The 56,985-nt window shown below is 40.1% G+C and carries 63 protein-coding genes, 9 pseudogenes and 1 riboswitch (2 of these 73 only partly in view); of the genes and pseudogenes, 46 read left to right on the top strand and 26 right to left on the bottom strand.

The features are described from left to right. On the top strand, positions 1–717 hold the final stretch of the coding sequence (locus QNH10_RS17345; protein ID WP_283732553.1) for a prolyl oligopeptidase family serine peptidase. The gene continues 990 nt to the left of window position 1, outside the view; only the last 717 of its 1,707 coding nucleotides appear in the window; its start codon lies beyond the left edge, outside the window; its stop codon occupies positions 715–717. Between the two features lie 53 nt (positions 718–770). On the opposite strand, the gene QNH10_RS17340 is transcribed toward QNH10_RS17345, so the two are convergent. Next, positions 771–1,754: a M23 family metallopeptidase gene (locus QNH10_RS17340; protein WP_283732552.1), complete on the bottom strand. Its 984-nt coding sequence runs from the start codon at positions 1,752–1,754 to the stop codon at positions 771–773. 140 nt (positions 1,755–1,894) lie between these two features. On the opposite strand from QNH10_RS17340, the gene QNH10_RS17335 reads away from it, so the two are divergent. After that, positions 1,895–2,209: a thioredoxin family protein gene (locus tag QNH10_RS17335; protein ID WP_283732551.1), complete on the top strand. Its 315-nt coding sequence runs from the start codon at positions 1,895–1,897 to the stop codon at positions 2,207–2,209. Positions 2,210–2,483: 274 nt separating this feature from the next. Here the strand turns inward: QNH10_RS17335 and QNH10_RS17330 are convergent, their stop codons facing one another. Continuing rightward, the gene (locus tag QNH10_RS17330) at positions 2,484–3,122 is read right to left on the bottom strand and encodes a glycerophosphodiester phosphodiesterase family protein (RefSeq protein ID WP_347178071.1); all 639 of its coding nucleotides are present in this window, start codon (positions 3,120–3,122) and stop codon (positions 2,484–2,486) included. 187 nt (positions 3,123–3,309) lie between these two features. After that, positions 3,310–3,555, bottom strand: coding sequence for an AbrB/MazE/SpoVT family DNA-binding domain-containing protein (locus tag QNH10_RS17325; protein WP_283732550.1), 246 nt, complete (start codon positions 3,553–3,555; stop codon positions 3,310–3,312). Between the two features lie 196 nt (positions 3,556–3,751). On the opposite strand from QNH10_RS17325, the gene QNH10_RS17320 reads away from it, so the two are divergent. From QNH10_RS17320 to QNH10_RS17310, 3 genes are all read left to right on the top strand, one after another. Then, complete coding sequence (locus QNH10_RS17320; protein ID WP_283732549.1) at positions 3,752–4,609, top strand: YitT family protein; 858 nt, start codon at positions 3,752–3,754, stop codon at positions 4,607–4,609. Between the two features lie 48 nt (positions 4,610–4,657). After that, positions 4,658–4,764, top strand: a riboswitch (SAM riboswitch). Positions 4,765–4,838: 74 nt separating this feature from the next. Next, the gene (gene metA, locus QNH10_RS17315) at positions 4,839–5,747 is read left to right on the top strand and encodes a homoserine O-acetyltransferase MetA (RefSeq protein WP_283732548.1); all 909 of its coding nucleotides are present in this window, start codon (positions 4,839–4,841) and stop codon (positions 5,745–5,747) included. 101 nt (positions 5,748–5,848) lie between these two features. Then, a complete protein-coding gene (locus QNH10_RS17310; RefSeq protein WP_283734680.1) occupies positions 5,849–6,550 on the top strand; it encodes a YetF domain-containing protein in 702 nt (233 codons plus the stop codon). Positions 6,551–6,634: 84 nt separating this feature from the next. On the opposite strand, the gene QNH10_RS20805 is transcribed toward QNH10_RS17310, so the two are convergent. Continuing rightward, complete coding sequence (locus QNH10_RS20805) at positions 6,635–7,042, bottom strand: HAD family hydrolase (RefSeq protein WP_347177911.1); 408 nt, start codon at positions 7,040–7,042, stop codon at positions 6,635–6,637. A gap of 2 nt (positions 7,043–7,044) precedes the next feature. Beyond that, positions 7,045–7,296 carry an HAD family hydrolase gene (locus QNH10_RS20800; protein WP_347177910.1) on the bottom strand — a complete coding sequence of 84 codons (252 nt, stop codon included), beginning with the start codon at positions 7,294–7,296 and terminating at the stop codon, positions 7,045–7,047. A 105-nt stretch (positions 7,297–7,401) separates the two neighbouring features. Here QNH10_RS20800 and QNH10_RS20795 point away from each other — a divergent pair, with 105 nt between their 5' ends. From QNH10_RS20795 to QNH10_RS20785, 3 genes are all read left to right on the top strand, one after another. Beyond that, on the top strand, positions 7,402–7,632 hold the full coding sequence (locus QNH10_RS20795) for an RNA-binding S4 domain-containing protein (RefSeq protein ID WP_347177909.1): 231 nt from the start codon (positions 7,402–7,404) through the stop codon (positions 7,630–7,632). Positions 7,633–7,711: 79 nt separating this feature from the next. Next, positions 7,712–7,969: a pseudouridine synthase gene (locus QNH10_RS20790; RefSeq protein ID WP_347177908.1), complete on the top strand. Its 258-nt coding sequence runs from the start codon at positions 7,712–7,714 to the stop codon at positions 7,967–7,969. Beyond that, positions 7,966–8,295, top strand: coding sequence for a pseudouridine synthase (locus tag QNH10_RS20785; protein ID WP_347177907.1), 330 nt, complete (start codon positions 7,966–7,968; stop codon positions 8,293–8,295). The genes QNH10_RS20790 and QNH10_RS20785 overlap by 4 nt, the downstream gene beginning before the upstream one ends. Before the next feature lie 82 nt (positions 8,296–8,377). Here QNH10_RS20785 and QNH10_RS17295 read toward each other — a convergent pair. Next, positions 8,378–8,994: pseudogene (locus tag QNH10_RS17295) on the bottom strand (spore coat protein). A gap of 183 nt (positions 8,995–9,177) precedes the next feature. Here QNH10_RS17295 and QNH10_RS17290 point away from each other — a divergent pair. Further along, positions 9,178–10,458 (top strand): glycoside hydrolase family 18 protein, encoded by a 1,281-nt coding sequence (locus QNH10_RS17290; protein WP_283734679.1) that lies wholly within the window; start codon positions 9,178–9,180, stop codon positions 10,456–10,458. Between the two features lie 62 nt (positions 10,459–10,520). Here QNH10_RS17290 and QNH10_RS17285 read toward each other — a convergent pair whose 3' ends face one another. Further along, complete coding sequence (locus tag QNH10_RS17285; RefSeq protein WP_283732547.1) at positions 10,521–10,661, bottom strand: hypothetical protein; 141 nt, start codon at positions 10,659–10,661, stop codon at positions 10,521–10,523. 275 nt (positions 10,662–10,936) lie between these two features. Between QNH10_RS17285 and gdhA the strand changes: the two are divergent. The 4 genes and pseudogenes from gdhA (at position 10,937) to QNH10_RS17265 (ending at position 15,237) form a co-directional block, all read left to right on the top strand. Beyond that, positions 10,937–12,319, top strand: a pseudogene (gene gdhA, locus QNH10_RS17280) (NADP-specific glutamate dehydrogenase). A 177-nt stretch (positions 12,320–12,496) separates the two neighbouring features. Continuing rightward, positions 12,497–13,705, top strand: a complete 1,209-nt coding sequence (locus tag QNH10_RS17275) for an argininosuccinate synthase (protein WP_381426456.1) — start codon at positions 12,497–12,499, stop codon at positions 13,703–13,705. 127 nt (positions 13,706–13,832) lie between these two features. Further along, positions 13,833–14,639 (top strand): DODA-type extradiol aromatic ring-opening family dioxygenase, encoded by an 807-nt coding sequence (locus QNH10_RS17270; protein WP_283732546.1) that lies wholly within the window; start codon positions 13,833–13,835, stop codon positions 14,637–14,639. After that, the gene (locus QNH10_RS17265) at positions 14,632–15,237 is read left to right on the top strand and encodes a YdcF family protein (protein WP_283732545.1); all 606 of its coding nucleotides are present in this window, start codon (positions 14,632–14,634) and stop codon (positions 15,235–15,237) included. Before QNH10_RS17270 ends, QNH10_RS17265 begins: the two co-directional genes overlap by 8 nt. Positions 15,238–15,283: 46 nt before the next feature. Here the strand turns inward: QNH10_RS17265 and QNH10_RS17260 are convergent, their stop codons facing one another. Next, a complete protein-coding gene (locus QNH10_RS17260) occupies positions 15,284–16,081 on the bottom strand; it encodes a histidinol-phosphatase HisJ family protein (RefSeq protein WP_283732544.1) in 798 nt (265 codons plus the stop codon). A gap of 147 nt (positions 16,082–16,228) precedes the next feature. Here QNH10_RS17260 and QNH10_RS17255 point away from each other — a divergent pair, with 147 nt between their 5' ends. Together QNH10_RS17255 and rlmN are read left to right on the top strand one after the other, a co-directional pair. Beyond that, on the top strand, positions 16,229–16,411 hold the full coding sequence (locus tag QNH10_RS17255; RefSeq protein ID WP_283732543.1) for an NINE protein: 183 nt from the start codon (positions 16,229–16,231) through the stop codon (positions 16,409–16,411). Positions 16,412–16,511: 100 nt separating this feature from the next. Beyond that, on the top strand, positions 16,512–17,582 hold the full coding sequence (rlmN, locus tag QNH10_RS17250; protein ID WP_283732542.1) for a dual-specificity RNA methyltransferase RlmN: 1,071 nt from the start codon (positions 16,512–16,514) through the stop codon (positions 17,580–17,582). A gap of 97 nt (positions 17,583–17,679) precedes the next feature. Here rlmN and QNH10_RS17245 read toward each other — a convergent pair whose 3' ends face one another. From QNH10_RS17245 to QNH10_RS17220, 6 genes and pseudogenes are all read right to left on the bottom strand, one after another. Further along, on the bottom strand, positions 17,680–18,054 hold the full coding sequence (locus tag QNH10_RS17245) for a hypothetical protein (RefSeq protein WP_283732541.1): 375 nt from the start codon (positions 18,052–18,054) through the stop codon (positions 17,680–17,682). 116 nt (positions 18,055–18,170) lie between these two features. Beyond that, a pseudogene (locus QNH10_RS17240) lies at positions 18,171–18,490 on the bottom strand (YflT domain-containing protein). 79 nt (positions 18,491–18,569) lie between these two features. After that, complete coding sequence (locus tag QNH10_RS17235; protein ID WP_283732540.1) at positions 18,570–18,881, bottom strand: hypothetical protein; 312 nt, start codon at positions 18,879–18,881, stop codon at positions 18,570–18,572. Between the two features lie 71 nt (positions 18,882–18,952). Then, the gene (locus QNH10_RS17230) at positions 18,953–19,519 is read right to left on the bottom strand and encodes an SCO family protein (protein ID WP_283732539.1); all 567 of its coding nucleotides are present in this window, start codon (positions 19,517–19,519) and stop codon (positions 18,953–18,955) included. Then, positions 19,506–20,918, bottom strand: a complete 1,413-nt coding sequence (locus QNH10_RS17225; RefSeq protein ID WP_283732538.1) for a sensor histidine kinase — start codon at positions 20,916–20,918, stop codon at positions 19,506–19,508. The genes QNH10_RS17230 and QNH10_RS17225 overlap by 14 nt, the downstream gene beginning before the upstream one ends. Further along, entirely contained in the window at positions 20,915–21,592 is a 678-nt protein-coding gene (locus QNH10_RS17220) for a response regulator transcription factor (protein WP_283732537.1), read from the bottom strand. The genes QNH10_RS17225 and QNH10_RS17220 overlap by 4 nt, the downstream gene beginning before the upstream one ends. A 153-nt stretch (positions 21,593–21,745) precedes the next feature. On the opposite strand from QNH10_RS17220, the gene QNH10_RS17215 reads away from it, so the two are divergent. The 4 genes from QNH10_RS17215 (at position 21,746) to QNH10_RS17200 (ending at position 24,381) form a co-directional block, all read left to right on the top strand. Further along, positions 21,746–22,498 (top strand): FixH family protein, encoded by a 753-nt coding sequence (locus QNH10_RS17215; protein WP_283732536.1) that lies wholly within the window; start codon positions 21,746–21,748, stop codon positions 22,496–22,498. 114 nt (positions 22,499–22,612) lie between these two features. Further along, positions 22,613–22,945, top strand: a complete 333-nt coding sequence (locus QNH10_RS17210) for an ASCH domain-containing protein (RefSeq protein ID WP_283732535.1) — start codon at positions 22,613–22,615, stop codon at positions 22,943–22,945. Between the two features lie 13 nt (positions 22,946–22,958). Next, entirely contained in the window at positions 22,959–23,303 is a 345-nt protein-coding gene (locus tag QNH10_RS17205; protein WP_283732534.1) for a DUF2269 family protein, read from the top strand. A gap of 229 nt (positions 23,304–23,532) precedes the next feature. Then, on the top strand, positions 23,533–24,381 hold the full coding sequence (locus QNH10_RS17200) for a GNAT family N-acetyltransferase (protein WP_283732533.1): 849 nt from the start codon (positions 23,533–23,535) through the stop codon (positions 24,379–24,381). Between the two features lie 239 nt (positions 24,382–24,620). On the opposite strand, the pseudogene QNH10_RS17195 reads toward QNH10_RS17200, so the two are convergent. The 3 genes and pseudogenes from QNH10_RS17195 to pepF form a co-directional block, all read right to left on the bottom strand. Beyond that, a pseudogene (locus tag QNH10_RS17195) lies at positions 24,621–25,774 on the bottom strand (aminotransferase class I/II-fold pyridoxal phosphate-dependent enzyme). Positions 25,775–25,937: 163 nt separating this feature from the next. After that, on the bottom strand, positions 25,938–26,684 hold the full coding sequence (locus tag QNH10_RS17190; RefSeq protein WP_283732532.1) for a hypothetical protein: 747 nt from the start codon (positions 26,682–26,684) through the stop codon (positions 25,938–25,940). Between the two features lie 119 nt (positions 26,685–26,803). Continuing rightward, positions 26,804–28,624 (bottom strand): oligoendopeptidase F, encoded by a 1,821-nt coding sequence (gene pepF, locus QNH10_RS17185; RefSeq protein WP_283732531.1) that lies wholly within the window; start codon positions 28,622–28,624, stop codon positions 26,804–26,806. A gap of 217 nt (positions 28,625–28,841) precedes the next feature. Here pepF and QNH10_RS17180 point away from each other — a divergent pair, with 217 nt between their 5' ends. Continuing rightward, entirely contained in the window at positions 28,842–29,270 is a 429-nt protein-coding gene (locus tag QNH10_RS17180; protein ID WP_283732530.1) for a HEAT repeat domain-containing protein, read from the top strand. A 100-nt stretch (positions 29,271–29,370) separates the two neighbouring features. Here QNH10_RS17180 and QNH10_RS17175 read toward each other — a convergent pair whose 3' ends face one another. Next, the gene (locus QNH10_RS17175; protein ID WP_283732529.1) at positions 29,371–29,679 is read right to left on the bottom strand and encodes a protein YxiS; all 309 of its coding nucleotides are present in this window, start codon (positions 29,677–29,679) and stop codon (positions 29,371–29,373) included. 59 nt (positions 29,680–29,738) lie between these two features. On the opposite strand from QNH10_RS17175, the pseudogene QNH10_RS17170 reads away from it, so the two are divergent. The 4 genes and pseudogenes from QNH10_RS17170 to QNH10_RS17155 all read left to right on the top strand — a co-directional run bounded on the left by QNH10_RS17170 (position 29,739) and on the right by QNH10_RS17155 (position 31,869). Next, a pseudogene (locus tag QNH10_RS17170) lies at positions 29,739–30,153 on the top strand (NUDIX hydrolase). Next, positions 30,150–30,593 carry an NUDIX hydrolase gene (locus QNH10_RS17165; protein WP_283732528.1) on the top strand — a complete coding sequence of 148 codons (444 nt, stop codon included), beginning with the start codon at positions 30,150–30,152 and terminating at the stop codon, positions 30,591–30,593. Before QNH10_RS17170 ends, QNH10_RS17165 begins: the two are co-directional and overlap by 4 nt. After that, entirely contained in the window at positions 30,590–31,393 is an 804-nt protein-coding gene (locus tag QNH10_RS17160; RefSeq protein ID WP_283732527.1) for a class I SAM-dependent methyltransferase, read from the top strand. The genes QNH10_RS17165 and QNH10_RS17160 overlap by 4 nt, the downstream gene beginning before the upstream one ends. A gap of 29 nt (positions 31,394–31,422) precedes the next feature. After that, positions 31,423–31,869: an NUDIX hydrolase gene (locus tag QNH10_RS17155; RefSeq protein WP_283732526.1), complete on the top strand. Its 447-nt coding sequence runs from the start codon at positions 31,423–31,425 to the stop codon at positions 31,867–31,869. Positions 31,870–31,972: 103 nt separating this feature from the next. Here the strand turns inward: QNH10_RS17155 and QNH10_RS17150 are convergent, their stop codons facing one another. Further along, positions 31,973–32,413 (bottom strand): hypothetical protein, encoded by a 441-nt coding sequence (locus QNH10_RS17150; RefSeq protein WP_283732525.1) that lies wholly within the window; start codon positions 32,411–32,413, stop codon positions 31,973–31,975. A gap of 157 nt (positions 32,414–32,570) precedes the next feature. Here QNH10_RS17150 and QNH10_RS17145 point away from each other — a divergent pair, with 157 nt between their 5' ends. The 7 genes from QNH10_RS17145 to QNH10_RS17115 all read left to right on the top strand — a co-directional run bounded on the left by QNH10_RS17145 (position 32,571) and on the right by QNH10_RS17115 (position 37,010). Continuing rightward, positions 32,571–33,053, top strand: a complete 483-nt coding sequence (locus QNH10_RS17145) for a PaaI family thioesterase (protein ID WP_283732524.1) — start codon at positions 32,571–32,573, stop codon at positions 33,051–33,053. Positions 33,054–33,141: 88 nt separating this feature from the next. Further along, positions 33,142–33,372: a hypothetical protein gene (locus QNH10_RS17140; protein WP_283732523.1), complete on the top strand. Its 231-nt coding sequence runs from the start codon at positions 33,142–33,144 to the stop codon at positions 33,370–33,372. 46 nt (positions 33,373–33,418) lie between these two features. Beyond that, positions 33,419–33,658 (top strand): hypothetical protein, encoded by a 240-nt coding sequence (locus QNH10_RS17135; RefSeq protein WP_283732522.1) that lies wholly within the window; start codon positions 33,419–33,421, stop codon positions 33,656–33,658. Positions 33,659–33,676: 18 nt separating this feature from the next. Beyond that, a complete protein-coding gene (locus tag QNH10_RS17130; RefSeq protein WP_283732521.1) occupies positions 33,677–34,066 on the top strand; it encodes a DnaJ family domain-containing protein in 390 nt (129 codons plus the stop codon). Between the two features lie 16 nt (positions 34,067–34,082). Next, positions 34,083–35,309: a beta-N-acetylhexosaminidase gene (gene nagZ / locus QNH10_RS17125; protein WP_283732520.1), complete on the top strand. Its 1,227-nt coding sequence runs from the start codon at positions 34,083–34,085 to the stop codon at positions 35,307–35,309. 66 nt (positions 35,310–35,375) lie between these two features. Next, a complete protein-coding gene (locus QNH10_RS17120) occupies positions 35,376–35,681 on the top strand; it encodes a DUF4870 domain-containing protein (protein WP_283732519.1) in 306 nt (101 codons plus the stop codon). A 126-nt stretch (positions 35,682–35,807) separates the two neighbouring features. After that, positions 35,808–37,010: a dicarboxylate/amino acid:cation symporter gene (locus QNH10_RS17115; protein WP_283734677.1), complete on the top strand. Its 1,203-nt coding sequence runs from the start codon at positions 35,808–35,810 to the stop codon at positions 37,008–37,010. Between the two features lie 49 nt (positions 37,011–37,059). On the opposite strand, the gene QNH10_RS17110 is transcribed toward QNH10_RS17115, so the two are convergent. Beyond that, the gene (locus QNH10_RS17110; RefSeq protein ID WP_283732518.1) at positions 37,060–37,434 is read right to left on the bottom strand and encodes a hypothetical protein; all 375 of its coding nucleotides are present in this window, start codon (positions 37,432–37,434) and stop codon (positions 37,060–37,062) included. A gap of 165 nt (positions 37,435–37,599) precedes the next feature. On the opposite strand from QNH10_RS17110, the pseudogene QNH10_RS17105 reads away from it, so the two are divergent. The 3 genes and pseudogenes from QNH10_RS17105 to QNH10_RS17095 all read left to right on the top strand — a co-directional run bounded on the left by QNH10_RS17105 (position 37,600) and on the right by QNH10_RS17095 (position 40,521). Beyond that, positions 37,600–38,816, top strand: a pseudogene (locus QNH10_RS17105) (MFS transporter). Positions 38,817–38,945: 129 nt separating this feature from the next. Then, on the top strand, positions 38,946–39,341 hold the full coding sequence (locus tag QNH10_RS17100; protein WP_283732517.1) for a MarR family winged helix-turn-helix transcriptional regulator: 396 nt from the start codon (positions 38,946–38,948) through the stop codon (positions 39,339–39,341). 16 nt (positions 39,342–39,357) lie between these two features. Continuing rightward, on the top strand, positions 39,358–40,521 hold the full coding sequence (locus QNH10_RS17095) for an MFS transporter (RefSeq protein ID WP_283732516.1): 1,164 nt from the start codon (positions 39,358–39,360) through the stop codon (positions 40,519–40,521). 47 nt (positions 40,522–40,568) lie between these two features. Here the strand turns inward: QNH10_RS17095 and QNH10_RS17090 are convergent, their stop codons facing one another. Beyond that, complete coding sequence (locus tag QNH10_RS17090; RefSeq protein ID WP_283732515.1) at positions 40,569–40,991, bottom strand: protein-tyrosine phosphatase family protein; 423 nt, start codon at positions 40,989–40,991, stop codon at positions 40,569–40,571. Continuing rightward, positions 40,972–41,738 (bottom strand): annotated as a pseudogene (locus tag QNH10_RS17085) (metallophosphoesterase family protein). Before QNH10_RS17085 ends, QNH10_RS17090 begins: the two are co-directional and overlap by 20 nt. Before the next feature lie 91 nt (positions 41,739–41,829). On the opposite strand from QNH10_RS17085, the gene QNH10_RS17080 reads away from it, so the two are divergent. The 3 genes from QNH10_RS17080 (at position 41,830) to QNH10_RS17070 (ending at position 43,900) form a co-directional block, all read left to right on the top strand. Next, entirely contained in the window at positions 41,830–42,504 is a 675-nt protein-coding gene (locus QNH10_RS17080) for an SOS response-associated peptidase (protein WP_283732514.1), read from the top strand. 58 nt (positions 42,505–42,562) lie between these two features. Further along, a complete protein-coding gene (locus tag QNH10_RS17075) occupies positions 42,563–43,132 on the top strand; it encodes a hypothetical protein (RefSeq protein ID WP_283732513.1) in 570 nt (189 codons plus the stop codon). A 192-nt stretch (positions 43,133–43,324) separates the two neighbouring features. Beyond that, entirely contained in the window at positions 43,325–43,900 is a 576-nt protein-coding gene (locus tag QNH10_RS17070) for a hypothetical protein (RefSeq protein ID WP_283732512.1), read from the top strand. 25 nt (positions 43,901–43,925) lie between these two features. Here the strand turns inward: QNH10_RS17070 and QNH10_RS17065 are convergent, their stop codons facing one another. After that, positions 43,926–44,543 (bottom strand): DUF3298 and DUF4163 domain-containing protein, encoded by a 618-nt coding sequence (locus tag QNH10_RS17065; RefSeq protein WP_283732511.1) that lies wholly within the window; start codon positions 44,541–44,543, stop codon positions 43,926–43,928. Between the two features lie 141 nt (positions 44,544–44,684). Between QNH10_RS17065 and QNH10_RS17060 the strand changes: the two genes are divergently transcribed. From QNH10_RS17060 to brnQ, 4 genes and pseudogenes are all read left to right on the top strand, one after another. Then, the gene (locus QNH10_RS17060) at positions 44,685–45,062 is read left to right on the top strand and encodes a nucleotide excision repair endonuclease (RefSeq protein WP_283732510.1); all 378 of its coding nucleotides are present in this window, start codon (positions 44,685–44,687) and stop codon (positions 45,060–45,062) included. Positions 45,063–45,247: 185 nt separating this feature from the next. Then, positions 45,248–46,393 (top strand): exonuclease SbcCD subunit D, encoded by a 1,146-nt coding sequence (locus tag QNH10_RS17055; RefSeq protein ID WP_283732509.1) that lies wholly within the window; start codon positions 45,248–45,250, stop codon positions 46,391–46,393. Further along, a complete protein-coding gene (locus QNH10_RS17050; protein ID WP_283732508.1) occupies positions 46,390–49,467 on the top strand; it encodes an AAA family ATPase in 3,078 nt (1,025 codons plus the stop codon). Before QNH10_RS17055 ends, QNH10_RS17050 begins: the two co-directional genes overlap by 4 nt. Positions 49,468–49,645: 178 nt before the next feature. Further along, positions 49,646–51,009, top strand: a pseudogene (gene brnQ / locus QNH10_RS17045) (branched-chain amino acid transport system II carrier protein). A 63-nt stretch (positions 51,010–51,072) separates the two neighbouring features. Here brnQ and QNH10_RS17040 read toward each other — a convergent pair. Further along, positions 51,073–51,567, bottom strand: a complete 495-nt coding sequence (locus QNH10_RS17040; protein WP_283732507.1) for a GNAT family N-acetyltransferase — start codon at positions 51,565–51,567, stop codon at positions 51,073–51,075. Positions 51,568–51,692: 125 nt separating this feature from the next. On the opposite strand from QNH10_RS17040, the gene QNH10_RS17035 reads away from it, so the two are divergent. The 3 genes from QNH10_RS17035 to QNH10_RS17025 all read left to right on the top strand — a co-directional run bounded on the left by QNH10_RS17035 (position 51,693) and on the right by QNH10_RS17025 (position 53,243). After that, positions 51,693–52,259 (top strand): 3D domain-containing protein, encoded by a 567-nt coding sequence (locus QNH10_RS17035; RefSeq protein ID WP_283732506.1) that lies wholly within the window; start codon positions 51,693–51,695, stop codon positions 52,257–52,259. A gap of 136 nt (positions 52,260–52,395) precedes the next feature. Beyond that, positions 52,396–52,521, top strand: coding sequence for a hypothetical protein (locus QNH10_RS17030; RefSeq protein WP_283732505.1), 126 nt, complete (start codon positions 52,396–52,398; stop codon positions 52,519–52,521). Further along, complete coding sequence (locus QNH10_RS17025; protein ID WP_283732504.1) at positions 52,518–53,243, top strand: SDR family NAD(P)-dependent oxidoreductase; 726 nt, start codon at positions 52,518–52,520, stop codon at positions 53,241–53,243. Before QNH10_RS17030 ends, QNH10_RS17025 begins: the two co-directional genes overlap by 4 nt. Before the next feature lie 237 nt (positions 53,244–53,480). On the opposite strand, the gene mnmM is transcribed toward QNH10_RS17025, so the two are convergent. After that, entirely contained in the window at positions 53,481–54,026 is a 546-nt protein-coding gene (gene mnmM / locus QNH10_RS17020) for a tRNA 5-(aminomethyl)-2-thiouridylate-methyltransferase MnmM (protein WP_347177906.1), read from the bottom strand. Continuing rightward, positions 54,023–54,982 carry a tRNA modification radical SAM protein MnmL/YtqA gene (gene mnmL, locus QNH10_RS17015; RefSeq protein WP_283732503.1) on the bottom strand — a complete coding sequence of 320 codons (960 nt, stop codon included), beginning with the start codon at positions 54,980–54,982 and terminating at the stop codon, positions 54,023–54,025. Before mnmL ends, mnmM begins: the two co-directional genes overlap by 4 nt. A gap of 198 nt (positions 54,983–55,180) precedes the next feature. Here mnmL and QNH10_RS17010 point away from each other — a divergent pair, with 198 nt between their 5' ends. Both QNH10_RS17010 and QNH10_RS17005 read left to right on the top strand, forming a co-directional pair. Then, positions 55,181–56,365: an MDR family MFS transporter gene (locus QNH10_RS17010; protein WP_283732502.1), complete on the top strand. Its 1,185-nt coding sequence runs from the start codon at positions 55,181–55,183 to the stop codon at positions 56,363–56,365. Between the two features lie 104 nt (positions 56,366–56,469). Continuing rightward, positions 56,470–56,985, top strand: a pseudogene (locus tag QNH10_RS17005) (CoA transferase subunit A); it runs 170 nt beyond the window's last position.

The raw sequence follows: 56,985 nt of genomic DNA, 5'->3' as shown, positions 1-56,985 counted from the left end.
AGTGAAAATCCAGTTTTACTATATGGATATGGCGGTTTCAATGTAAGTCTAACTCCTGCCTTTTCTCCGGCTGTTCGGATGTGTATTGAAGAGGGTGGAGTTTATGCAGTTGCCAACCTAAGGGGTGGAGGCGAATTCGGAGAAGAATGGTATAAGGCAGGAACGTTGGAGCGGAAACAAAATGTATTCGATGATTTCGCTGCAGCGGCAGAATGGCTTATTGAACAGAAATACACAAAAACGAGCAAACTTGCAATAATGGGGGGAAGTAACGGTGGGCTGCTTGTCGCGACATCCATCACACAACGTCCAGACCTATTCGGAGCGGCAATATGCCAAGTTCCAGTAACAGATATGCTTCGCTATCATAAATTTACGGTTGGTCGCTATTGGGTGACGGATTATGGCAATGCGGAAAAGAATGCTGAGGACTTTGAATTTATGATAAAGTATTCACCGCTGCATAATGTCAAGGAAGGCGTCGAATATCCACCGACTCTAATCACAACTGCGGATACAGATGACCGTGTTGTACCGGCTCATGCAAAGAAATTTGCTGCTACATTACAGGCGGGACATGAAGGGGAAAACCCGATCTTGCTTCGAGTGGAAAAAAATGCGGGCCACGGACTCGGAAAGCCAACCGCCAAAATAATTGAAGAACTAACAGATATCTATTCATTCCTATTTAAAACATTAGGAGTGGAAATTAATTAAAATGGGACAGGTGACGATAAACATGTTGTTTGTCGTCACCTGTTTTAAGTGTTTTACCTCTTTTGCCGCTCCCAATTCATTAGAGCAGGATACGGATCGAATGCCCATTCAGTTTTACCATTATATTTATACACACCATAATGAAGATGTGGTGGGAATTTTCCGGATGTCCCTTCTTTTCCATAGCCTGAGCTTCCAACTGTTCCAAGAAGTGTTCCTGGCTTAACAACATCGCCTTCCTTGATACCTTTATCAAAGTAAGCCAAATGTGCGAAATAATGATACGTATTATGATTATCACGAATTCCAACACGCCAGCCGCCATATTCATTCCATCCCATCACTTCAATGACGCCATATGAAGTAGCCACAACTGGCACACCATAACCCGCAAAAATATCAGTTCCTTCGTGAATCCTACGTCCGCCCCATCCCCTACTCGAACCCCATGTGCCCCGATACGAATAGTCGTATCCTTTCGGAATAGGGAAAACATGTTCATCCAATTCAATCGTCTCAAAGTGCTTATAAAGTTTGGCGATGGTTGCAATCTGATTGACTGTCTGTTCCCGTTTGTAATAATGCCATAACGCTGCCTTAAAATCTTCTTCGGCTGGCCCGTATAAGGATAAATGTGCACTCATTGTCATTAAAATATCCCCAACATCATTCAAGTCAGCAATCCCGTCGCCATTTCCGTCCAACCCACTTCCTCCGAAAAATGCAATTGAATTAGGTTCAGTGTCAGTTGGATCTGGATTCAATAAACCTGACCAATCGTGTGACGGAAAAATAATGGAAATAGGACCATCCGGTTTAGGTAAATCAGTACGTACTTGTCGGATATTCCGCTCGTACTGATCGATAGCAGCCAAATGATACCAAGGTACAAGCTCGTTTGAATACCGTAAATAATGACCCATCCTCTCGGCTTCAATATTTACTTCCGGTTGACTTTCAGAGGCTAACGATAAATGGAAAGGCAAAATAAAGCACATCAATAAACAAAATGAAACAATTTTAAAATGGATACGCAAGGGGAAACCTCCTTTGTATGATTATAGAATTCCCGATCTTTATTTTTCATGAATATATTGTCGAAATGTCAGTCTTTTTCGTAGGATGGATTTGTTTTTTAGTGCTATACTCAAGTTGATTAAAAAAGGGGGTATTTCAAATGGAAAAACTTCAGTCAGTTGAACAATTTGAGGAATTAAAAGTTAGGGAACGTACGATGTTTATGTTTTCAGCGGATTGGTGTCCGGATTGTAGGGTGATTGAGCCGATTTTGCCTGGTCTTGAGGCGGATTATCCGGAATATGAGTTTGTTTATGTGGATCGTGATGAGTTTATTGATGTTTGTCAGCAGTTGGATGTTTTTGGGATACCAAGTTTTATTGCGTTTCACGAAGGGAAAGAAGTGGGGCGTTTTGTAAGTAAGGACCGGAAGACTCGCGAGGAAATTGAAGAGTTTATTAATGGATTGGCTTAAGAAATAAGTAATTGGCACGGATTTCCGCTACAGGCGGACGCTTTCCGTGGGGCGCGGGTGAGCCAATCGAACCACGAAGAGTTCGATTTGCCGTATTTCTGTGCCTTTTGCAGAAATTAAGGCATCCGTTTCGGCATTCCTGCTCGTAACGCTTCGCTTTTACTCGCAAAAGCCGTTCTTCGTTACGGCTTTTCCTGCGGGGTCTCACCATTCGCGCTTAACCCCACAGGAGTCGCCGCCTTCCGCTTCAATCCAATAAATTTCTTCTATTTTGTTATTGATTATTAAGGAGAGAAGCCATTTTTTCTGGGAAGTCGGTGAAGATTGCTTGGACGCCGGCTTGTTTTAATGTTTTGGCTTGCTCGGGTTCATTAACTGTAAATGCTCGTACAGGCACTTCTGCTTCATAAATTTCTTTTAATGACGGTCGAACTGCAGTGGGGAAGAATACATGAAGTGCATTCGTAGGTAAACTTCGAATGTAATCCAATGGATGGACAAGCACTTCCATGAACAAGGCAGCGGTCTCGATTTGTGGAGCTAATTTCTTCACTAATTGGATGGCGCTGTGATCGAAAGAGGAAAGAATAACACATTCTTCCATTTGCTTTTTCGATATCATGGCAAGTACCTTTTCGACCATCCCGTTGTAGGGAAACACATCAGATTTTAACTCGATATTTAGTATGAGTTCAGTTGGTTGGAATATATCAAGGACTTCAGAAAGGGTTGGAATCGTCTCTCCTCTAAATTCAGGTGAAAACCATCCGCCGTAATCGAATTGCTTCAAATCCTCCAGAGTCATATCTTTTATAAAACCCATTCCATTGGATGTTCTATCGATGGTTTCATCATGGATAACGACAAGTTCTCCATCCGATGACATATGGACATCGAATTCTACACCGAAAATGGGAAGGCGAGCCGCTTCCTTGAATGAGCTTACTGTGTTTTGGGGAATGATCCTGACGCGCCCCTGTGTGCAAAAATATCCAAATTACTCACCTTTCTTTTGTTTAATCCTAAAAGAAAGGGCTACGGAGAAAAAATCCGTTGCCCATGTTGTTATTCCCAAGTTTTATAATCTTCAATTTCCTTTTTTAGAAGTTCTGCTCCTCCTCAGGGCTGATATACATTCCATTAGAAAGCTTTTTATTTTGAAGTGATATTTCTCCAGTTATGACGCATGCTTCGTCAACAACATATTTTCGCAAGATGATTTTGTCATTGTCAACAAAGATCTCCAAAGGTACCCCTTGATCTAATCCCAAACTTCTCCTTAGTTCCTTCGGGATAACAATCCGACCAAGGTGATCGACTTTCCGTACAATTCCCAGACTTTGCATTTTTCTCCTCCCTAACATTGGAATATTTAGTATATTGGTACTTATATCATATCAGATAATAATAGAAAATACAAAAATATGAATATATTATCCAATAGATATAACTATGCCCTTTTTACAAGCTTTAAAACTATTCTAAACAAGTTTATCTGTTAAAATAGTTAAGGCTTTTATAAGAGGGGGGAATTGAATACACATGTCTTTTATCCATAAAAAGTCGGTTGTTTTTGACTATGTCCAAATCATATTCGGCTCCGCATTGGTTGCCCTTGCTTTTAATATATTTTTATTGCCTTCCAGAATTGCAGCGGGAGGAATTTCTGGTGTAAGTACGATTCTTTACGAGTTATTTGGGTATAATCCCGCGATTGTTCAATGGTTAATTAATATTCCGTTGATTGTATTAGGACTAATTATTGCTGGAAAAGAGTTTAGTGCAAAAACGATTGTTGGTACATTTTGTGTTCCTCTTGTCATTTATTTGACGGCGGGTCTCGAGGTTCCTATTGATAATCCGTTGTTGAGCTCTATTTATGGTGGAATTGTTCTTGGGATTGGCCTTGGAATTGTTTATCGTGGAAACGGATCGACTGGTGGTACAGCGTTAATCGCTCAATTATTAAAGAAATATACGGGTATATCGAGTGGCTTCTCGCAATTGATTGTGGATGGTGTGGTTGTGGTTACGTCCGCATTTGTCTTCAATTTTGAACTTGCGTTATATGCGCTAATGTCGATTTATGTAACGAGTAAAGTAATAGACTTTGTTCAATTGCAAACATCGCCAACGAAGTTAGTGCTTATTATTACGGAGAATGAGGAGAAAATCCAATCGATTATTAAGAATGAGATTGACCGTGGTTTAACTAAGGTGAAGTCGACTGGTGGTTTTTCGAATGATGAAAAGACGATGATTTTTTGTGTTGTGGAGCAATCAGAGGCAGTTTATTTGAAAAAGGTATTACAAGCAGCAGAGCCTTCATCTTTTGTCATTTTCCTTAACGCTTCGGAAATATTAGGACTGGGATTCTCAAAGTCGAAGATTCATCAATAAAGGTATACAATTTTAAAAAGAATGATATAATAGTTCACAATTGAATAATTCTTATCAAGAGAAGCTGAGGGATTTGGCCCGATGACGCTTCAGCAACCTCTGCAATTGCAGGAAGGTGCTACCTCCAACAAGATGTAAATCTTGAAAGATAAGAACGAAGAAAATTTCGATGTATCCTCGTTCCTATCCTTGGGAACGGGGATTTTTTAAATTTTAAGGGGGAATCCTAATGCCAATTAATATACCAGAACATTTACCTGCGCGGGAAGTTTTGAAAGAGGAAAAGATTTTTGTAATGGATGAGGGTCGGGCATCAAGTCAAGATATTAGGCCGTTGAATATTCTTATTTTAAATTTAATGCCTGAGAAGGAAAAAACGGAGCTTCAATTACTTCGTTTGCTTGGCAATACACCGTTACAAGTGAATATAACCTTTTTGAACACAGCTTCGTATGAATCTAAAAACGTTAGTAAAAATCACTTGGATTCATTTTACACGACATTTGAATATGTGAAAAATCGTCGTTTTGATGGGCTGATTATTACAGGTGCGCCGATTGAACATCTTGAGTTTGAAGATGTCCTCTATTGGGATGAGTTAAAAGAGATTATGGATTGGTCTAAGACGAACGTTACTTCCGTTTTACATATTTGTTGGGGTGCTCAGGCTGCATTATATCACCATTTTGGGCTAAATAAATTTAAGTTGTCGAAGAAGCTATCCGGTGTGTTCCAACATACATTAACAGATCCAACAATTCGATTGGTTAGAGGCTTCAATGATGTTTTCGAAGCACCTCATTCCCGTTACACTTCCGTTTCAATTGACGAGATTGAGCAAAATGACGATTTGAAGTTATTGGCGGTATCCGATGATGCAGGTGCGTTTATTATCCTATCCAAGGATGAAAAACATATTATGATTACTGGGCATTTGGAATATGATGCTTGTACACTTGGGGAAGAATATGAACGTGATTTAAAAAAGGGGATCGATATTGAAATGCCACAAAATTATTTTCCAAATAACGACACAACCAAGCAACCACTAAATACATGGCGGTCCCATACACATTTGTTATTCTCGAATTGGCTAAACTACTACGTTTACCAAGAAACCCCTTACGAGTGGGAGTAAAATCCAATACTGTAATAGTTGGCTAATTTTTGTTTTCTCCGTATATTGTCCGTGTTCAGTTACACACTACCTTCTAATGGAGGTGTGTGGAATTGCATGACATGATTGAAAAAATCGATTTCTGGGAAATGATACTTAGAACTACACTGTCATTCATAATTCTTATGATAGTTGCAAGGGCGATGGGAAAAAAACAGATTTCACAACTTACATTTTTCCATTATGTCACGGGAATTACAATAGGTTCAATTGCAGCGGAAATTGCAGGGCAAACAGAAACCCCATTTGTAAGTGGTGCGATTGCATTAGTTTGGTGGGGTGTACTAGTAATTTTAGTGAATTTCTTAACTGTGAAATCGAAGAAAGCAAGGGTTCTTTTCGATGACTCACCGACGATTATTATCCATAGAGGTAAAATTAGTGAAAAAGGCATGAAAAAGTCGCGACTCACTTTGAATGATTTAAATATGATGCTACGTGAGCAAAGTATATTTGCAGTTGCGGATGTGAATTATGCAATCCTTGAGACGAATGGTCAATTAAGTGTCATGAAGAAGGCGAACAAGGAGTCTGCAACACGCCAAGATGTAAAAGCTCCAGGTAAAGATCCTAAATTTATTCCTACAGAAATTATATCTGATGGGAAATTGATAAAGGAAAATCTGACGGAACTTAACTTGACCGAGGAATGGGTATACGAACAGCTGAAGAAGAATGGAATTAATAAAGTGGAGCATGTCTATTATGCTGAGATCCTTGAAAACGGGACCCTCCATATCGATCAGCGTACGGAGGATAAATGATTTATTAATATAAGCCTGTTTTCAATATAAAAAGGCCCGGAATGATTATTTTTCTCATTTCGGGCCTTTTCATTTGTATATTAGTTAAAGGATTGCCCAGTCCCTTTCAATTGCAACCCGTTCAAGCCTTTCTTCAGGCTTTACTGCCACTGGTTTACCGACAAGTTCAAGGACAGGTAAATCGGACAAACTATCACCGTAAGCGAAGCTATTTGCCCAGTCAATCTCATTCCCGGCAAGCGATTCCATGATCTTTTCGTTTTTTCGTTTACCTTGTATATGATAAATGGAAATATCTTTATTAAAAGTTCCATCTTTGGTGAAAGGGATATCCGTTCCTATAATTGTATCAAAGCCCAACCCTTTTGTAACCGCATGCAGTAAGGAAGTATAGGCTCCTGAAACAAGCATGACATGGACGCCTTCATCTTTATGTTGCTTCAGACGGTTAATGACGTCTACGTTAAAACCTTCACGCATGCTATCTTTCATTTCTAAAAAATAGTCGTCCAACTCTTTTTTGATAAAGTATGTAAAGCACCGGCATATATTTGCATGGAACGTTCCTTCATCGTTGGTTCTGGAACAATTTTTAATTTATACCCTATGTATAAAGGTAGGATCTTGCGGAAAAAAGGCTTATATTTTGGACCATGTACCGGGTGGTCCTTCAAATGGTCCATTAATAATTGGAATGTTTCTTTTGAATACAAAGTACCATCGAAATCGAATATTGCTATACGCATGAAATTCCCCCTTTAGTTTAGAGCTTGTATAAGATAATACAGTGTTTGTTTTCAGAGTACAAATTATGGATAATGAAGAAGTAGAGAGAGGAGAATGGCAGGAATATGAATCACAAGAAAACGCGGGAAGGGTCCTACCTTTTTCAGGTGGCTGAAGAAGCGGAACTTTTACCTTTTTTACTCGAAAATATGAAAAAGAATAGCCGTAACTCCATTAAGTCCATGTTGACAAGGGGACAAGTATCGGTAAATGGCCAAACTGTAACGAAACATAATTATAAATTAGTTGCGGGACAGAAGGTCGAAATTCTTAATAATAAATCGGCCCCGGAATGAAAGCTCACTGACGGGACTTTCAATCATCTATGAGGACGAATCGATTATTGTTATTGACAAGGAAGCCGGCCTCTTATCGATGGCTGCGAAAGATAAAAATGAAAAAACAGCATTCAGTGAAGTTTCATCTTATGTAAAGAAGCAAAATCCCGGGCAACGAATTTTCATTGTCCATCGATTGGATAGGGATACATCCGGTGTACTTCTATTCGCGAAAAGTGAAATGGTGAAAATGCAATTGCAAGACAACTGGGATGAATTTGTGAAGGAGAGAATTTATACTACGTTAGTCCAAGGAAATGTTAAGAAGAAAAAGATACGATCAAGTCTTGGTTGAAGGAGACAAGGACGTATAAGGTCTATTCTAATCCGACAGATAATGGGGGTCAGCTTGCCATTACCCATTACCGTAAAATCCGATCGAATCGCCAATATTCATTGTTGGAAGTTTGTTTGGAAACCGGTCGGAAAAATCAAATACGTGTTCATATGGAGGAAATTGGCCATCCGGTTGTGGGCGATAAAAAATATGGTTCAACCGTTAATCCTATAAAGCGCCTTGGACTTCATGCCACTGCGTTAACGATTGTACATCCGATATCGAAAGAGATCATGAAATTCGAATCGGAAATTCCTTCTTCGATCCTTAATAAATCATTGTAATGAAAGCCGCCACGACAACTATATCGTGGCGGCTTTTACTTTCATCCACTGTCGAGGCAAAACCGTTGCACTACGCTTTAGTTTACTGTAGTTGTTGGTTCGGCGGCAAAGCTGGTTGCCCTTGAGCGGATGCGTATGAATTTACGAGTTGCTGCATGTCTTGTTGAGCAAGTTGTGGTACTTGGTAATAATGATGCTTGTTCTGATAGAGGGCAAGCTCGTAAGCCATTTCAATGCAATTCGGTATAGAATCTTGTAGAACGCGTCTTACGACAGGGTTGCAAGTCTCAAGTGCTGCCGCAGTTTTCCCAGTTGCATTTGCTTTTGCACTACCAAGAAGAAAGCCTGAAATCATTTCATCCGTTATTTCATTCGAATTTTGCATTGGCTTTTTCGGTTGTGATTGTTTCATCCCATAAATGAAATCGTTGCTTTGTTTCATTTTATAGCTTCCTGTCGGATGGGAAGGGTCCTGTCCTGTTTTAAAGCACTCAACGGTAATATTATATTCATCCATTGCAAACCGATATTGCCTATCCAGAATGTCCAATAACTCGGGGTCTTTTACATGAGGTCGTAAAATCATCGCCTGATTCAACCCTGCGATTGCGCTTGAAAGGACTTCATGGACGTCGAATAATTCATGGCCACCATGATTCATAGTCGGGGAACGGATCCAGTGTGCATATTTTGGTGCATTTCGCCGCCAAGTTGATTTTGTGTCAATTAATTTCCTCCTTTTGTTGGTGATATCAATCGAAGGTAGTATGGCTTTGACAGAGTTGTGTATGCGTGAAAAAAATTAAAATCACGCATAAACATAAGCCTTAAAAAATAACATGGGAGAAAGGACATTTTGTCAACGAAAGGCAGAGGATGAATTTGCAAATCCATGTTGTGCAACAAGGACAAAGTTTATATGGAATCGGTCAGGTATATGGAATACCCTATGAGGAAATTGCAAAGGCGAACGAACTAACTGACCCTTCTCGGCTTGCGGTTGGTCAAGCATTGGTCATTCCGATTACGGGAAGTTATCATTGGGTTCAATCGGGTCAAACGCTTTATACCATTTCACATTTGTATGGAACGACTGTAGAAGAACTTGCAAGAATTAACGGAATTTCGCCGAATAGCGTTTTATATGTAGGACAAAGACTGTATATTCCGCAGAGAAGAAAGACGATAGCTGAGGTCTTCCTCTATGTCGAGCCAAGGGAAGCGACACTTACGTCGACTGTCGCCGAAGTAAGAAGAAGGGTTAGGGATCTAACCTATTTAGCGATGTTCAGTTACGAAGCACAACGGGATGGATCATTAAAAGCTCCACCTATTGACAATATGCCAGAAATCGCCGCACAAGCAGGCGTACTGAATGCAATGGTTGTCACTAACTTGGAAGAATTTAAATTCAGTCCGGAGTTGGCGCATGTCCTATTAACAGACCAACAAGTTCAAAATCGTCTATTTGAAAATATCGTCCAAACTGCAAAAAGATTGGGTTTTAGCGACATCCACTTCGACTTTGAATTTATAAGACCATCAGACAGGGAATTATATAATCAATTCATGCGCAATGCCCGTGCCCGCTTTCATGCTGTCGGTCTAACGTTATCTGTAGCATTGCCACCAAAAATGACGGATGCCAGAAGTGGCATGTATGGGGGAATCGATTTTAAATCTCTCGGTGAAATAGTCGATTTCGTCACGCTAATGACGTATGAATGGGGATATTCGTATAGTGACCCACAAGCTGTCAGTCCGATCAATCAGGTTCGACGGGTTGTGGAATTTGCTGTTAGTCAAATACCAAGCGGAAAAATCTTCCTTGGGCAGAATTTGTATGGGTACGATTGGACCTATCCATATCCACCAAAAACCGGGGTAGCTGCAAAAGCGCTTAGTCCTCAACAGGCGGTAAATTTAGCGATTAGCAGAAATGCTGAGATCCAATACGATACGACTGCGCAGGCACCATTCTTCCTATATTGGGTTGACGGTGTGCGTCACGATGTTTGGTTTGAAGATGCACGAAGCATTCAAGCAAAGTTCAACTTGATAAAGGAATTTAATTTAAGGGGAATCATGTACTGGAAGTTAGGGTTAGCGTTCCCTCAAAATTGGTTGTTACTCACGGATAACTTTATTATTAGAAAGCGATGATAAAACGAACCATATGTGCATCGTTGCACATATGGTTCATTTTATCCTCGCTTACATTTAATTTAGTCGCCTGAGATATAGTTTACTATGTTTTGGAAAATATCCACGTTCGGATTGATCAACAGAGCAGGTAGGAATGCGAAAGCCATAATGATAATTACATTGGCTCCGATGACTGCACGCAAAAATTTGGTGAATTTCATAAAGCATCTCCTCTTTCTCCTTGAATTTGTTTTCCAATCCTATGAAGGCCTAATAATAATCTATGTTTTAAAACGGATAAATGATTTTATTTTCAACAAATACCTTTCGACATTATTTTTATAATCCGACACAATTATGTTAAGAAATTATCTATTTTTGAAGAAATTGTTGAATGGGTTCATATTTTCAGTAATAATATGAAGAATGGAAATAATTTTTGGAATATTGATTATTTGTATTGCGATATTGATGCAGCTGCTCTTCGAAAGGGATGATGGAATTGAAAAATGTAGAAATTAGCCATAATAACAGAAGTCGTGCAAATGATTATGTGCATGAAGTATACGAGTTAGTTAAAAAACGAAACCCGGATGAAAAGGAATTTTTACAAGCCATTAGGGAGATTTTCGTCTCGCTACGGCCGGTCTTTGCCAAACATCCCGAATACATTCGAGACGGAATTTTAGAACGTATTACCGAGCCAGAGAGAATCATCTCATTTCGGGTAGCTTGGGAGGACGATCAGGGAAGGGTGCATGTTAACCGTGGATTCCGTGTGCAATTTAATAGTGAATTAGGTCCGTACAAAGGTGGTATCCGCTTTCATCCATCCGTAAACAATAGCATTATGAAATTTCTTGCGTTTGAACAAATCTTTAAAAACGCATTGACTGGACAACCGATAGGTGCCGGAAAAGGTGGATCTGACTTCGATCCAAAAGGGAAATCGGAGCGAGAAATTATGCGTTTCACTCAAAGCTTCATGACCGAATTAAGCAAACATATAGGGTCCGATATGGACGTTCCGCAGGTGATATTGGTGTAGGGAAACGGGAAATCGGTTATATGTTCGGCCAATATAATCGCTTGAAGGGCGGTTTTGAAGCGGGTGTCCTTACTGGAAAGGACCCTAGTCTTGGCGGATCTCTTGGGCGCAAGGAAGCAACGGGATATGGCACCGTGTATTTTGTTGAGGAAATGTTGAATGAGAATGGAATGTCATTCAAAGATAGTACGGTTATTGTGTCGGGTCGGGCAATGTATCTACTTATGCCATGGAAAAAGCACAGCAATTAGGTGCGAAAGTTGTTGCCTGCAGTGATTCAGGTGGCTATATATACGACAAGAATGGTATTGACCTTGAAACCGTAAAACGTTTAAAAGAAGTTGAGAACAAGCGGATTTGGGAATACCGGAAAACCCATCCACACGCTGAGTACCATGAAGACTGTTCGAAAATCTGGACGATCCCTTGTGATATAGCACTTCCATGCGCTACTCAGAACGAAATCGATGAAGTATCGGCAAATATGCTTATCAAAAATGGTCTGAAGGCGATTGGTGAAGGGGCAAATATGCCATGCACGATTGAAGCGATTGAATTATTCCTTAAGAACGGAACTCTATTCGCACCTGCAAAAGCCGCAAATGCTGGGGGAGTTGCAGTTTCAGCTATGGAAATGTCTCAAAATAGTATGCGCCTTGCTTGGACAGCGGAAGAAGTCGACCAGCGATTGAAAACAGTTATGAAAAATATCTATGGAAGCTGTAAGGATGCCGCGGAGCGCTTTGGCAAGCCAGGCAATCTTGTAATGGGTGCCAATATCGCGGATTCTTGAAAGTCGCTAATGCAATGGTCGCACACGGAATTCGATAATCTAAAAACTACCTCTGGGTAGTTTTTTTTACGCTTATAATCGTGCGGTTCCGTAGATAAACGAGCGTTTCTAGTGTTTATTTAATAATTCCACTTGAAATTCAAAATATCTGTGATATCATAAAAATACATTATGGTGAATAAAGATACATATATATGAATAAGGAGGATGAGATTATGGGGAATAAAAAAGTGGTTTTAGCTTATTCAGGTGGTTTGGACACTTCAGTGGCTGTTCAATGGTTAACAGATAAAGGGTACGACGTTGTAGCTTGTTGTTTGGATGTAGGGGAAGGGAAAGACTTGAACTTTATCCAGCAAAAGGCTTTACAGGTTGGTGCTGTAAATAGTTATGTTATCGATGCGAAAGAGGAATTTGCCCAAGAATATGCACTCCTTGCATTGCAGGCGAGAACCTATTATGAAGATAAATATCCGCTTGTCTCCGCATTGTCTCGTCCTTTGATCTCGAAAAAATTGGTCGAAGTTGCGCATAAGGAAAACGCGACAGCCGTGGCGCATGGCTGCACTGGTAAAGGAAATGATCAAGTCCGATTTGAAGTAGCCATAAAGGCGTTAGATCCGACACTTGAAGTCATTGCTCCTGTTCGCGAATGGAGCTGGTCCCGTGAAGAAGAAATCGCTTATGCAAAAGAAAAAAACATTCCTATACCGGTTGATCTCGACAGTCCGTATTCCATTGATCAAAATTTATGGGGTCGAAGCAATGAATGTGGAATCTTAGAGGATCCTTGGGCAGCACCGCCAGAAGAGGCATTTGGGCTAACAACTTCCATCGAAAACTCTCCAGACCAACCGGATATTATTGAAATTGAATTTGAAAAGGGCGTACCGGTGAGTATTGACGGAAAGCATTACCCTTTAAGCGAACTTATTTTGAAATTAAATGAAATTGCCGGCAAACATGGAGTCGGAAGAATCGATCATGTGGAGAATCGTCTTGTCGGTATAAAATCCCGTGAAGTGTATGAATGTCCGGGTGCCGTGACTTTATTGAAAGCACATAAAGAGTTGGAAGATTTGACACTTGTCAAGGACATCGCCCACTTCAAACCAATTGTTTCACAAAAACTGAGCGAATTGATCTATAACGGTCTTTGGTTCTCCCCATTGCGAAATGCACTGGAAGCTTTTGTGAAGGAGACGCAGCAATACGTCAACGGCGTTGTTCGCGTGAAATTATTCAAGGGGCATGCAATTGTTGAAGGAAGAAAGTCTGCAAACTCCCTGTATGATGAAAAACTTGCAACTTATACATCCGATGATCAATTTGACCAATCGGCCGCAGTCGGGTTCATTCAACTTTGGGGATTGCCGACTGAAGTGCATAGTACCGTAAATAAACTACAAAAAGTCAAAAACTGATTCAATTCACCTTCTACAGACAATGTAGAAGGTTTTTTGTCTTTTATTCTGCAGAAAAAGGGTATTCGTAATTTGTATAGAATAGAAAAAAGATAGCAGCTTGTATAGATTGGGAGAGTGTGGAATTTTGAATCCATTTGTTTTTTCATGTATCGCCCCTCATGGCGGAGAAATAATACCAGAACTTCAAGGAAGCATTCCTGAACGAATGTCAAAAACTCGTGAAAGTTTAACAGAATTAGGAATGGAAATGAAGCAGGCGAAGCCGGATGTGATCATCGTATTAACGCCACATGGTACACGCATAAATGGGCAGTTTTCGATAACGGATTCGGAGAGAATGGAAGGGTCGCTCAATGAGAATGGAGCCACCTTTGTGATGGAACGGATTGTAGATAGGGAGTTAGCGAGAAATATAGTTGGAGCCTCATCAAAAGCGGGTATACCCGTCGGTGCTATCAACTATGGTACGGCGGCCGGTCCGATTTCTTGTTTGCCACTTGATTGGGGTGTGATGGTACCTCTACGGTTCATGCCGGATGTACCTATTGTCGTAATAAATCCATCGAGAGAACTTTCATATGAAAAGCATCTTGCCTTTGGAAAAGTGTTACGTGAAACAGTATTGTCCGGGACAAAACGGGTAGGGCTAATCGCGAGTTGTGACTGGTCACATACTCATGACGCGACGGGACCCTATGGGTATGATCCCGCAGCGGAAAAGCTTGATGCGGAAGTAGTGGAATTGATCAAGCAGAATGAGTTGGAGAAAATGGCTGATTTTGATGCCGATTATATCGAAGCCGCGAAACCTGATGGCATTTGGCAAACCCTTATATTGGCCGGCGCAATTCCAGCGAATGATAGGAAAGTGAAATTCTTGTCCTATGAAGCACCAACTTATTTTGGATTGATTTGTGCTGCTATTGAATAAGTTAACCGAAACAGGTGATGTAGTGAAAAAATCAAAGAAAATGGGGATTGTAATAGGGATAGTTATTATCTTAGGCTTATCAGTTTGGTTTTTATTAGGAATGTGGATTGCTCAAGGACAAAAACCCGTGGCGGGCGGTACGAATGAATTCGCTATTATCCTTGGTGCGAAAGTGAACGGGGAGACGCCATCACTTACTTTGCACTATCGACTAAAAGCGGCACTATCCTATGCAGAAACTCACCCATGTACGATTCATTTATCGGGTGGACAGGGACCTGATGAAGAAATTTCGGAAGCGGAAGCAATGAGAAGATATTTGACGGAGCACGGAATTGACGAAGGTCGGTTGCTGATGGAATCTCAGTCAACATCAACATATGAAAATCTCCTTTATTCAAAAAAGCTTTTACCGGAAGATATTGATTCGATAACAATTATAACAAGCGACTTCCATTTGGCGCGGGCACGGATGCTCGCAGATAGCCTTGGGCTAAAGACAGATGCCTTGGCGGCAAAAACACCTGAATCGGTGAAGATTCAACAACATATTCGTGAGAGGCTTGCTATTATTAAAACTTATATCGTAGGCAAATGAAAAAGCTGTATTTCCATTAATTTGGAGAATACAGCTTTATTTCTGTTCATAATAATTTGTCAATCGGATGAAAAACGGGTTCCTGGTTGTTGAATGATGTGATGTATGAAAACCCGATTGACTTTACTAACTCAAGTGACTCCTTGAATTGAAAAGCGATGTGCTCGGGTTTATGGGCATCTGATCCTAAAGTGATAATTTCGCCACCGCATTGTTTGTAAAGCTTGAGAATATCATCACTTGGCAAGCCGTTTGACAAACCATAACGAACACCCGATGTATTTAATTCGATCCCTTTACCTGCAGGAATGATGTGATTGAAGATTTCGGTTAAAATAGCATGGAAATCATTTTGGACAATCTCTGGAGCATATCGCTTTATCAAATCAATATGTCCTAAAACCGAATAGTTATCGAAGTTTTTCACGCAGTGAAGCAATTCATTATAATAACTAATGGATGCTTCTTCCGCTGTTTTTCCTTTGAAAATCTCTCCGTAATGCAAACCTTTTCGTTCAACAGTATGCATTGAGCAGATTATGAAATCGAAGGATTCAGCGTTCAGCATTTCGTCATATCGTTGCAGTATATGAGGCTGAACGCCGATTTCAACACCTTTTCGAATAATGATTTGTCCATCGTAAAGCTGCCGTAGCTCCTCGATTCGCTCCGTATATTTTTGTTTATCAAAATCAAATTCGATTGCATCATCTGGAAAATCATAGTCGATATGCTCGGTAAAGCAGATTTCCGTGAGGCCTTTTGCAATAGCACCTTTAACCATATCTTCCATTTCAACAGTGCAATCCTTTGAAAACGAGCTATGCATATGGTAATCAAACATTGTTTATTCCTCCAAAATGACATTGTATTGTTATCATATCATTGATGAAATCTTTAATCTAAGGAAGCTTAAAATAGGATACAATGCAAACAGGAAAACTGTTATACTTATGTAAAAAGTATAGGGTAAGGGAAGGCAGGCATTTAAATGACTACTCCAAAATATATCGATATTGCGCTCATCATTTTCTTAGGCTATTTTGCAATTGACCGTTTTTCAAAAGGCCAGACAGGCATTGCAATCATGTTCACTGTTCTATCTTTGATGAATATTTTTGTTTTAATTATGAAAATAAAGCAGGATAAAAAACAGGTGAAAGATCCAAAATGAGTAAGAGGCTGCAATTTTTAAAATGCAGCTTTTTTTCTTCCGCTTTGTCCGTTATTATGGTATAATGACTGAATGCCAAGCTTAGAGGTGAGGAATTGACATGAAAAAATCAATTTATGGATTAACATTGGAGCAGCTAACTGCTTTTATTGTAGAAAATGGACAAAAGAAATTCCGTGCTGCACAAGTATGGGACTGGCTTTATAAAAAGCGTGTCATCAACTTTGCAGACATGACAAATATAAATAAAGAATGCCTTCAATTATTAGATGAGAATTTTGCGATTCAGACTCTTGAGGAGTCTGTGAAACAAGTTTCGGATGATGGAACCATCAAGTTCCTTTTCAAAATGCAGGACGGGAACCTGATTGAAACAGTCCTGATGAAATTTCCTTATGGCCAATCGGTATGTGTAACGACACAAGTCGGATGTAATATCGGCTGTAGTTTCTGCGCAAGTGGTCTATTGCGGAAAAACCGAGATTTGGAAGCTGGAGAAATCGTTGGACAAATTATGAAAGTGCAAGAGCATCTTGATAATTTGGGCGGCGGTGAACGCGTCAGCCATATCGTTGTCATGGGAATTGGTGAACCGTTTGATAATTACACGAACTTGATGAATTTCCTTCGTGTCGTAAATGACCAAGAAGGTCTGTCAATCGGTGCACGTCATATCACAGTTTCAACAAGTGGATTAACGCCGAAAATCCGTGAATTCGCGGAAGAAGATATTCAAATCAATTTAGCTGTATCATTACACGCACCAAATAATGATTTGCGCAGTCAAATTATGAAAATCAATAAAGCTTACCCGATCGAGAAGTTGATGGATGCCATTGATTACTATTTGGAAGCGAAGAATCGTCGGATAACATTCGAGTACATCCTATTGGATGATGTGAATGATCATGTAGTGGAAGCGGAACAATTGGCGAAACTGCTTTATAATAAACGCCATCTGTCCTATGTAAACTTAATTCCATACAATCCAGTCGATGAACACGGCCAGTATCAGCGAAGCAAGTCCGAGGCGATTAAAGCGTTTTACGAAACATTGAAAAAGCGCGGAATCAACTGCGGTGTCCGTCTTGAACACGGTACAGACATCGACGCAGCTTGTGGTCAATTGCGTAGTAAGCAAATTAAGAAAGATAAAGTCAAAGCAAATTAATATATAAGGAAACGCATGCTTTTAACGGCATGCGTTTTTTTGTGTGAATTTAAGCGTTGATCGCATTATTCTCCTGGCTCATTTAAATTAAGCGCGTTTATTTATTTTTCATCTTTCGAATAGCGATAACGATAAATTGAACGATCACTGCAATCCCAAATCCGAATGTCGTGATGATGAAAAGGGAAAGAATACCGATCAAATCGCCAAACCCGTTTTTATCCATAAGAAAACTTCTAAAGAACTCAGCGAATCCTAAAATAAGGGCTGCCATGAAAATTCTGAAGGCAATTTTAAACTTATAAAATAGTAATGATGCCGCTAAGATTCCGACTGTTAAGCTAAAAACACCAAATGTAAAGTAGTTTTTCAGAACCAAGTCCGTACCCAAAATCGTTCGAATTCCTAATATTAATAGACAGAAGGAAGTCAAACCCGTGAAAAATCCTATTTTCCATAACTTTTTATCCATTGTCCTGCACCCACTTTCAGTACATATCATAACGGAAAAAGTGAGTAAAGTGTAGGAAAAGAAGAAAAGCTGTTCCATCGGAAACATCTTCGGATGGAACAGCCATAATCGATTTATTATTTTTTAGCGATGAGGACAAGCTTCCCGTGGTCGAGTTCGCGCTCCGCATCTGCCGCATCTTCGGCTGTTAGGCCCGCAGCTTCCATTTTGCTTCGGAGTTCATCTCCACGTGAAGTGAACATGTTTTTCATGCTGTCAAGGAATCCTTGCTCCTTCATGCCCACCTTTTCCGTATCAAGTGCTTCAGTAATATCATCGGATCTTTTTTATCATGTGCGAAAATATAAATGTCATCATGCGTATACCCTTGACTTGTCAAAACCTCAATCTCATTTTTAGCTTGAACAGCATTTTCCACGATTTTCTTCATTACCATTTTAAATTACCTCCCAAACGTATTTGTTTTTATATACCTCTAATCGGGCATAATTAAACAAATGACATAAGCCGGATATTTAAAATGGATAATAATCCCCTTTTAACTTGCGATACGATTCGATGAACTCATTTGGATCGGTTTTCACTTCGAAAGTGAAAACCCCTCTGTTTGTATGAAGGTAAAACAAGCCTGTTCCATTTGAAAAAGGTCGATAGGATAGATCAAGTACATGTTCGAGAGAAAAAGTGTTCTGCTCGGTTTTGATCGAGTCCTGAAATAGCAGAATGGTATTGGATGATTGCTGATGTTTTTGCTGAAACCATTCGATAGATCGCTCTACTGTGAAATAAGGTAGAGAAGCAATGGATTCGTTTATTGACTCTTTCAAGTGCATCCTCCTTGAAATTCATATTGCTCTAATCGTATCAGTTTTGTTTTATGGCGCCAATTATTTCAGCATCATTTCAGAAGTTTAGTTACCTGATCCACTACTTGCTCAACAAAATTTTCTTCTACATAATTAAATTCATTGACGATTAGTCCGTCTTGATTGACGATATAAAAGTTTGTTCCGTGAATGACTTGGCTCGAAGTCTTTGGTTTTTGGACAATAGTCTGGAATTGATTCAACGCTAAACTCTCAATTGTTTCCTGTGAATAGCCAGTCAAAAGATGCCAATTCGATTCATCGTCTGTAAATTGACTAATATAATCTTTCAAAATCGTTGGAGAATCGATATTCGGATTTACCGTAAATGAGACAAATTCAACTTCAAGGCCTTTCTCTTTGAAAGCCGTTTGCAAATTTGCCATTTCACTTGTCATCTGTGGGCAAACTGTTGTACAGCCGATGAAGATGAAATCCGCGATCCACACTTTTCCGTCTAATTGTTCCGTACCGAAAGAATTTCCGTTTTGATCTGTAAATGAAAAAGAAGTGACTTGTCTCCCAGTCTGTTGTGAAGTGCCACATGCGGACAGGAGAAGAATTAAAACAAGGAAATGAACTAGGTTAATTGGCCTCATTTTTCGACCTCTCTTTCAAATGGATTTTAACAGAAGTTCCTGTAGATGGATCGCTTTGTATGGAAAATGTGCCACCATGAAGTCTTATAATTTCCTTCACAATCGAAAGCCCAAGACCAGTTCCGCCGGTCGTTCGATTTCTTGCTTTATCTGTTCTGAAAAAGCGTTCACCAATTCGATTAATGTCTTCTTTCGGGATGTGGATTCCCTGGTTGTCGACTTGAAATTCGATATTTTCCCCGGATTTTTTCAATGTGATCGTTAAATTTCCACCATCAGATGAGTATTTAATGGCGTTGTCGATAACATTATAGAAGACTTGCTGAATCCTTTGCGAATCCCCTGTAATGATGCTGTTTTCTTCAATATTTAGATGAAGCTGTAATCCTTTTTCAGCGATCAATATTTTGAATAAGTCGACAGTATCCAATATGAGTTGCGCAATCGCAATTGGTTCATTATGAAGGACATACAGATTCTCCTGTAGATGATTTAATTCGACGAGATCATTAACAAGCTTATTTAAACGGACTGTTTCTTTTTCAATGGTCGTTAAATAACCCTCGGCTTCTGCAGGGGAAGAATAGATTTTTGCTTTTAAGGCATGTGTGTATCCGCCTATATACGTCAACGGCGTTCGGAGCTCGTGAACGATATTGGAGGTGAATTCCTTCTTCCTTATTTCCTGCTCCTCAAGCGATAGACTCATTGAATTAAAGGCATTCGTCAACTGTCCGACTTCATCCTCCCGAACTGTTTCGATTCGGCTGCTATAGTTTCCTTTGGATACTTCAGAGGACAGCCTTTGTAAATCACGCAACGGATTGAACATAGAGTTTATTATTTTATTCATAACAAGGAAAAGGATGAAGAAGAACAGTGTGCCGACAGTTACCATTAGTGGTATGCTTTCACGGAATACGTCTTGTATCGCGGCCAATGGAACATAAATATAAATAAATCCGATTAAACCCGTCTCTCCTTTAATAGGGAAAATGGCACCTATGATTTCACGGCCAAGCTCCTCGACATATCCTTTTTTAAGCAAATAAGCTCCATTTTCGAGTCTTTTCTGGTCGGCGTTGTCAACTAAATTTTCATAATTGATCTTATATGGAAAATAGGAGGAAAGGTCATCCAATTGATCGACAACGATGATTTCATATTCGGAAACAATATTATACCATTGGATTTTCTCGATGATTTCATCACTTAGTTCGCCATAATGGTAATGGGAGGCGGTTCGCTTCCCTTGATAGACTATCGATTCCTCGATACTTGAAATATAAAGCTGTGAATAAAGGAGGTGAATAAAGAAAAACGAAAATAGAATCGTGAATGCAATACTTGATAGAAAAACGGTAAATAGTTTTTTACTTAAGGTGAGCCTCTTCATCATTTGGCCTCAAATTTATAGCCGATTCCCCATACGGTTTCAATCATGCTTCCAGCTTCACCCATCTTCAGGCGCAATGTTTTGATATGCGTGTCGACTGTCCGATCAGTACTATGATGGTTATTCCCCCACACTAATTCAAGTAGTTGCTCACGTGAATAGACCCGTCCTTTGTTTTTGGCCAATGTTTCAAGGACGCCAAATTCTTTAAGTGTTAATGGTAGCGGCTTATTATCCAACGTGACTGTATGCGCATCGGAATCGATGACAAGGGGGCCGATGACAAGAGCCTGTCTCATTGGGGTGTTTTGATACGATCTTCTAAGCACGGATTCTACCCTTGCCAACAATTCACCGGGCATGAAAGGTTTGACGATATAATCATCACCGCCAAGTTTCAAACCTTCGATTTTATCCCATTCCTCACCTTTCGCAGATAAAAAAATAAGGGGAATATTTGCGGTTTGTTTCAATTCTTTGGCGAATTTGAAGCCATCCATATAGGGCATCATGACATCGACAATACATAAATGCGGTTGCTGCATATTAATCTTAGAAAGAGCATCAAGCCCATCGGTAGCTTCTTCGACTGAATAGCCATCACGAGTAAGAAATGTGCGTATTAACCTTCTCATTTGCGGCTCATCATCTATTATTAATATTGTATAGGGATTCATCGAAAAACCTCATTTCGAATGTTTATAACTTTATAATAGAAAACTGTTGTGAAATACTAATGAAGAAGTACTTCATAGTTACTTCTTAATTAATTGATACTATCATACTGGACAAAATCCGAAACGTTAAGTATTAAAAATGGAGGCACGAAGATGAAGAAGAAGTTTAGTGCACTATTAGTTATTTTTGGGTTACTGGTTTTATCGGCCTGTGGAAAAGAAGTAGACGACGGGTCTTCAGTGGAAGTCCTACCGCTTCTTGTCGATCTTTCCGTCACTGAGCATGCTGAAGTGGGGGAGACTGTGAAAATGGAGGCTCTTGTCACATACGGCGATGAAAAAGTTGAGGATGCAGATAAAGTCGTATATGAAGTGTGGGAAGATGGGAAGAAAGACGATTCTATCATGATTGATTCAGTTAATGAAAAGAATGGTTTATATACCGCTGAAACTTCATTTGAGAAGGATGGACTTTATCATATCCAAGTTCATGTCGATGCAAAACGTTTGCATTCAATGCCTTTTAAAGAAGTGACAATTGGAAAAGGTCCTAATGTAGAAAGTCATGATGATGAACACGCGGACCAGGGTCATGAACATGGCCATACAGAAGGTTTTTCCCTTCATTTCGTAAAGCCTGAAAATGCGGAAGCTGGAGCTGAAACTGAATTGATGACGCATTTGCAAATTGACGGACAACCTCTTGAAAAAGCAAACGTGCGTTACCAAGTATGGGGCGATAGCCTTGGCGAAAAGCATTTATGGATTGATACGATTGAATTGAAAGCCGGTGAATACACGGCTGCTCATAGTTTCGATAAAACAGGTACTTATACGGTGAAAATTCATGTGAAAGATGACAATGGTCTACATGAACATGAAGAGTTTACTTTTGAGGTTCATTAAGCTAACAAAAGTGTGACTGAAATGTGAAATGATATAGGAAGCACCGGTTTTCATTGGATAAAAAAGCATGAAATCGCTATGATAGTAGTAGATTAAGAATAGGGGCGATGCAGTATGAATGAACTACCAGAAAAGTCTTGCTCGATCGAACGTCTTGTTACAATTCCTGAAGATGTACAGAAGGTTTTAAGAGGAGAAAAAACAGCTACGAGACGAAATGGCGTCTATGCATATCCGGACGAGATCATGATTTTGGATGGGAAGAAGTTCAAAATTGATAAGCTCTACAAACAAACACTCGGCGAGATAACTGATGAGCATGCAGTTAAGGAAGGGTATGCAAATATGGAAGAATATAAACAATCCATTTTAGCTTTACACCCGAAAATGCCTTGGCTTCCTCAAATGAGCGTGTGGGTCCACGAATTCAGCCCAGTTACTGACTAATGTTATGAAATACATGTACGGGACAATCGTTTTTGTCCACGTCTTCTCCGCAGTCCTTTCCATCGGACCATTATTCCTATTAATGCCTTCGATTAAGAGGCTGCGGAATGTCGACGAATCATCCGAAAGTGCATTTTTATCGGTCATCCATGTCATTATTAGAATTGTCATGCACGCAGGACATGTGTTAGTCATTTCAGGTGTGCTGCTTATTCTGACTGGGCCATGGCCTTGGTATACTTCATGGGTGATTGCAACACTTGCCATCATGCTGTTATCGGCGTTTTTCTTTCGACTGGCTTTACGAAAGTGCTTAAAAGGTATCATCTTCCTGAAAGTAATAAAGGAGAAATCCTGACCGTACTAAATAGGACTTCGTGGATTTATATTGGGCTTTTGCTCATCATGCTTTGGTTAATGGTTCAAAAGCCGTTGCTGTGGTGAAGCGAATAGTGATTTACATATTGAAAAGGACATGCTATTCTGCATGTCTTTTTTTGCTATTTCTGGACCTAAGATATTAAAAGACATGGATGACAAATCTGTCAATTGTCTGTATAATACTGGAAAAGAAATGGGGATGGGGAATGGAATTTATTCGATTTGAGAACGCAAAGCAATTTGCAACGGTTGCCGAACCGATCGTTGAGAAGCAAGAGGATGTCTTCAGCTTGTTTTATGGTGTTTTACAGGCAATTAAGGCGGGGAAGTATGAGAATCCATTCATGGCAGCAGTGGTGGAAGGGGATGAGGTACTTGCACTTCTTCAAATGACACCCCCACATCCAGTAAATCTTGTCATTGTGGATGAAAGTAAAATTGATGAAGTGATAGATTTCATTATCCGTGAAATTAACGAAACTGCAGTCACTGTCACATCAGTTATTAGCTTGAAGCAATGGGCTGAGTTGTTTGCAGACAAATGGGTGGCACATACAGGAGAAAAGCAAAAACTTTTGATGGATCAAGGGCTTTATCGATTGGAAAATGTCGATAAAACGATTGATATGAGTCCGGGAAGTTGGCGGTATGCGACGATGGATGATCATTCATTGATTGTAAGCTGGTATTCGTTTTTTGAAGATGATGCGAATTTGGAAAGGACTCCTATTGAACTTGTGAAAGATAGAGTCACACAATTCATTGAAGCACAGGAAGTATTCTTGTGGGAAGATGAAGGGAAAGTTGTTTCAATGATGAAGAAATCAAGGCCGACAAGGAATGGAGTCACGGTCTCATTGGTCTTTACACCGAAAGAGGAACGAAGGAAAGGATATGCTCGGACGATGGTGGCATACGGCTCCATGGAGCTTTTAAAAGAGTATGATTTCTGTGTTCTATATACTGATATGATGAATCCTACTTCAAATAAGATTTATAAGGAAATTGGATATAAGCATATTGCGGATTCGATTCATATTGGATTTGAGAAATAAGGGGAGGGCGTGGGTCGCGCTCAAGAAGTGTGTCCCGCGCTCAAGAATTACGTTCCGCGCTCAAGAATTACGTTCCGCGCTCAAGTAAGTGCGTCCGCGCTCAAGAATTGCATGCCGCGCTCAAGTAAGTGTGTGCCACGCTCAAGAAGTGCGTGCCGCGCTCAAGAAGTATATGCCGTTCCCAAAGCCTGCCCATGAGCATACAAAAAGGCCGCCATCATTGGCGGCCTCATTGCAAGTTAAGCTTCACTCGCCGTAAATATCCCCAACGCCTCAATTCTTCCAACGGCCTCTGCAATCCGCTCTTCACTCTCTAACAATCCCACACGTACATAACCCTCCCCATGTTTGCCGAAGCCGTTGCCTGGAGCAACAACGACTCCTGCTTTTTGAAGAAGGATATCCGCAAATGATTCACTCGTATAGCCTTCCGGAACAGGCAACCAAGCGAAGAATGAGGCTTTCGGTGCTTCTACGTCCCATCCGATACGCTGACATTCGCTTATCAATACATTTCTACGACTCTCATATAGTGCCGTCAGTTCACCCACACATGATTGATCTGCACCTAAAGCCGCGATTGCAGCGTGTTGGATTCCGGGGAACATGCCGATAAACAGCTGGCTTTGCAATCTGCTTATGGCTTCAATCATTTTTGCATTTCCTACTGCAAAGGCGACCCTCCAACCAGCCATATTATATGTTTTCGACAACGTATACAGTTCGATTCCGAGTTCCTTTGCTCCATCCGCTTGAAGGAAACTTACCGGCTTAACTCCATCAAAACCGATTCCTCCATACGCCATATCATGCACGATAAATATTCCATTGTCCCTTGCATAGAAAATCGTTTCTTCGAAAAAGGAATGTTTGCAACGGCACTCGTCGGGTTGTTCGGATAGTTCAAATACATGATCTTTGCTTTTTGCTTCGCCTCATCTGAAATTGAAGCAAAGTCTGGCATGTACCCATTTTCCTTAAGAAGCGGCATCGTTTCATACTTGATGTTTGCAAGACTAACACCTGATAGATAATCAGGATACCCTGGATCAGGCAATAAGAGAAGATCACCTTCATTCATCATCGCAAGGGGAATTTCCACTAACCCAATTTTTGAACCGCCTAAAATGGCGACCTCTGTATCAGGGTCCACCTCCACACCGTATTCCCGATTATAAAAATCTGCAACTGCCTTTCGTAGTTCTGGAATACCGTTAAATGGCGAGTAGCCATGATTTTCCGGACGTTCCGCGGCTAACTGCAAAGCTTTAATAATGTGATCAGGTGTCGGTTGATCGGGATTTCCTCTTCCAAGATTGATAATGTCCAGACCGGATTGCTTCGCTGCTTCAACTTTTTTAACTAACCCGGAAAAAAAGTGGAGGCATGTTATTTAATCGATTTGAAATCATATGAACAACCCCGTTTTCGTATTTTTTAGACTCATCAGAATACCGATTGCTATCATTCTACTATATGCGATAGGGCGAACTCAACATGATTTTAGTCATATGAAAAAAGCCGCCCCACATAATAAGGGCGGCATCATGAATTCATTAATATTTTCGATTTTGATCCATAATAAACGTTAATAGTGTAATCCAATGACTCATTTTGCGATATACCTCTATATATTCAGGAGACTCCTTTTTAAGCCGTTTATCAAGATTTGAATAAAAACGAATAATATGGAATGGCTTTGTTTCATCATCCACTATAATTTTCATTTCAATCGTGACGGTTTTTCGAAGGATTGCTTTTCTCGCCAATGACATTTTTTCATTAATAACGGGATCGAGGGATTGTCCAATCGCCTCGAGTCTATCGGTTGTCCCCTCGACCTCGCTAAAGACCACTTTTTTCCGAATACCATTTTCGTATGTTTCAATAGCCAATAACTGTTCATATGAATAATCAAATATTTCATAAGGCATTTTTAAATAGGCCTTGGATACGCGCTTACCGTCAGCAAGCAAAGAGGGTTCCCAAAAATGAATTCTCCTGTTTCGTTCATCAATGGCGATTTTTGAAAGTAGGTCATCAGAAACGAATGCATGTGTTTCATGATAAGTTGATTTTTTGGGCTTATATGTTTCAAGATGCTCAAGTTGTTTTGCTTTTAGTTTATTTTCTGTACGTGTTGCTAAAGTCAGGAAAAGGGCTGCGAATCCGAAAAAGATTGCGAAAAAAATAAATCCGTATAGAAATTGATCTTGCCTGACAAGGGTAAAAAGGGCAATGGTTCCTATAATCGGTGCCAGGCAGCCAAAGCGTACATACCAATTGGATTGTGTGGAAGGCAAAAGAACCCCTCATTTCAGTAGAATAATATATGTATTATCATATCTGAAGGTTACATGAATGACAATGAAACAATGAAAAAGCTGTCCCTAAAAAAAGGCGGGGACAGCTTTTAATGAACTTATTGAACGTTTGCTGCTTCGATCTCGTCAGTCAATTCTACAAGCTGATCGATCAATTCGCCGATATAAGCGATTGTATCCTTCAATGGCTGTTCAGTTGTAATATCAACGCCCGCCATTTTCGAAAGTTCAGCAGGAGATTTTGTACCACCTGCTTGGAGTACTTTCAACCAATCATCTACAGCCGGTTGACCTTCTGAAAGGATTCGTTTCGATACTTGTGTTGAAATCGTCAAACCTGCGCTGTATGTGTAAGGGTATAAGCCCATATAGTAGTGAGGTTGACGCATCCAAGTCAATTCTGCACCTTCATTGATTTTTACGTCATCGCCCCAGAATTCTTCCAATACGCCGCGCTTCAAGCTATTCAATACATTGGCATTGACGCTGCCGCCTGCATCGATACGCTCATACACTTTACGTTGGTAAGCTGCTTCAAGTAAATGTGTAACGAAGTTATGGTAATACGTACGTGCTACGATGGACGAGATTACCCAACGCTTGAATTTCGGATCATCCGAATTGGAAAGCAGGTGGTTCGCCACAAGCATTTCATTCATCGTCGATGGTGCTTCGATGAAATACATGGAAGGACGTGAATTGAAAATGTTTTGATGCTGATGGGCGTTATAGAAATGTCCTGCGTGTCCAAGCTCATGCGCTAAAACGAAGACATCTTCCATACTGCCTGTCCAAGAAATTAAGATATAAGGGTGTACGCCATAAGGGCTTGAACAGAATGCTCCTGTAGATTTACCTACGTTTTGCGCAAAGTCTGTCCAGCGCTCTTTATAAGAACGATCCACCATGTTCACATAATCTTCACCCATAATTGATAGGGCATCATCAATGTATTTCTTTGAATCTTCAATTGTAATCTTTGGCTCGTAATTTGGATCCAAAGGAATTTTTAAATCAGAGAATGTCATCTCGTCAAGTCCGTGAACTTTTTGAAGAAGTTTTGCATATTTGCGCATATGCGGTGCAAGGCCTTCCGTGATCAAATCGATTTGACGGTTATACATAGAGCGGTCAACTTCTTGGTTGAAAAGAAGAAAATCGAAAACATTGTCATGTCCTCTTAAGTCTGAAGTTGTTTTTTCCTTTTGCAAATGCGTGTCATATGCTTTTGCAGTTGTATGCTGATATTCTCTTAATTTGGCATGGAATGAGTCATATGCAGCTCTTCTTTTCTCCGTGTCGACTTCGGACTCCCAGCCGCCTTCGAAAGTTGTATAGCTTAGAGGGAATTCTTCCCCGTTTACTTCGAAATTGTCGAATTTCATATCGACTAATTTTGTCGTATTGTAAATGCCGTATGGCGCATTCAGTACGGAAGAGAATGCAGCTAATGTCTTTTCCACTTCTGGGTGCAGTTTGTGTGGCTTTTGGCGAATCAATTCCTCAAGATAATTTTTGTAATCGTCGGATTGGTTCATTGCTTTTTCAAGGATTTCACTGGATACTTCGGAAAGCTCACTTGTGAAGAATGAAAGTTTGCTTCCAAGCTTTGAAGAGATAGAGCTGTATTTGCTTGATCGCATTTGTGCTTCGTCGTTTGTTTGGTCCACGCTAAGTGATAGGCTTTGATATGTGCCAATCGGTGTCATTTTGCCCATGATGGATGCGTAGCCGTCTAACGCTTCAAGAACTGCAGTTTCATCAGTCATTTTACCTTTGAAACGTTCTTCAAATGAAGCGACTTCACTTTCAAGTTGGACGAGTGCAGCATTGTAGTCGTCTTCGGTTTTAAAGAGATCTTGCAAATTCCATGTTTCTTCGATTTTTACTTCAGAACGTGGTGGTAAGCTTTTAACCAATTCTCATCTCTCCCTTTTAATATTACGGTAGTCGAACTAATTATAGTATATAGCAAACTAATAGAAAAGTAAAAATGATTCAGCAAACTTATTTTTGTTGCTGAAAGATACGGTTTACCGTAAGGCGATTCTTCGCTATTTTACCCAGACAACGTATAATAAAAGAAACAGAAGAAGAATTCATTTTTCCTTTAGTTAAAAAAAGAGGTGCAATTACTTGAAACAATTTGAAACAGCTTTACCTGAGCAGTATGAAACATTAAAAAAACAGGCCAATTATACGTCTAGCTGGCGAGAGCGTTTAGATGCAGTCCAAACGTTATCGGCTTATCAACATGACAAAGTCATTGATTTATTAAAAAATCGTATGCAGAATGATACTGTCAACAAGGTGCAATTAGCAGCCTATGAAGCACTTGTGGCGTTTGGCGAGAATGTAGAGAAGCCATTACCTGCGCGTTTTGATATTATCAAAGACACAGACAAAATTTTCCTACGGATTAAAAAGAGCTTACCGAAGGACCATACAGTGGCAGACTTTGCGGATAAGCTAAAACGTATGCGTTTAGATGTCTTTGATGCGTATGAAGGCGACAAGGGTGTACAATTTATGAACTGGTTAGAGGAACGTTGGGCAAAACTGTAATTATTAGTTTGGTGATTTATAAAGGAAAGTCATTCTCTCCGCATGTGGAGAGGATGGCTTTTTCTTATCCTACCGGTAAGGTTCATCGAAGAAATAATAGTTAATCTTGTTGAAGTTTGGAGAGCTGTTGAATTTCCTCTGATACAACAAAAGCCAAATCTTCATTGCCGAAGAGTTGGAGGACGTCAAGCATTGTTTCATTGTCTATGTGAAATTCGTCAAAGCCATCATCATTCTCAATTACTTTCTTTAAGGCTTCGTTTTCCAGTTGGTATGGATATGCTTTTTTATAAAGGGCTTGCGGATCTAAATCGTGATTGGTGCACCATTGGACGAATAGGCGAATCATGAGCGTTTCGTCCTCTCTGTATTTTTGTATAATTTGTTCACTGATATTTTTGAATTCCATTGTTCGACCTCCATCGATAGGCTATTATTTTAGTATAAACGAAATGGGGGATTAAACTAATGAATCGAGTAGATGTTGTGTATGCAGTCATATTAAAAGAGGGAAAAGTTCTTATGGTGAAGAACAAGAAATATAATAATTGGACGTTGCCGGGAGGGGGAGTGGAGAAAGGGAGACATTGGAACAAGCGGCAATCCGTGAAGTGTGGGAAGAAACCGGATTGACGGTTGAAATCGGAAACTGCTTGCTGTAAATGAGACATTTAGGCAAAAAGAAAATAATCATGTTTTATTTTTCACCTTCAATACGGGTGTGATTGGTGGAGAAATTGCCATTCAAGATAGAGATGGGATTTTAGATGTTCAGTGGAAGGATCTCAATGAAGCGGTTGAAGAGCTGCCTTATTATGAGGGAGGGATAAAAAAATTACTAAAAACATCGATTCCGTATGTCTATCAGGGAGTGCAGGTTTGAAGCAATACCCGAGGGCCAAAGTGATTGGTGTCTTACAATCCGGCAGTAGAATATTGGTCGAAGAATTTACAGGGAAGCACTCTAAAGGCGTAGGAGCCTATTATCGACCGATTGGCGGGTCGATTGAATTCGGTGAAAGATCCACGGACGCTCTTTTAAGGGAATTTGAAGAAGAGCTCCAAGTTACAGTGGAAATTAAGGGATATATGGGATGTATGGAAAATATCTTTGCAATAAATGAACAAATAGGTCATGAAATAATTCAGGTGTATCGTGTTGGTTTTATAGAAGAGAAAAATTACAGTAAAGAGAAATTTGAAGTTTTAGAAGGTAAACATATGTCATTTGCGAATTGGGTTAAGATAGCGGATTTTATTGTCGGGGATAAAATACTGTATCCGGATAGCTTGATTAATAAGCTAAAAGGAGAGAAGTTATGAACCAGAGGCAAATGAGTGAGAAAAATAGAATTGGTTGGAACCAAAACGCATATCAGGCATGGGAATCTCGCCATGGTCCTCCAAGTCACTATGCAGAAAAACTGAAGGCTAATCCAATAAAAAAAGTAAGTTATTATTTGGATGAAGTTGGAGATGTAAATGGAAAAAGAGTTCTAAACTTATTGGGCTCCAATGGAAATAAGGCTGTCTGTTTTGCGCTTCTTGGAGCAGATGTCACAGTTGTAGATATATCTGAAGATAATAAACGATATGCCGTGGAATTGGCGGAAGCCGCAGGTGTTTCCATTAATTACATCGTTAAAGATGTTCTTGATATAAAAACGGGAGAACTTTCTGCTTTCGATATTATTATCCTTGAGATGGGAGTATTACATTATTTTATTGATTTAGCTCCTTTATTCCAAATGGTTTCGAACCATTTGAAAGAAGGTGGTTTATTTATTGTAAGAGATTATCACCCATTCGTTTCAAAAGTGCTTCGCTATGTGGATGGGGAGCTAAAACTTGATGGCGACTATTTTAGTGAAGAGTGTAATGGGGTTGATGTTGCTTATTCAACTTTGTTACCAGAAGATAAGCGGGAGAATTTAACTAAAAACGTCATTAGGAGATGGACGATATCAGAAGTAATAAATGCCTTGATCAATGCAGGATTGACGATAAGAAAAATGAAAGAAGATAAAGGGATTCATTGGGCTTTTCCTGAAGGTTCACCTGGGGGGATATCCAATAGAATTCCGGGGACATTTATGATCTGTTCAACATTGAAACAGATATAAATCAAAGTGAATAAAGGGGGAAATGGGAAATGGGATATATAGAGGATATTAGGGAAGTGGTCGGGAATCGACCATTATTGCTTACAGGTGTTGGAGTAGGTGTGTTCAATGAAAAAGGGGAAATCCTTTTACAGAAAAATTTAGACGGACGATGGGGAATTCCTGGAGGCTTCATGGAACTTGGCGAATCCGCTGAGGAAACTGGTCGAAGGGAAGTGCTTGAGGAGACGGGGATTGAAATCGGGAAGCTTGACCTTGTAACTGTAGTCTCGGGGTCGCACACACATACGGTATTAAAAAATGGACATGAGTATTATTCTGTTACAATCGTGTTCGTGTCAAAAGACATTCAAGGCGGCGCATTAAAAGCCGATGGTGTTGAGACAACGGAAGCTTGTTTTTTCAAACTTCAAGAACTACCCGAAAATCTTAATCCGATGATTAAATCGATGATTTTTCAATACGTTTCAAAATAAATTCTAAACGGATTTCAAGCATAGGCGACCTTTTCGTATCCGCCGTAGCGATAAGTCGTGCAGATCGGTTTCTGTTTGACTTATCGCGGGAGGCATACACAAATCATTTATTACTAACAATAAAACGAACAATCCAGTTCATATCAAGTGGTCCATCAATAATTTCATAATAAAAGGCCGAATTTTGGATAATAAGATTTTCTGCAACCATAATTGTCAGACTGTTGCCTTGCGAATCTTGTAAACTAATTGACAACTCATCCATAGAACCGTAAAGATCAACATCCTCAGATTTGATTTTTTTAACACTATATTGTTGCAGGAATTTAAGCAACTCATCCACTTCAACTTCATCAATGATTTTCCAGGTTTCCGCAGGGGATCCGTTCATGGGTGGTTTATTGAAAGTGAGCGAATCGAATTCAGCATTCATTGATTCGAATAATTCATCAAAACTTTTTTCATTATAATCGTTGATAGTCTCGAGCATCGCATAAATTCCTCCGATTAATAGCGCAATGAGCAAGACGGCTCGCATTTTCATATTCAATTCCTCCTGTCACTGTTTGTATAGTATACGCTGGCGTCGCTCATGTGGAATAGTACTCATGTTATGTTTCAGGGGAAAGAAAAATTAACAATGAAGTATTTGATGTTATAATAGAATTCAAACTACAAAGAATTCAGGGAGGCTGAGCGTTATGACAACTAAAATGGTAAATGCAATACAAGATGGATATGCTGATGATTTTGCTTGGTGTTATGGATGTGGACGATTAAATGAAGATGGACATCATTTCCGAACTGGTTGGGATGGAGAAAAAACGGTTACATATTATGAGCCTTCAGAAAAGCACACAGCGATTCCAGGATTCGTATACGGAGGAGTTATTGCATCCCTAGTAGATTGTCATGGAACTGGATCTTGCGCATTGGCATTACATCGTAAGAACGGACATGAACCTGGAGACGGAGCTGAGGTTCCACGTTTTGTAACCGCTTCCTTGAATGTGAATTATTTGAAGCCGACACCACAGGGGATTGTGTTAAAGGCAGTAGGTACAGTTGAAGAGATTCATCCGAAGAAATGGAAAGTGAATGTAGAGGTATTTGCTGGAGACGTTCTATGCGTTAGCGGTGAAGTTGTTGGGGTTGTAATGCCATCGACATTTATAACAAAGTAAAAGAAGACGAAACCTTTAGAAAGTAATTCCGTATAAGTATGTATGGGAGCTGCGATGGACTGAAAGATGAAAGGAAAGGTGGAAAACGATGATCGGATTCTGGATAGTAGCGGTCGTAATGTGTGTTCCAATAGTAGCGATCATAACTGAACATCGGGAAAAGACATTAAGATACAAAACTGAATTGGTTCGGGAAGAGCTTGAACTGGAGAAATTGAAGCAGCAGAATTTCATTATTGAAACGGAAAAAATGAAACTTGAATTGGAACAGATGAAACTTGATTATACATCTGATAAAAATGATGTCATGAAAGCTTAATAATTGAAATGGGTCAGATCTGAGAGAAGGGTAGGGAAGTATGGGAATGGGATACATTACAGGTATTTTAATTGTCGGGATCGTCATGTGTGTTCCGATCACTGCTATTATCACGGATTACAAGCGGAAAACAATGAAGTTCAAAGCGGATATGGTTCGTGAAGAGATTGAACTGGAAAGATTAAAGCAGCAGAATTTCATCATTGAGACAGAAAAAATGAAGCTTGAACTTGAACAGATGAAACTCGATTATACATCCGGTAAAAATGAAATCATGAAAATCTGATGAAAGAGTGGGATCAAGATGTCAGATAATAATTCAATGCCTCCCTATAACGACCTGATCGGTGATATTCTAAAAAAGAAGTCTGATGAAGGTGGAATGGAAAACCTGAAAGGCTTCGGAAAACCGTTGCCGAAGGATTATTTTTCAGGTGATACCTTCCAACATTTTCAACGCATCGCGAAAGACGCAGGATATAAACCGCATTGGTTGAAATTACAGCATGAAATTCGTGATATGTTGTATGAAATCGACAGGTTTATAATGAATGAAGAACGGGTAGAATTGGAAAAAAGAGTCGATAAAGTGAATGAAAAAATTGCGGAACATAATAAACATTGTCCGCCCCCAATGTTAAAAGGGCGCATTTCAATAGACACGCTTGATCGTGCGAAGGAAATTTGGAAATAGATAGGAGGGAATGACGATGAAGCAAGTAGGCTGGTTAATCGTCCTTTCCCTTTTTCTTTTTACAGGCTGTTCTAAAATGAATATTGAAAAGGACCATCATCAGGTTCCAGACTTCACTGAAAGACATTCAGTCGCAGACACAATTACAGTGGAGTTTTCCGGTATCGATTTAATGATGGAAGAAATGTCCGTAGAGGAAAAAATAGGGCAATTATTAATTGTTGGTATGTCGGGGAAAACATTCAATGGCGAAATTGACCGTCTTATCCGACAAAACAAAGTCGGAGGAATTATTTTATTAGGCAAAAATATATCTACACCATCCGGCATCGTACAATTATTAAACGATAGTAAAAAGGCGAATGAAGGAAATGATATCCAGTTATTATTGTCGGTTGATGAAGAGGGTGGACGAGTTTCCCGAATACCAGCAGGGATGAAGAAATTACCCGCAGCCTCATTGATTGGACAAAAGAATAAGGAATCATTTGCTTATGAAACAGGGATTTATCTTGCCGAGCTTCTTCACTCATTCGGTTACAATATGAACTTTGCCCCGGTATTAGATGTTAATAGTAATCCACAGAACCCGGTAATCGGGGATCGATCCTTCTCTTCCGACCCTTATAAAGTTGCTTCTTTGGGTATGTCTGTTATGAAAGGAATGACCGATAATGGGATCATTTCCGTCGTTAAGCATTTTCCGGGCCATGGTGACACACATATCGACTCCCATAAAGCATTGCCTATTATTCAAAAGAGCTTACAGGAGCTTAAACAAACCGAGTTAGTACCTTTTCAAAAGGCAATCGATGAAAATGTGGATATGATCATGGTAGCCCATATACTATTTCCGGAATTGGACAAGGAGTATCCCTCTTCATTATCGAAGAAAATCATTACGGATCTTTTACGGAATGAAATGCATTATAATGGGGTTGTCATAACCGATGATTTAACAATGGGTGCAATCGTCAATGAGTATACAGTGGCTGAAGCGGCCATTCAATCTTTTTTGGCAGGTAGTGATTTACTTTTAATTGCCGGGGATTACCAAAATCAAGTAGATACGTTTGACACATTGGTGGCAGCTGTGGAATCAGGAATTATATCCATGGAAAGGCTCGATGAAAGTGTAAAACGTATTTTAGAGCTAAAGAATCGTTACGAATTAGACGATAAAGTTATTGAAGAGATTGACGTGAAAAAACTTAATCAAAAATATGACGAATTAATGAGCTGAAAAACGAAACTTCCTAAACACTCATCCGTAAAATAGAGTAGAAACGCATAAAAGGAGGTTTCAATCATGGAAAAAACCGGCCTAAAAGTATTGGTACATGCAAGCGCATTTTTTGCTCCTTTTTTAGTCCCTTTCGTACTCTATTTAGTTATTGATGATTCGGAGATAAAAAGACTATCCATCCAGGCATTATTGTTCCAATTGGTGATGGGTGCATTAATATTCATATCGGCAATATTAATTATTTTCCTTATTGGTATTCCGATGCTGATTGTATTCATATTGATGACGATAATTGTTCCTATTATTGGAATTGTAAAAGCCCTTGGTGGCGAGACATACAATTACCCGATTGTCGGCAGATGGATCTGATTGCTACAAACCCCTTCTCACAAATGTGAGAAGGGGTTTTTAAATACATAGACTATTCATTCATGTTAACTCCCTGAAATGTATATGTTGGTATAAGGATTTATAAGAAAGGGGAGAAGAATGAAGATAAAGTTCAATCTTGTCACGCAGATTTTCATTGCCTTTGTTTTAGCAATCATTTTAGGAAGTGTGTTTGGCAGTTCCATCGATTTTCTAAAACCGTTTGGGGATTTGTTTTTAAGGCTTATCAAGTTCATTATTGCACCACTCATTTTATCTACACTAGTAGTTGGTGTAGCGAGTACTTCTGATCCTAAGCAGTTAGGTAGGATTGGATTGAAAACTGTCTCGTATTATTTAGTGACGACCGCAATTGCAATTGTCATTGGCCTTACTGTTGCATTTATCATTTCACCTGGAAAAGGTGTGGATGTTTCTTCGGAGGGGCTTGTGGCGCCTGAAGCTGCGACTAAAGAGCCGCAAAGTGCCATTACGACGATACTAAATATCGTACCCGAGAATCCATTCACTGCATTATCTTCCGGGAATGTATTGCAAATCATTTTCTTCGCTTTATTCATTGGCCTTGCCATCACATTGGTCGGTGAAAAAGCACGTCCGGTTTACACGTTCTTCGAAGGCTTTGCTGAAATCATGTATAAAATAACGGGTATTGTCATGAAAGTGGCGCCAATCGGTATTTTAGGTTTGTTGGCACCGGTTGTCGGCCAATACGGATTATCCGTGCTATTGCCGTTAGTGAAGGTGATTCTTGCTGTATATATCGCTTGTATCCTGCATGCTGTACTTGTCTATTCATCTGCTGTAAAAACATTTGCTGGGATGAATCCTAAAACATTTTTCAAAGGAATCTCTCCTGCTGCATTTGTTGCGTTCAGTACGTGCAGTAGCTCCGGGACATTGCCTGTAACGATTAAGAACACGAATGAAAACTTGAAAGTGCCTAATAAGATATCAAGCTTTGTTCTTCCGTTGGGGGCAACCGTCAATATGGACGGAACTGCGATTTACCAAGGGGTCGCCGTCATATTCATCGCCCAGTTCTATAGTTTGGAACTATCGTTCATGCAACTACTGACTGTCGTTCTAATTACAATTTTAGCGTCGATTGGAACAGCGGGAGTTCCTGGGGCAGGAATGATCATGCTTGCAATGGTTCTCACATCTGTGAACATGCCACTTGAAGGGATTGCATTAATTGCAGGGATTGACCGAATTTTAGACATGATGAGAACTTCCGTCAACGTTGTTGGGGATGCTTCCGCGGCGGTTGTTGTCGCAGGAACGGAAAAGGGTAGAGTGGAATAATTTAAAAAGAGATTGGATTCTTTCGGGAATCCAATCTCTTTTTCATATGTTATTTAAATAACTGTTTAATTCTTTCCGTCCTGAGATGTTTGAACCCCATGAATGAGTCAATAATAGTCGTTGCAATAGAGCTGAGTCCCACGCCCATGATGATTAGGGAAACTTGGGTAGTGATATCTTCGGGTGATCTTTGAAAAACCTTTGCCAAAGATTCCGCAAGATATGGACGAATTAGATTAGGATTGAGAAGCAAATAGACAATCAGAAGCATCCATAATATATTAAGAAACAAATTACTAATAGCAAGCTTGGTTGTCCACTGAGGATAAAGGGCTTTGTATGAGCCTAATACAATTTCTAACGTCAACAATAAAAGTGTTGCGGGGAATAAAACAATCAATGATACATTAGTGAAAATTGACATATTAACGTCAATCCTTTCGAATACTTTACCCTCAATCTACCCGGAAATTTCATATCCTAAAACGATAATTGAAATGGAATAAATGAAGAAAGGACTCGCGCTGGAAAATTGTTGCTGTATACTATACATATATTGTCGAATTTTATGAAAAAAGCGGGGATACATATGACTTCAAATAAAGAGACGCAAAATCTCGCAAACCCAGTATATCCAATCATGTTTGCAATTGGCGCGTGTCATTTACTAAATGACACGCTTCAAGCCGTTATTCCGGCTATGTTTCCTGTCTTGGAAAAAGAAAGAGGATTAAGTTTCACCCAACTTGGCTTTATTTTCTTTGCATTAAATATGGTTGCTTCAGTTCTTCAACCGGTTGTTGGATATTTTAGTGACAAGAAACCGATGCCTTATGCACTTCCGATTGGAATGACGTTTTCTCTTATCGGTATGGCCGGTTTGGCAATTGCCCCAAGCTATTGGCTGATCCTAGTAGCTGTCATTTTATTAGGCCTTGGCTCAGCTGTCTTCCATCCGGAGGGCTCTCGAGTATCTTTCCTTGCCGCAGGTACAAAAGAGGGCTTTCTCAATCGATCTATCAAGTCGGCGGAAATTCTGGACAAGCTTTAGCTCCTTTGATCAGTGCATTTGTCCTTGTGCCCCTTGGACAGAAGGGTGCAGCTATTTTCATCGTTGTAGCGGCACTTGGGATAATAATACTATCAAGAATTTCCGCCTGGTATAAACAACAGTTGGACTTAGAGAAGAAAAATAATCGCAAAAAAGTTTTACTATCTTCTATCGGGGATCTGACGAAAAAACAAATTGGCATTGCATTGACGTTGTTGTTAATCATTATTTTTGCCAGATCATTCTACGTAACAAATGTTACAAGCTTTTACATTTTTTATTTAATGGATGACTATGGATTAAAGATTGAACAAGGGCAGCTATACATCTTCTTATTCATGGCATTAGGTGCGGCGGGTACATTTTTCGGTGGACCGATGGCGGATCGAATCGGTCGTAAAAACGTAATTGTGTTGTCCCTAATCGTTCCTTTGCCTTTATGTATCATGCTTCCATATATGCCATTATGGGCAGTCGGTGTATTATTGACTTTGATAGGATTCTTTATCATGCTTAGCTTTTCGGTTACTGTCATTTACGCCCAAGAGCTTGTGCCAAGTAAAATTGGGACGATGGCTGGTCTGACAGTAGGATTAGCATTCGGAATGGGCGCCATTGGGGCAGTCGTTCTGGGTGCATTAATGGATACCATCGGAATTTTCCCTACAATGGTCATCGCCTCCTTCTTACCGTTCATCGGTTTGGTTGGACTCGGTTTGCCGAAGGATCAAAAGATTACTGCATCTGCAAATTAATATTTAACCGCTCCGTGCCATATAACGGTTGCGGTTTTTTATTTTCGTATTTTAGTATAATTCTTTACATATTTCGGACCGCGAAGTATACTATATTAGTTACCTAAGTAAATAAAAAGGCGTGAGGAAATGAATCCATTAATACATGAATTGTTCCAGAAATCGAGATTATTGAGTAAAGAGCTGAATAATGCATTGAAACAGTATGATTTATATGCCGCTCAATGGTCTGTTATTTATTGTGTGAATGGACATGGAGAAATGACTTTGACACAGATTTGGAAGTATTTGAATGTGGAAGCGCCGACCATCACCAGAACCGTCAACCGTTTGGAACAGATGGGTTGGTTGGAAACAAGTGTAGGCAAGGATCGTCGTGAGAAAATTGTTAGACTTTCTGGGAAGGCTATAGATAGGATGGCCGAGATTGAACAAACCATCATTCAGTTTGAAGAAATTTCCTTGAGAAACCTAACAAAAGACGAAGAGGAACTTTTAGGCAAGTTGTTAAAAAAACTTGGATAAGAAGGGGAGTTTTTAATTGAATAAAGAACCGATTTGGACAAAATCATTTATAAGTTTATTCTTAACGAATTTATCCGTTTTCATAGTGTTTTATGGTTTGGTATCTACGTTACCGCTTTATGCAAAAGACGCTTTAAGTCGAACGGATGAAGAAGCAGGTCTACTGATGACCATTTTCTTATTATCTGCTATCATTGTCCGTCCGTTTACAGGCAAGTTACTCGATATAGCTGGGAAACGAAGGATGCTTTGGATTAGTTTAATCTTTTACCTCATTTGTACCGTCCTCTACTATTTCATTACTCCGTTTGAAGGTTTGCTTGCGTTGCGTTTCTTCCAAGGTATTTGGTTTAGTATTGTTACAACCGCAGCAGGATCTATCGCGGCTGATATCGTTCCAGTGACAAGACGGGGTGCGGGTCTTGGATATTTTGTCATGTCGACCAATTTGGCCGTTGTAGTCGGTCCTTTTATCGCATTGTTCATCATCCAAACTTATTCGTACGATGCTCTGTTCATCTTAATGAGCATTCTTATGCTGATTGGTGCAGTTGTGGCTGTTCTTATTCCGGATGTGAAAGTGGAAGGAGCCGTAACACCATCGAAACGATTTACTTGGAATGATCTATTCGAGAAAAAGGCTATTCCAATTGCATTATTAGCAAGTTTAATCGCTTTTTCGTATGCAAGTGTTCTTTCCTATTTATCGATTTATGCTCTTGAAAAAGAATTACTAGCATTTGCAAGCTTCTTTTTCGTCGTTTTCGCTGCTGTCATGCTAATAACGAGGCCATTAACTGGGAAAATTTTCGATGAAAAAGGACCCGTGTATATCCTGATTCCAGGGTTCATATTGTTTTTCATTGGATTTTTCATACTGGCGTTCATGAACTCTGCAGGGTTATTCCTTCTCGCAGGGGCGTGTGTTGGACTGGGTTATGGGGCACTTGTTCCGAGTTTGCAGACACTTGCCATTCAGTCAACATCGCATAATCGAAGTGGATATGCGACTGCAACATTTTTTACGTTGTTTGACACAGGACTAGCTATCGGTTCATTTATATTAGGAGTTATTGCTTCTCAATTTGGATATCAAAATGTTTATTTGTTATCAGGTCTGCTTGTTCTTGTAGTGCTTGCATTATATATAATGACTTTCCGAAAACGTCGTGTAAATTGATTGGAATATGCAAAGCCGGATTCAAATGGAATCCGGCTTTCGTCATTTTACTTGTATATCCTTTTTAAAGCTTCCTTAAATGCAGGCTTTATATTGGTTTCCGGTCGGATGGCTGTACTCATCATTTCGGCTTCTTCGATGTTTTCCGCTTTCCCTAACTCAAGCAAGGTTGCTGCAGCGAGAGTGCCGCCGCGCCCTCTGCCTGTATTACAATGGAAGTAGATGTTTTTACCTTCCTTGTAAGCCTCCATCACTTTACTTACAGCCTCGCGGATAGAATCGTCTTGTGATTCGGCATCATCCAACAAAGGTTGGTGGACACTGATTTCACTTGGCAAATCGCCGTTTACAGTTGCTCGTAAGTCGTAAATCACATCAATCTTTTCGTTAGCCATTACCTCTTCAATTGCATCGACACCTCCGAAAAAGATTCGATCTGTCACCAATGCTTTATATGGTTTGTTTGTCATGAATATCTCCCTCTTTCATCGCTTTCAACTTATCGGATTCTACACAATACACCGTTCTGCTTGGTAGTTCCAAGCAATTTAATTGGCCTCCATAGACAGCCGCTCCATCTATACCAATAATACGATTCTCACCGAAGTATACGGAGTAGTCCTGCTTGTCCTTATCCTTATGTAGATTCTTTGTCGGCGTATGGCCGAAAATAACGGTTTTCTCCCCACAATATCCATTATGGAAAATATCTCTGATCCAAATAAGTTCATAGGGATCTGTATCTGTAATGGATTTTTCCGGATGCACGCCTGCATGCACGAATATCACATCGTCTGTTTCAACGAAATAGTCAAGACTTTGTATGAATTGAATATGTTCATTTAGCTTTTCTGAATGGATGGATGGTTTTTCGAACGGTTCATCTTCTTTTATGATAAACTGCTCTTCTGAAAATCCATAGCTTTGCAATGTCTGGCTTCCCCATTACGGTTTGTCCAGTTTTTCCAAGCCCTTTCTTCATCTGTCAACATTGCTTTGACCATCATATCCTCATGGTTACCTTTTAATACAATTGCACCAGCTTCCTTCAACTGGATTACTTTCTCGAGAACCCCTTTGGAATCAGGTCCACGATCGATATAGTCTCCTAATAAGATTAGTTGATCTTCATCAGAATCATAGTTAACTTGTTTAAGTAGCTCTTCAAATAAGTTTAGTTCTCCGTGAATATCACTAATGACCAAAGTTCTTTTCAATTAGATCATCCTTTCATAACGCCTATCATGATTCTATCGCATTTTCATGATACGATTAACAAAATAGTCTCAAAAGAAAGGAAGAATTCTTATGTGTGGTCGTTTTACTTTATTTGCCCCGTACTATGAAATCATGGAACGATTCCGTATTGAAGCCGCTTTTGAAGAAAGCGATTATGTTCCAAGCTATAATATTTCTCCATCGCAACAAGTTGTAGCAATCATTAATGATGGAGAAAAGAATCGCTTGGGGCATTTACGATGGGGCCTCATTCCGCCATGGGCGAAGGACGAGAAGATTGGGTACAAAATGATCAATGCCCGAGCAGAGACACTAGCGGAAAAACCGAGCTATCGAAATGCCTTCAGTAAAAAACGTTGTATCATTCCAGCGGATTCATTTTATGAATGGCAAAGAAAAGACGGCGAGAAAGTGCCGATGCGCATCAAGCTGAAAACCGATGAACTTTTTGCAATCGCTGGACTCTGGGAAACGTGGAAATCGCCAGACGGCAAACTGATCCATACATGCACTGCCATTACGACGGAACCAAATGAGTTGGTGAAACCGATTCATAATCGGATGCCTGTCATTTTGAAAAAAGAGGATGAGGGAATTTGGCTGGACCCGAAAAATACGGATATTCAAACGTTAGGGAATCTGCTGAAGCCATTTGATAAAAACCAAATGAATGCGTACAGTGTCTCCTCAGCTGTCAACTCTCCGAAGAATAATGAAGAATCTCTAATTCTTCCAGTTTGTTAATTAACATTGAAACGAAACACTTGCGTTAGCGTTTACTCATTAAATGGGAGGGGTCGCCATGAAAGTAAGATATTTATTGTCATTTGGTTTATTGTTCATACTGTTTTTGTGGTGGAAACCGTTAGATGCTTCGGCCTGCTCATGCGTCGCTCTGCCACCACCGAAAAAAGCACTCACTGAGGCGGATGCTGTATTTAGCGGCGAAGTGGTGGAGATTATTGAAAATGGTAAACACATCGTTCGAGGGAAAGGTAAAACAATTCACTTTAAGGTTGATGAAGTATGGAAGGGGATTGACGAGTCAGAAGCCGTCGTTACAACAGGACTTGATACTGAAGGCTGCGGATTTCCGTTTGAAAAGGGCAAGAAGTATCTCGTTTACGCTTCGATGGGCGATATGTATGTGGCGAATACATTGACTACAACGATTTGCCGCAGAACAACGGAATTTGCCTATGCAACAGAGGATTTAACCGTATTAGGTGAGGGACAGGAAGTAAGTAGTTTGAAAGAAGATAAAGGTGAAACCACACTACCAATTTGGCCGTTTGTGCTATTCATTTTAGGGTTAGTCGCCATATTCATCGGCTTCCGATATAAAAAATCACAAAAAAACGCGTGCAGATAAATTCCACGGCACGCGTTTTTTATCAATATCCGACAGCAGACTCCCACTTCAAGGAATGCGAAGGGTACAGCGTCTCTTCGGCAGTCAACTCGCCGAAGAATAATGAAGAATCTCTAATTCTTCCAGTTTGTTAATTAATATTGAAACGAAACACTTATGCCAACGTCTACTCTTTAAAGGGGAGGAGTCGGCTTGAAAGTAAGATACTTATTGTCATTTGGACTATTATTCATACTGTTTTTATGGTGGAAGCCGTTAGACGCATCTGCTTGCTCATGTGCAATGCTACCGCCGCCTGAAGATGCCTTGGATATGGCGGATGCTGTTTTCACCGGCGAAGTCGTCGAGATTATTGAAAACGGTAAACTTATTCGGGGGTATGGAAAGACAATTCACTTCAAGGTTAATGAAGTATGGAAGGGGATTGAAGGGTCAGAAGCGGTAGTTACAACGGGACTTCATGATGGAGATTGCGGACTTCCTTTTGAAAAGGGCAAGAAATATCTTGTTTACGCCACGATGAGTGGTATGTATGTGGCGAATACATTATCTACCACGATTTGCCACAGAACAACCGAACTTGCCTATGCAACAGAAGACTTGAATGCATTAGGTGAGGGACAGGAAGTGAGTAGTCCGCATGAAGAAACTGAAACAGAGGATGAAGAAAGCCTTCCATTATGGCCTTTTGCATTATTCATTTTAGGGTTAGTCGCCATATTCATCGGCTTCCGATATAAGAAATCACCAAAAAACGCGGACAGTTAAATTCCACTGCCCGCGTTTTTCATTGTTAAGTAAAAGCCATCATCCGATCCAGGGGGGTATCAGGTTTTATAATATCCCTTAAATCTAAAAGTGGAATTGGGAAATACGGGAATCCCCAATAATAAGGAGTGATTTCATACAGTTGGAAAAAGATAACGATTGAAGTGTCCGCTATATAGAAATCCTGGTCTTTACGGATCTCTTTGAAAGGGGGTTCGAGTAATTCGATTTTCCACTTCTTGATATCTTCACGAATAATATCGGATATCTTTTTCACATAGTCGCTATTCTCTTTGAACAACTCTTCCAATTCATATTGTTTGCCTGTTCTTGTATCAAACGTCAAGGCTCTGGTGAATGTTATCCCATGCGCCCCGCCAGTAAATGAATAGACGATGAGAATTAAGCTAAGAACCCCTCGCTCATTTGTTTTTATTTCAAAATTGGCAACCATCTCCACGAGATTATCATCATAGAAATTTTGATTCACAAGCATTTCATTTAATGTATGGATAATCGTATGATTTAGGCTCCTTTGAATGGCCGCATCTTCCATATCCGAGATAACTGGGTAATAAACCTTCACTTTTGATGAGGTGTGCGGGAGCATCTTCGTATGAATTATTAATGGAACGTCCTCCAAAGTATAACTTCCTTCCTCTTAGGTAGTTATATAGTGTATGAGTAGGATGCATAGGGAAATCACCAAAGATATAACTTTTCGCTTTCCATCCCGTTTTGTGGTAGGATAAAACTTCACAAAAGAAGAGGACGTGAGCGTAAATTGATTTCAATTACAATACCAAAACCGGATGTTACGATCATCCAGCGTGAGCAAAAAATAACTGGTGACGAAGCGCCAATCAAGCCAATCAATGGCTTCATCGATATCCATGAAATCCCGCGTGACAAAGGTGGACTTATCCTTTTTTACAATAAAAGTGATGAACTACTTTTCGCAGGTAAAGCACGCAAGCTTCGCCAACGCGTAAAAAAACATCTTGAAGATACTGTTTCACCAGTGAAAAATCACCGAAACGAAATCAATAAAATTTCTGTGATCATTGTCGAGGATCCAATGGAACGCGAAATTTATGAGACATACATCATCAACACTTTACGCGCGAAATACAATACGGATAAAGTGTTTTACCAAGACTGACAGAAGAAAACCCGCATTCAGGCTATGAAGCCTTGAATGCGGGTTTTGTGTATCAAATCGATGTTTTTTCAAACTGAAATCAGGCTTAATGAAATTATAATATTTCTATTTTAACGGATGTAATGCCTATTCAAGCAAGTTTCCTGTAAAATAAGAGGTAATAGAAGAAACGGGAGGCGGGGGAATTGAAGTTTTTCCATACGGCGGATTGGCATTTAGGCAAACTGGTAAAAGGTGTATACATGACGGAGGGACAGCGTCATGTGCTTCGGCAATTCATCGACGCCATTAAAGAAGAAAAACCCGATGTGATACTTATTGCAGGAGATTTGTATGATCGGGCAGTTCCACCAACGGATGCAGTTACATTACTTGACGAAGTATTGCGGGAAATTGTTGTGGATTTGAAAACTCCTGTCATTGCGGTAGCTGGTAATCACGACAGTCCGAGTCGACTGGACTTTGGCAGTGAATTAATGAGAAGAAACGGATACTTCATTGAAGGCCGGCTAAAACATAAGGTGAAACCGGTCGTATTCAATGATTCATTCGGTGAGGTCCATTTTCATCTTGTCCCATATGCTGACCCTTCCATATGCAGACAAGTTTATGAAGATGAAAATATAATAGATTTTAATAGTGCTATGAAACGTGTAATTCAGAAAATCGAATTTAAGGAAGATGCACGACATGTATTTGTAGGACATGCTTTCGTCACCCCTCACGGCGAGGAGGAGGAGAATACAAGTGATTCGGAGCGCCCGTTGGCAATTGGAGGTGCGGAATATGTGTCTGCACAACTTTTCAAACCGTTCCATTACACAGCTCTCGGCCATCTGCACCAGGCACATCATGTGTCGAATGAAACGATTAGATATTCGGGATCACCTATGAAATATTCAATATCTGAAGAGAATCATAAAAAAGGTTTCTACATTGTGGAAATGGATGGAGAAGGTAATATCGATGTTCAAAAGAGGTTGCTTGCGCCAAAACATGATATGCGAACCGTCGAAGGAGAGATGGATGAAATTCTCACCCATCCACCAAGTGATGACTACGTTTTTGTGAAATTACATGATGCTACACCTGTCTTATTTCCAATGGAAAAAGTGAAGTCAATTTATCCGAATGCCATGCATATTGAAAGAAATGTGGGTCGGACTGCCGCAACACTTGAACGCCACGATTCAGCAGTCCAGGAAAAACCGGATGATATGACCCTGTTTCGATATTTTTACACGCAAATGAATGATATAGAACCCGATGCCGAGACAGAACGGATCTTTGATGAGGTATTGCGGGAAGTGAAAGGGGGAACCGACGTATGAAACCCATTCAATTGACAATGACGGCATTTGGGCCTTACAAGGGAACGGAAATTGTGGATTTTCGACTCCTTGAAGATCATAGATTATTCGTTGTCTCGGGAGCTACTGGAGCAGGGAAAACAACAATTTTCGATGCGATTTGTTTCGCGTTATATGGACAAGCGAGTGGTGAAGACCGATCAGAATCCCGCTCGATGCGAAGTGACTTTGCTGACGATTCCACTCAAACGGCGGTCGAATTAATTTTCGAAATCAATCGGCGCACATATCGAATCATGCGGCAAATCCCATACTTGAAAGCTGGGAATAAAACTGAAACAACTGCAAGATGTGAGTTTTTTGAGCTAACTGCTGACGGGGAAATCCCATTTGTCGACCGTCAAATCGTTTCTGAAATTAATCGGAAGATCGAAGAACTTGTTGGTTTTACGCAAGCTCAATTTAGTCAGATTGTAATGCTTCCACAAGGGGAATTCAGGAAATTCTTGACGTCCGACACGGAGAATAAAGAAACAATCATGCGAAAAATCTTCAAGACGGAAGAGTACCGTGAAGTCGTCAACCGATTGAAGATGAAACGAGATGAGGCCCAAAACCGTTTGGTCGAAGAAAAAAGTAAGATTGAAGGGTTTATTCGGCAAATTCCTACTGTCATACCAGAAAGAGAATCCCTGATTTTCGAAGTCCTTTCCAATGAATATAGAAACGTGTCGCAAGTGCTTGACGGCATAGTAAACGAAGCCGAATTTTATTCGGAAAAAATGGTGGAAGATGAAAAGAAATATAAACTCACATATGAAAAACATGCTGAGATGCTTTCTAACTATCATGTAGCGAAAAATCTCAATGAACAATTTGATCAACTTGAACAGTTGAATAAGGATATGGAGACTTTAACGGCAGAAATTCCATCAGTCACGTTAAAAGAACAACGTATATCCAATGCAGAGCGGGCAGCAGTCATCCATGAAATCGAAGGCCATTTCCAACAGTTGCATAATGAAGCTGAAGTAAGGTTGAAAGAATGGAATCATGCGGTAAAGGAAGCGCAAGAAGCAAAACTGTCATTGGATTCGATCGAAGTATTGTATAAACAAGAAGAGTCTAAACAAGAAGAAAGGGCGCAAGTGACAGAACGGCTTATCCGTTTACGTGACCATCTTCCAGCAGTAAAGGAATTGGCAATTAAGGAATCGACCGTGAAAAGCTTAGAGCAACGCCTTCTGGTTTCGCATGAAGAATTCATCGTTTCGACGAAAAGGTCTGAAGTTGAAAAAGAGAAATTAAATCTGATGAAGGCTCAAATTGAAAAGATGGAATTTGATGTAATCCCATTGGACGAAATTACTGAAAAAATGAGCCGAGTTGAATCTGAATTAAAAATTATGCAAGACCATATGAAAATTACTGCCGAAGTGATGAAGTGGAAGCAGCAGAAGGAAAAGGGATCCGTTGTTGTACGTAAGCTGAGAGATGACTTTACATTAATGCAAAATTTATGGTTGAATAATCAGGCCGCGCTTTTAGCTGATTCGTTGCAGGACGGGGAGCCATGTCCGGTTTGCGGTAGTGAGCACCACCCGACAAAGATCCATAGACATAGTGAAGAATCGGTAACACGTGAAGAACTTGATCGAAGCCAAATCGAATTAACAAAAATAGAAGGTTCTTACCAGGCGGTTTGCGCTAAATACGAGAACTACCTCGAACAATTGGAAGCGAAAGAGCTGGAAATGAAGGAGCTTCAAATTGAAGGCAATCTTGAAGATCTGTCGGCGATCAAAAAGGAATTAACAGAACAAGCAGCCCGCTTACGTGCAACAAGGGATAAACTGCCTGGCTTAAGAAAGGCGCTAAAGTCACAGGAAGAGACCGCTGCGGCTACGCAGATTGCTCAAATTGAGAACGAAAAAAAGGTTTTAGAACAAAAATCGCTTATAGATAAAGAGACAACTTTATTGCAAAGGGAAATAGCCCAAATACCTGAAGAAATGCGTAGCTTGCCTGCCTTGCAAATGAAAATTACTGAAGTTGAATCAAATAAAACTCGTTTGGATATTGCGTGGCAGTCTGTACAAAAATCACGTGAGGAGGCAAGAGGGAAACTAACAAAGGCAGAATCGGCAGAGTATCATTGTAAAAAAACATTTGATGAATGTTCCGATAAAAAGGCAAATGCCGAAGCCAGATTCAAAGAAGCTTTAGAGTTATCCGAATTCACTTCAGAAACGGAATATCGGGAAGCGAAATTGTCGGAATCAGAAAGACGTATTTTGAAAGACCAAGTGATGGATTTCAAACAAAGGCTTCATTCGACAAAGGAAAAGATTGTGGACCTAAATGCCCGTTTGCTTGGAAAAGAAAAAGTGGACTTGATAGAGATGCACGAAACTGTACAAAGTTTGAAAGCAGCGTATGAAGCTGCCTGGACAGAAATGAATAAATCAACAGAATATAAAACTGCTTTGGTTTCATTGGAAGCAAGTATTAAAAGAACTGGTGAAGGTATCGATGAGCTTGAAAGAAGGGTAGGCAAAATTGCCAACCTTTATGATACGATCAGAGGTCAAAATGAATTGAAGCTCTCATTCGAACGATTCATCCAAATCGATTATTTGGAGCGTATCATTCAATCCGCGAATGAGAGACTTAAAGACTTATCGAACGGACAATTTCAGCTATTGCGAAGTGATCGTCAGGAAACAAGGGGAAAACAGAGCGGTTTAGGGTTGGATGTGCATGATGGGTATACCGGTCAAAATCGGGATGTTAAGACATTATCGGGTGGCGAGAAATTTAATGCGTCCCTCAGTCTTGCGTTAGGGATGGCTGATGTTATCCAGAGCTTCCAAGGGTCTGTCTCGATTGACACGATGTTCATCGATGAAGGGTTTGGGACATTGGATGAGGAGTCTTTGCAGAAGGCAATCGATACGCTTGTTGACTTGCAAAAGTCTGGAAGGATGATTGGTGTCATTTCTCACGTTGAAGAGTTAAAAGCTGCATTACCTGCAATTCTTGAAGTCAAGAAGACAAGAGAAGGACATAGTGAAACCAAATTTATCCTTAAATAAACTAAGTAGACGGCCCAAAAAGCCGTCTATTTTTCTATTGTAAAATAATAACATCGTAAAAAATGTGAAATCTTTTTATTTTCTGTTGCAATTTAAGAGAGCAGAGAGTATTATAAATTTCTACAGTAAATGTACACAATAATTTGCATATTAACATCATGAAGGGAGCAGTATACACATGCAAAAAAAGTTGTCATTTTCTTCATATTTAGCTATCGGCGTCATGTTATTTGCCCTCTTTTTGGTGCTGGTAATCTTATATTTCCTGCTCAGTTAGGACAATATTCAGGCGAAAACCTCTGGCCGGCAACAGTCGGATTTCTTATTACAGGAGCTGGACTTCCACTTTTAGGGATTTTGGCAATGGGTTTCTCGGGAAGTAGGAACTTGCAAGAACTCGCAAGCAGGGTACATCCAATTTACGGTTTGATATTTACCTCTTTACTTTATTTAACGATAGGTCCATTTTTTGCTGCACCTCGTACTGGGGCAGTTGCATTCGAAATCGGAATCGCGTCTTCTATTCCTGAAGGCTATACGAAAATTGCGCTGTTTATATTTACATTGTTATTTTTCGGTATAACATTATGGCTTTCCTTGAATCCTGCTAAAATTGTAGATCGTGTCGGGAAACTCATGTCTCCGATTATCATAGTATTGCTGCTTGTCCTATTAATAGTTGCATTTTTGAATCCTATGGGGGAGTTTCAGAGTCCCGTTGATGCTTATGCAAAAGGAGCTTTTGTAAAAGGATTAACTGAAGGCTATAATACAATGGATGCTTTAGCTTCACTTGTATTTGGAATTATCGTCATTAATGTATTACGTTCATATGGACTAAAGAATAAGATGCAGATCTTTTCTGCAACTGTGAAAACCGGCGTCGTAGCTTCAGGTATCCTTGCATTAATCTATGTTGGGATCGCGTATCTTGGGGCGACGACGACTGAGCGCTTAGGATTATTTGAAACCGGAGGCCCTGTTTTAAGTGAGACGGCTTCTTATTACTTTGGAACAATTGGAACTGTTATGCTTGCAATTGTAATTATTCTTGCCTGCTTGACAACAAGTATCGGACTTATGACCGCATGTGGAGAATATTTCAATACAATCATCCCGAAAGTTGGATACAAAACATTCGTTACGGGTTTTACAATCTTTTGTTTTGTTGTTTCGAACTTTGGTTTAGCCAATATTATTACCTATTCAATCCCGGTCCTAATGTTGCTTTACCCACTGGCCGTTGTACTAATGTTACTAACATTCACCTCACCACTATTCGGTCATGCGAGAATCGTTTATGTTGGTGCGACAGCTACTGCATTATTAATCAGCCTCTTCGATGGGATTAAAACATTATATTCCACGTTAGGTTACGAAAAAACGGAATGGCCAAGCTGGCTCACTTCTATTGATTCGTTCTATAATACGATACTTCCGTTTTACAGCGATGGTCTAGGCTGGATCCTTCCAGTACTGATTGTTATGATCTTCACAGCCCTCATCGCCCTTATTATGAAACCAGCACCGGCCCATAGATAGTTGAAAGGAGCACTCCTTGTTAATAGGAATGCTCCTTTTTTTCATTGATTTGTCTAGAATAAACTAGGGAAATATCCTGGTCCTCATCTGTTGAACCGTATGCAATCTCCTCACGTTTAAATGAAAATCCCTTTGCCTCATAAAAAGGAATGCCGTACAGATTTCCTTTGCAACCGAAACCCATTGGCGCTCAGCACCATATGTATACTTTTGAATCTTTGTATAGAATTCCAATAGTCTTGTACCAATCCCCATCCCCCTATAATCGGGGTCCATATAGAAGACATAAATTTCACCATCTGAATCATCTGCCATCCCTCCTCCGATTACTCCAAGGAGTTTTCCATCCTTTTCAGCAACAAAATACCCGTGCCAACTTTTGTCGATTGTTGTGATTTCGCGCTGGATGCGTTCGGCATTGTAATATTTGTTAATCAGGCGTTGAATATATATGTCTGAATAGAGGTTGCGATAAGTGAACCATTGGCATTTTGAAAGCAGATGGGATATGGGTTTTGCTTCATCCTGTCGGGCTGATCTAACTAAAATTTCGGTCATTTTAATTCCTTCCTTTCCTGTAACAATTGACTGACTTTTGTAATCAGAATAAATGCAATTTGTAACATTGCTGTAATACTGTACTGATAATCTATAAATAGACTAAAAGGCGGGGAGTAGAAAACTTGAGAAAACATATTGTAACGATTCTATTTGCAGTAATGTTATTGTTCGGCAGTACGACCGAAAGTTTTGCGGCTTCTTCAACGTATAAAGTCAAAAAAGGTGATACGCTTTACAAAATTGCGGCAATGCATAATATCACCGTCAATGAAATAGTTTCTTGGAATGGTTTGAAGTCAACGGTTATAAAGCCGAATCAGAATTTGATAGTTACTAAATCCGATACAAGTAAAAAGAATTCATCGAAAACTCCATCGCGATCTGATGACGATACCGTTGTGGAGGAAATAACTGTTTCAGCAAGTGCCTATACTGCTAATTGTAACGGTTGTTCAGGAATTACTTCAACAGGGATTAATCTAAAACGAAATCCTGATCTAAAAGTGATTGCCGTGGACCCTTCAGTCATCCCACTTGGAACAAAAGTGTATGTTGAAGGGTATGGTTATGCGATTGCGGGCGATACAGGCGGGTCTATTAAAGGGAATAAAATTGATGTGTTCTTCCCAACAAAAGGCGAAGCATATAAATGGGGAAGAAAAAACGTGAAAATCAAAATACTAAAATAAGAAATTAGGCCGATTCCTTCAAAAAATGGGAATCGGCTTTTAATATTTTTTTGGGTAGTCCCATAGATATGATGACATGGTAAACTATATGGAAAGAAGAGGAATGGGGAGATGGGATGGAAAAAGGAGATTGATCTTGGGGCTGATCTTAGTTATTGCAATTGCATTGTATATCTGGATTGCTTATTTTGAGATCCCTAATAAAGCGAAAATTGGGGAGGCAATCCAACAACAAGTTCCACTGGAAGGGGAAGAACGATGAACATTTATATTATTACTGGTGCGTCAAAAGGCATTGGCCTTGAATTGATGAATCAGTTGAATGAAAAAGGGGAAAAAGTGATTGGGATTGCAAGAACCAATCCGGGCCATGAAGGATTTGAAACTGCGGATTTATTGGAAACAAGTGGATTGGCTGAATTGATGAACCGAATTATTGAAGAAAATCTGTCATCGGCAAGCTCATTTACTTTAATCAATAACGCCGGAACGGTTGAACCGATTGGATTAATCGGCAGCGTTAACGAGAACGAATTAGTTAGGGCTATGTCGATCAATCTAACTGCACCGATGATTTTATCCAATACGTTTATCGGAAGCTTGATAAATTTTGAGGGTGAAAAAAGAATAATTAATATATCATCAGGTGCGGGAAGGAATCCATATGAAGGATGGGGTGTGTACTGCACAACGAAAGCGGGCCTTGATCATTTTTCCCGTGTTGTTTCTCTTGAACAGGAGAAAGCCCAATATCCTGTCGATATTGTCTCAATTGCGCCAGGAATCATCGATACAGGCATGCAGGAAACAATCCGGTCAAGTGAAGCGGAAGATTTCCCGTTACTTGAGCGATTTATTGACTATAAAGAACAAGGCCTTTTAAGCACGGCCTCTGAAACAGCAAGAAAACTGATCGCAGTAATGGAAAGGGAAGATTTTAAGGAGATTGGACCGATTGCTGATTTACGGCAATTAGGGGAATGAATTAGTCAGAAACCGTTGATTTCCGCTACAGGCGGACGCTTTCCGTGGGGCGCGGGTGAGCCTCCTCGTCGCTACGCTCCTGCGGGGTCTCACCATTCGCGCAAGACCCCACAGGAGTCGCCGCCTTTCGCTCCAATCAACTGAAATATACCTCACTTTAGGCTATTCTTTCAACACAAAATTCCTATTTACTTATTTGTACAACCTCATCAAAATCCCTCACTTTTTCGATTGCGATTAAAAATGGGGGTTATTTCTTTGGTTTAGGAGCTCGTAGCGGATCACGTGAACGTCTGCCTGATGAAGTGTTTTCACATAGTCGAGCAACGCGTCACGCTCTTCCTTCCCGCCGTCATGTCCATCATAGACGGATATCGTGATGATTCCACCTTTTTTAAGCATCCCTAATAGCTTATGGATAGCCGTGATTGTTGAATCCGGTTTAGTGACAATCGACTTATCATTGGCATAAGGCAGATACCCAAGGTTGAACATCGCTCCGCCAATCGGTTCGTCTACATACTGATCCACATTCGCATGACTATCCAGTATTAAAGTCGTTCGCGCTGTTAAGTCACCAAGTCTTTCCGCAGTTGCTAAAATGGCGGCCTCCTGAATATCGAATGCGAAAACCTTACCTTCTGTACCGACTTGCTCAGCTAAAAACAACGTATCATTCCCATTGCCGGCAGTTGCGTCAACAACCGTTTCCCCGGGAAAAACAGTCTCGCTAATCAATCGCTTTGAAAACGGGAGGACGCGATGTAATAGAATTTTACTCAAATGAGTTCAACCATCCTTTCAAAAAACTTTCCTTGATAGCTATTACGACGTTCCATTTCTTTATCAATGCCGTTCAGTACATCCCACTTCGTAACACTCCACATTGGTCCGATCATCAAATCAATCGGTCCGTCCCCTGTAATTCGGTGGACAATCATCTCTGGTGGCAGTATTTCAAGTTGATCGACTACAAGGTTGATGTATTCGTCCATCTTTAAGAACTCGACCATTCCTTTTTCATACTGTTTTACCATTGGCGTACCTTTTAATAAATGAAGCAAATGGATTTTTATCCCCTGTACATCAAGCTTGGCGACTTGTCTCGCTGTTTCCATCATCATGTCATAATCCTCTAATGGCAGACCGTTAATAATATGTGTACAGACGCGTATCCCGTGTTTTCTTAGCTTTTCAACACCTTCTACATATGTTGAGAAATCATGTGCCCGGTTTACTAATTGTGCGGTTTTTTCATGTACGGTTTGCAATCCTAATTCAACCCATAAATAGGTCCGTTCATTTAATTCCGCCAAGTATTCAACAACATCATCAGGCAAACAATCCGGTCGAGTTGCGATTGACATGCCGACTACCCCGTCTTGCGCAAGTGCAGCCTCGAATTTCTCCTTTAATACGGGAAGGGGTGCATGGGTGTTTGTATAGGCCTGGAAATAGGCAAGATACTTTCCATCCTTCCATTTACGATGCATTTTATCACGAACTTGTGCGAATTGGACCTCTATTGGATCTACCCGATCTCCGGCGAAATCTCCTGATCCGGCAACACTGCAAAAAGTACAGCCCCCGAATGCAACAGTCCCATCGCGATTGGGGCAATCGAAACCTGCATCTAATGCAACTTTAAATACTTTGCATCCAAACTCGTCTTTCAAATGGCGTGACCATGTATGATAACGTTTCCCTTCAGAGGGAAACGGGTAATTGAATTTCTGCATTGTGATTCAGCTCCTCAACAGTAGATTGTATCACGATAGTTGGGAATGGTGTCATCTGAATTATAGAACATATTTAGTATGTCTTGTATGAATGTGTGAAAAGGAATACACTCGAAATATCCTGCCAGAAGGCTGGATTTTATTTTGCATAAAATCATGATTGAATTAGAATTTACTTGAAGAACGGAGGCAGCAGGTATGCCGAAAAAAGTTTGGCTGCTTGTCATCGGGATGTTTGTCAATGTCATCGGGAATTCATTTCTATGGCCATTGAATACAATTTACATGCATGAATACCTCGGAAAATCATTGGCAGTAGCAGGACTTGTGCTAATGGCGAATTCAGCTGCAGGTGTTGTGGGCAACTTACTTGGCGGCTATTTATTCGACCGGATAGGTGGATTCCGATCCATTATTAGCGGCATTGTCATCTCAATTCTTGCACTTGCATATCTTGTCTATGATCATAATTGGTATCCTTATATAATATTCCTTACAGTTTTAGGATTTAGTGGTGGTATTATTTTTCCAAGTATGTATGCAATGGTTGGTACAGTATGGCCTGAAGGCGGTCGAAAAGCATTTAACTCGATTTATCTTGCGCAGAATGTCGGAGTTGCCATTGGTCCTGCAATGGCTGGTTTCATTGCATCCGTTCATATCGACTACATCTTCTCAGCGAATCTTGCGTTCTATATCCTGTTTTTAGTGATCGCTTACTTCGGATATAAGAAATTGGAAATTGCTCCTGAACGACATACGGATATCATTAGGGAGACTACACCTATTAAGTATAAGGCACCTTTTTACGCCCTTCTTATCCTAGTTACAGGCTATTTGATCACTTGGCTTGTCTACTCACAATGGTCAACAACTATATCCACACATGCTTTGTCAATCGGAGTAACATTACGCGAATACAGTTTAATTTGGACAATCAATGGATTACTAATTGTGCTCGGTCAACCAATCATCAAACCACTTATCAAACGTATTGAAAAACAGCTGAAAACACAAATGCTTATCGGTACTTCCATTTTTATCATCTCGTTTATTGTTGTTAGCTTTGCGGGCTCGTTCAAGATGTTCGTCGTTTCGATGGTTATTCTTACTTTCGGCGAAATGATTGTATGGCCAGTTATCCCAACGATAGCGAGTCAACTGGCTCCGAAAGGAAAAGATGGATTTTATCAAGGAGTTGTGAACTCCGCCGCCACAATCGGTCGTATGATAGGACCATTAGCGGGTGGTGTCTTGGTAGAGATTCATGGAATGAAAATGATGTTATTGCTGCTTACAAGCCTTATGGTGATTACAATCTTAACTACAATCCTATATGACCGACCACTAAAGTCGTCCAATCAAAAACCGGAGATCCAATAAGGATTTCCGGTTTTTTAACAAGGATGATTGCGTCAATCAAAATAGTTTGATTAAATATAGGTAGGCTAGTAGCAATTATTCAAGTAATTGAAGGGGCAGGCGAAATGAAACCGATTTATTCAACAGCGATGGAAGCGATTTCACAAATTGAAGATGGTTCAACTTTAATGGTAGGTGGCTTTGGTTTAGTTGGAATTCCTGAGCAGCTCATTTTGGCTTTGGTCGAAAAGGGTGTTAAGGATTTGACGATTATATCGAATAACTGTGGCGTAGATGAATGGGGATTAGGTCTTTTATTGAAGGAAAAGCAGATTAAAAAGATGATAGGTTCATATGTTGGGAAAACAAAGAATTTGAACGTCAGGTCCTATCCGGCGAAATTGAAGTTGAGCTGACTCCTCAAGGAACGCTTGCGGAAAAGATACGAGCCGGTGGTGCTGGAATTCCTGCTTTTTACACTCCAGCAGGGGTTGGAACGACTGTAGCCGATGGTAAGGAAACAAGAATTTTTGATGGCAAAGAATATGTCCTTGAAGAAGCGTTGGTTGCCGATTTTGCATTGATCCGCGCAGCAAAGGCGGATAAGCTTGGGAACTTGATCTACAACAAGACAGCACAAA

Source organism: Sporosarcina thermotolerans, assembly GCF_030067815.1.
In the GTDB taxonomy this organism is placed as follows: domain Bacteria; phylum Bacillota; class Bacilli; order Bacillales_A; family Planococcaceae; genus Sporosarcina; species Sporosarcina thermotolerans.
This window is presented reverse-complemented; position numbering and strand designations above follow the sequence as displayed.

Coding starts and splice junctions, on each gene's coding strand:
- QNH10_RS17335 (WP_283732551.1), top strand. CDS start 1,895: ATGGAAAAACTTCAGTCAGTTGAACAATTTGAGGAATTAAAAGTTAGG.
- QNH10_RS17325 (WP_283732550.1), bottom strand. CDS start 3,555: ATGCAAAGTCTGGGAATTGTACGGAAAGTCGATCACCTTGGTCGGATT.
- QNH10_RS17320 (WP_283732549.1), top strand. CDS start 3,752: ATGTCTTTTATCCATAAAAAGTCGGTTGTTTTTGACTATGTCCAAATC.
- metA (WP_283732548.1), top strand. CDS start 4,839: ATGCCAATTAATATACCAGAACATTTACCTGCGCGGGAAGTTTTGAAA.
- QNH10_RS17310 (WP_283734680.1), top strand. CDS start 5,849: ATGATTGAAAAAATCGATTTCTGGGAAATGATACTTAGAACTACACTG.
- QNH10_RS20805 (WP_347177911.1), bottom strand. CDS start 7,042: ATGAAAGATAGCATGCGTGAAGGTTTTAACGTAGACGTCATTAACCGT.
- QNH10_RS20800 (WP_347177910.1), bottom strand. CDS start 7,296: ATGCGTATAGCAATATTCGATTTCGATGGTACTTTGTATTCAAAAGAA.
- QNH10_RS20795 (WP_347177909.1), top strand. CDS start 7,402: ATGAATCACAAGAAAACGCGGGAAGGGTCCTACCTTTTTCAGGTGGCT.
- QNH10_RS20790 (WP_347177908.1), top strand. CDS start 7,712: ATGGCTGCGAAAGATAAAAATGAAAAAACAGCATTCAGTGAAGTTTCA.
- QNH10_RS17285 (WP_283732547.1), bottom strand. CDS start 10,661: ATGAAATTCACCAAATTTTTGCGTGCAGTCATCGGAGCCAATGTAATT.
- QNH10_RS17275 (WP_381426456.1), top strand. CDS start 12,497: ATGGGGAATAAAAAAGTGGTTTTAGCTTATTCAGGTGGTTTGGACACT.
- QNH10_RS17260 (WP_283732544.1), bottom strand. CDS start 16,081: ATGTTTGATTACCATATGCATAGCTCGTTTTCAAAGGATTGCACTGTT.
- QNH10_RS17255 (WP_283732543.1), top strand. CDS start 16,229: ATGACTACTCCAAAATATATCGATATTGCGCTCATCATTTTCTTAGGC.
- rlmN (WP_283732542.1), top strand. CDS start 16,512: ATGAAAAAATCAATTTATGGATTAACATTGGAGCAGCTAACTGCTTTT.
- QNH10_RS17245 (WP_283732541.1), bottom strand. CDS start 18,054: ATGGATAAAAAGTTATGGAAAATAGGATTTTTCACGGGTTTGACTTCC.
- QNH10_RS17230 (WP_283732539.1), bottom strand. CDS start 19,519: ATGAGGCCAATTAACCTAGTTCATTTCCTTGTTTTAATTCTTCTCCTG.
- QNH10_RS17225 (WP_283732538.1), bottom strand. CDS start 20,918: ATGATGAAGAGGCTCACCTTAAGTAAAAAACTATTTACCGTTTTTCTA.
- QNH10_RS17220 (WP_283732537.1), bottom strand. CDS start 21,592: ATGAATCCCTATACAATATTAATAATAGATGATGAGCCGCAAATGAGA.
- QNH10_RS17215 (WP_283732536.1), top strand. CDS start 21,746: ATGAAGAAGAAGTTTAGTGCACTATTAGTTATTTTTGGGTTACTGGTT.
- QNH10_RS17210 (WP_283732535.1), top strand. CDS start 22,613: ATGAATGAACTACCAGAAAAGTCTTGCTCGATCGAACGTCTTGTTACA.
- QNH10_RS17205 (WP_283732534.1), top strand. CDS start 22,959: ATGTACGGGACAATCGTTTTTGTCCACGTCTTCTCCGCAGTCCTTTCC.
- QNH10_RS17200 (WP_283732533.1), top strand. CDS start 23,533: ATGGAATTTATTCGATTTGAGAACGCAAAGCAATTTGCAACGGTTGCC.
- QNH10_RS17175 (WP_283732529.1), bottom strand. CDS start 29,679: ATGGAATTCAAAAATATCAGTGAACAAATTATACAAAAATACAGAGAG.
- QNH10_RS17160 (WP_283732527.1), top strand. CDS start 30,590: ATGAACCAGAGGCAAATGAGTGAGAAAAATAGAATTGGTTGGAACCAA.
- QNH10_RS17155 (WP_283732526.1), top strand. CDS start 31,423: ATGGGATATATAGAGGATATTAGGGAAGTGGTCGGGAATCGACCATTA.
- QNH10_RS17150 (WP_283732525.1), bottom strand. CDS start 32,413: ATGAAAATGCGAGCCGTCTTGCTCATTGCGCTATTAATCGGAGGAATT.
- QNH10_RS17145 (WP_283732524.1), top strand. CDS start 32,571: ATGACAACTAAAATGGTAAATGCAATACAAGATGGATATGCTGATGAT.
- QNH10_RS17140 (WP_283732523.1), top strand. CDS start 33,142: ATGATCGGATTCTGGATAGTAGCGGTCGTAATGTGTGTTCCAATAGTA.
- QNH10_RS17135 (WP_283732522.1), top strand. CDS start 33,419: ATGGGATACATTACAGGTATTTTAATTGTCGGGATCGTCATGTGTGTT.
- QNH10_RS17130 (WP_283732521.1), top strand. CDS start 33,677: ATGTCAGATAATAATTCAATGCCTCCCTATAACGACCTGATCGGTGAT.
- nagZ (WP_283732520.1), top strand. CDS start 34,083: ATGAAGCAAGTAGGCTGGTTAATCGTCCTTTCCCTTTTTCTTTTTACA.
- QNH10_RS17120 (WP_283732519.1), top strand. CDS start 35,376: ATGGAAAAAACCGGCCTAAAAGTATTGGTACATGCAAGCGCATTTTTT.
- QNH10_RS17110 (WP_283732518.1), bottom strand. CDS start 37,434: ATGTCAATTTTCACTAATGTATCATTGATTGTTTTATTCCCCGCAACA.
- QNH10_RS17100 (WP_283732517.1), top strand. CDS start 38,946: ATGAATCCATTAATACATGAATTGTTCCAGAAATCGAGATTATTGAGT.
- QNH10_RS17090 (WP_283732515.1), bottom strand. CDS start 40,991: ATGACAAACAAACCATATAAAGCATTGGTGACAGATCGAATCTTTTTC.
- QNH10_RS17080 (WP_283732514.1), top strand. CDS start 41,830: ATGTGTGGTCGTTTTACTTTATTTGCCCCGTACTATGAAATCATGGAA.
- QNH10_RS17075 (WP_283732513.1), top strand. CDS start 42,563: ATGAAAGTAAGATATTTATTGTCATTTGGTTTATTGTTCATACTGTTT.
- QNH10_RS17050 (WP_283732508.1), top strand. CDS start 46,390: ATGAAACCCATTCAATTGACAATGACGGCATTTGGGCCTTACAAGGGA.
- QNH10_RS17040 (WP_283732507.1), bottom strand. CDS start 51,567: ATGACCGAAATTTTAGTTAGATCAGCCCGACAGGATGAAGCAAAACCC.
- QNH10_RS17025 (WP_283732504.1), top strand. CDS start 52,518: ATGAACATTTATATTATTACTGGTGCGTCAAAAGGCATTGGCCTTGAA.
- mnmL (WP_283732503.1), bottom strand. CDS start 54,982: ATGCAGAAATTCAATTACCCGTTTCCCTCTGAAGGGAAACGTTATCAT.
- QNH10_RS17010 (WP_283732502.1), top strand. CDS start 55,181: ATGCCGAAAAAAGTTTGGCTGCTTGTCATCGGGATGTTTGTCAATGTC.